Source organism: Amycolatopsis sp. NPDC033938 (assembly GCF_055575975.1).
On sequence record NZ_JBVIRO010000001.1, the window covers coordinates 225990 to 280263 of the forward strand.

At 67.9% G+C, this 54274-nt stretch carries 57 protein-coding genes (2 of these 57 only partly in view); 30 read left to right on the plus strand and 27 right to left on the minus strand.

The genetic code is table 11. The features are described 5' to 3' along the window. On the plus strand, positions 1-150 hold the end of the coding sequence (locus tag ACZ5ZX_RS01170; protein WP_465500078.1) for a GNAT family N-acetyltransferase. The gene continues 378 nt to the left of window position 1, outside the view; the window shows 150 of its 528 coding nt (coding positions 379-528); its start codon lies beyond the left edge, outside the window; it ends in the stop codon at positions 148-150. Here ACZ5ZX_RS01170 and ACZ5ZX_RS01175 read toward each other — a convergent pair. The 4 genes from ACZ5ZX_RS01175 to ACZ5ZX_RS01190 all read right to left on the minus strand — a co-directional run bounded on the left by ACZ5ZX_RS01175 (position 147) and on the right by ACZ5ZX_RS01190 (position 3784). Continuing rightward, positions 147-485 carry an MmcQ/YjbR family DNA-binding protein gene (locus tag ACZ5ZX_RS01175; RefSeq protein ID WP_465500079.1) on the minus strand — a complete coding sequence of 113 codons (339 nt, stop codon included), beginning with the start codon at positions 483-485 and terminating at the stop codon, positions 147-149. The two genes, ACZ5ZX_RS01170 and ACZ5ZX_RS01175, sit on opposite strands and share 4 nt — an antisense overlap. A 218-nt stretch (positions 486-703) precedes the next feature. After that, entirely contained in the window at positions 704-2389 is a 1686-nt protein-coding gene (locus ACZ5ZX_RS01180; protein ID WP_465500080.1) for a bifunctional metallophosphatase/5'-nucleotidase, read from the minus strand. A 106-nt stretch (positions 2390-2495) separates the two neighbouring features. Further along, positions 2496-3281 carry an alpha/beta fold hydrolase gene (locus tag ACZ5ZX_RS01185; RefSeq protein ID WP_465500081.1) on the minus strand — a complete coding sequence of 262 codons (786 nt, stop codon included), beginning with the start codon at positions 3279-3281 and terminating at the stop codon, positions 2496-2498. 14 nt (positions 3282-3295) lie between these two features. After that, positions 3296-3784 carry a GNAT family N-acetyltransferase gene (locus ACZ5ZX_RS01190; RefSeq protein ID WP_465500082.1) on the minus strand — a complete coding sequence of 163 codons (489 nt, stop codon included), beginning with the start codon at positions 3782-3784 and terminating at the stop codon, positions 3296-3298. Between the two features lie 150 nt (positions 3785-3934). Between ACZ5ZX_RS01190 and ACZ5ZX_RS01195 the strand changes: the two genes are divergently transcribed. Next, positions 3935-4582 carry a VanZ family protein gene (locus ACZ5ZX_RS01195; RefSeq protein WP_465500083.1) on the plus strand — a complete coding sequence of 216 codons (648 nt, stop codon included), beginning with the start codon at positions 3935-3937 and terminating at the stop codon, positions 4580-4582. On the opposite strand, the gene ACZ5ZX_RS01200 is transcribed toward ACZ5ZX_RS01195, so the two are convergent. Together ACZ5ZX_RS01200 and ACZ5ZX_RS01205 are read right to left on the minus strand one after the other, a co-directional pair. Beyond that, complete coding sequence (locus ACZ5ZX_RS01200) at positions 4523-4699, minus strand: hypothetical protein (RefSeq protein ID WP_465500084.1); 177 nt, start codon at positions 4697-4699, stop codon at positions 4523-4525. The genes ACZ5ZX_RS01195 and ACZ5ZX_RS01200 overlap by 60 nt on opposite strands. A gap of 97 nt (positions 4700-4796) precedes the next feature. Then, positions 4797-5450 (minus strand): class I SAM-dependent methyltransferase, encoded by a 654-nt coding sequence (locus tag ACZ5ZX_RS01205; protein WP_465500085.1) that lies wholly within the window; start codon positions 5448-5450, stop codon positions 4797-4799. 28 nt (positions 5451-5478) lie between these two features. Between ACZ5ZX_RS01205 and mug the strand changes: the two genes are divergently transcribed. From mug to ACZ5ZX_RS01235, 6 genes are all read left to right on the plus strand, one after another. Next, a complete protein-coding gene (gene mug, locus ACZ5ZX_RS01210) occupies positions 5479-6030 on the plus strand; it encodes a G/U mismatch-specific DNA glycosylase (RefSeq protein ID WP_465500086.1) in 552 nt (183 codons plus the stop codon). A 281-nt stretch (positions 6031-6311) separates the two neighbouring features. Further along, positions 6312-7112 (plus strand): response regulator transcription factor, encoded by an 801-nt coding sequence (locus tag ACZ5ZX_RS01215; protein WP_465500997.1) that lies wholly within the window; start codon positions 6312-6314, stop codon positions 7110-7112. A 138-nt stretch (positions 7113-7250) separates the two neighbouring features. Next, the gene (locus ACZ5ZX_RS01220; RefSeq protein ID WP_465500087.1) at positions 7251-9095 is read left to right on the plus strand and encodes an acyl-CoA dehydrogenase; all 1845 of its coding nucleotides are present in this window, start codon (positions 7251-7253) and stop codon (positions 9093-9095) included. A gap of 123 nt (positions 9096-9218) precedes the next feature. Further along, positions 9219-9494, plus strand: a complete 276-nt coding sequence (locus ACZ5ZX_RS01225) for a GlsB/YeaQ/YmgE family stress response membrane protein (RefSeq protein ID WP_465500088.1) — start codon at positions 9219-9221, stop codon at positions 9492-9494. A gap of 72 nt (positions 9495-9566) precedes the next feature. Further along, positions 9567-9863, plus strand: coding sequence for a GlsB/YeaQ/YmgE family stress response membrane protein (locus tag ACZ5ZX_RS01230; protein WP_181775301.1), 297 nt, complete (start codon positions 9567-9569; stop codon positions 9861-9863). Positions 9864-9900: 37 nt separating this feature from the next. Next, the gene (locus ACZ5ZX_RS01235; protein ID WP_465500089.1) at positions 9901-10617 is read left to right on the plus strand and encodes a leucine-rich repeat domain-containing protein; all 717 of its coding nucleotides are present in this window, start codon (positions 9901-9903) and stop codon (positions 10615-10617) included. Between the two features lie 4 nt (positions 10618-10621). Here ACZ5ZX_RS01235 and ACZ5ZX_RS01240 read toward each other — a convergent pair whose 3' ends face one another. From ACZ5ZX_RS01240 to ACZ5ZX_RS01250, 3 genes are read right to left on the minus strand one after another with little or no spacing between them, the layout of a single operon-like run. Further along, complete coding sequence (locus ACZ5ZX_RS01240; RefSeq protein WP_465500090.1) at positions 10622-12484, minus strand: VanW family protein; 1863 nt, start codon at positions 12482-12484, stop codon at positions 10622-10624. Positions 12485-12512: 28 nt separating this feature from the next. Continuing rightward, entirely contained in the window at positions 12513-12806 is a 294-nt protein-coding gene (locus ACZ5ZX_RS01245; RefSeq protein ID WP_061981779.1) for a GroES family chaperonin, read from the minus strand. A gap of 40 nt (positions 12807-12846) precedes the next feature. Then, a complete protein-coding gene (locus ACZ5ZX_RS01250) occupies positions 12847-14655 on the minus strand; it encodes an NHL domain-containing thioredoxin family protein (protein ID WP_465500998.1) in 1809 nt (602 codons plus the stop codon). A 188-nt stretch (positions 14656-14843) separates the two neighbouring features. Between ACZ5ZX_RS01250 and ACZ5ZX_RS01255 the strand changes: the two genes are divergently transcribed. Beyond that, positions 14844-15413: a hypothetical protein gene (locus ACZ5ZX_RS01255; RefSeq protein WP_465500091.1), complete on the plus strand. Its 570-nt coding sequence runs from the start codon at positions 14844-14846 to the stop codon at positions 15411-15413. 27 nt (positions 15414-15440) lie between these two features. Here ACZ5ZX_RS01255 and ACZ5ZX_RS01260 read toward each other — a convergent pair whose 3' ends face one another. After that, positions 15441-15911: an SRPBCC family protein gene (locus ACZ5ZX_RS01260; RefSeq protein WP_465500092.1), complete on the minus strand. Its 471-nt coding sequence runs from the start codon at positions 15909-15911 to the stop codon at positions 15441-15443. A 35-nt stretch (positions 15912-15946) separates the two neighbouring features. After that, on the minus strand, positions 15947-18292 hold the full coding sequence (locus tag ACZ5ZX_RS01265; protein ID WP_465500093.1) for an oxidoreductase: 2346 nt from the start codon (positions 18290-18292) through the stop codon (positions 15947-15949). A 511-nt stretch (positions 18293-18803) separates the two neighbouring features. Between ACZ5ZX_RS01265 and ACZ5ZX_RS01270 the strand changes: the two genes are divergently transcribed. The 4 genes from ACZ5ZX_RS01270 to ACZ5ZX_RS01285 are packed head-to-tail and all read left to right on the plus strand — an operon-like array spanning position 18804 to position 21870. Continuing rightward, positions 18804-19298, plus strand: coding sequence for a hypothetical protein (locus tag ACZ5ZX_RS01270; RefSeq protein ID WP_465500094.1), 495 nt, complete (start codon positions 18804-18806; stop codon positions 19296-19298). Positions 19299-19313: 15 nt separating this feature from the next. Then, positions 19314-19913: a DUF3558 domain-containing protein gene (locus ACZ5ZX_RS01275; RefSeq protein WP_465500095.1), complete on the plus strand. Its 600-nt coding sequence runs from the start codon at positions 19314-19316 to the stop codon at positions 19911-19913. Continuing rightward, positions 19910-21124, plus strand: a complete 1215-nt coding sequence (locus tag ACZ5ZX_RS01280) for a hypothetical protein (protein WP_465500096.1) — start codon at positions 19910-19912, stop codon at positions 21122-21124. Before ACZ5ZX_RS01275 ends, ACZ5ZX_RS01280 begins: the two co-directional genes overlap by 4 nt. 2 nt (positions 21125-21126) lie before the next feature. Further along, the gene (locus tag ACZ5ZX_RS01285) at positions 21127-21870 is read left to right on the plus strand and encodes an ESX secretion-associated protein EspG (protein WP_465500097.1); all 744 of its coding nucleotides are present in this window, start codon (positions 21127-21129) and stop codon (positions 21868-21870) included. On the opposite strand, the gene ACZ5ZX_RS01290 is transcribed toward ACZ5ZX_RS01285, so the two are convergent. The 3 genes from ACZ5ZX_RS01290 to ACZ5ZX_RS01300 form a co-directional block, all read right to left on the minus strand. Then, on the minus strand, positions 21867-22622 hold the full coding sequence (locus ACZ5ZX_RS01290; protein ID WP_465500098.1) for an amino acid ABC transporter ATP-binding protein: 756 nt from the start codon (positions 22620-22622) through the stop codon (positions 21867-21869). The two genes, ACZ5ZX_RS01285 and ACZ5ZX_RS01290, sit on opposite strands and share 4 nt — an antisense overlap. Continuing rightward, entirely contained in the window at positions 22619-23422 is an 804-nt protein-coding gene (locus tag ACZ5ZX_RS01295; protein WP_465500099.1) for an amino acid ABC transporter permease, read from the minus strand. Before ACZ5ZX_RS01295 ends, ACZ5ZX_RS01290 begins: the two co-directional genes overlap by 4 nt. Before the next feature lie 71 nt (positions 23423-23493). After that, entirely contained in the window at positions 23494-24306 is an 813-nt protein-coding gene (locus ACZ5ZX_RS01300) for a basic amino acid ABC transporter substrate-binding protein (RefSeq protein ID WP_465500100.1), read from the minus strand. Between the two features lie 148 nt (positions 24307-24454). On the opposite strand from ACZ5ZX_RS01300, the gene ACZ5ZX_RS01305 reads away from it, so the two are divergent. Genes ACZ5ZX_RS01305 through ACZ5ZX_RS01315 form a run of 3 tightly spaced genes read left to right on the plus strand, consistent with a single transcriptional unit; the run spans position 24455 to position 27911 of the window. Further along, positions 24455-26116 carry a circularly permuted type 2 ATP-grasp protein gene (locus ACZ5ZX_RS01305; protein ID WP_465500101.1) on the plus strand — a complete coding sequence of 554 codons (1662 nt, stop codon included), beginning with the start codon at positions 24455-24457 and terminating at the stop codon, positions 26114-26116. An 8-nt stretch (positions 26117-26124) separates the two neighbouring features. Continuing rightward, entirely contained in the window at positions 26125-27072 is a 948-nt protein-coding gene (locus ACZ5ZX_RS01310) for an alpha-E domain-containing protein (protein WP_037307323.1), read from the plus strand. Next, positions 27069-27911, plus strand: coding sequence for a transglutaminase family protein (locus tag ACZ5ZX_RS01315; protein WP_465500102.1), 843 nt, complete (start codon positions 27069-27071; stop codon positions 27909-27911). Before ACZ5ZX_RS01310 ends, ACZ5ZX_RS01315 begins: the two co-directional genes overlap by 4 nt. On the opposite strand, the gene ACZ5ZX_RS01320 is transcribed toward ACZ5ZX_RS01315, so the two are convergent. Both ACZ5ZX_RS01320 and ACZ5ZX_RS01325 read right to left on the minus strand, forming a co-directional pair. Beyond that, entirely contained in the window at positions 27908-28912 is a 1005-nt protein-coding gene (locus ACZ5ZX_RS01320; RefSeq protein ID WP_465500103.1) for a FecCD family ABC transporter permease, read from the minus strand. The genes ACZ5ZX_RS01315 and ACZ5ZX_RS01320 overlap by 4 nt on opposite strands. Then, positions 28909-29940: a FecCD family ABC transporter permease gene (locus ACZ5ZX_RS01325; RefSeq protein ID WP_465500104.1), complete on the minus strand. Its 1032-nt coding sequence runs from the start codon at positions 29938-29940 to the stop codon at positions 28909-28911. Before ACZ5ZX_RS01325 ends, ACZ5ZX_RS01320 begins: the two co-directional genes overlap by 4 nt. Positions 29941-30006: 66 nt before the next feature. Between ACZ5ZX_RS01325 and ACZ5ZX_RS01330 the strand changes: the two genes are divergently transcribed. Then, the gene (locus ACZ5ZX_RS01330) at positions 30007-31005 is read left to right on the plus strand and encodes an ABC transporter substrate-binding protein (RefSeq protein WP_465500105.1); all 999 of its coding nucleotides are present in this window, start codon (positions 30007-30009) and stop codon (positions 31003-31005) included. 76 nt (positions 31006-31081) lie between these two features. Here the strand turns inward: ACZ5ZX_RS01330 and ACZ5ZX_RS01335 are convergent, their stop codons facing one another. Together ACZ5ZX_RS01335 and ACZ5ZX_RS01340 are read right to left on the minus strand one after the other, a co-directional pair. Next, positions 31082-31939, minus strand: a complete 858-nt coding sequence (locus ACZ5ZX_RS01335) for an alpha/beta fold hydrolase (protein WP_465500106.1) — start codon at positions 31937-31939, stop codon at positions 31082-31084. Positions 31940-32023: 84 nt separating this feature from the next. Further along, the gene (locus ACZ5ZX_RS01340; protein WP_465500107.1) at positions 32024-33436 is read right to left on the minus strand and encodes a M20/M25/M40 family metallo-hydrolase; all 1413 of its coding nucleotides are present in this window, start codon (positions 33434-33436) and stop codon (positions 32024-32026) included. A 373-nt stretch (positions 33437-33809) separates the two neighbouring features. Here ACZ5ZX_RS01340 and pdhA point away from each other — a divergent pair, with 373 nt between their 5' ends. The 3 genes from pdhA to ACZ5ZX_RS01355 are packed head-to-tail and all read left to right on the plus strand — an operon-like array spanning position 33810 to position 37357. Further along, on the plus strand, positions 33810-35015 hold the full coding sequence (pdhA, locus tag ACZ5ZX_RS01345) for a pyruvate dehydrogenase (acetyl-transferring) E1 component subunit alpha (protein WP_465500108.1): 1206 nt from the start codon (positions 33810-33812) through the stop codon (positions 35013-35015). A 1-nt stretch (position 35016) separates the two neighbouring features. Then, positions 35017-36009: an alpha-ketoacid dehydrogenase subunit beta gene (locus ACZ5ZX_RS01350; RefSeq protein ID WP_465500109.1), complete on the plus strand. Its 993-nt coding sequence runs from the start codon at positions 35017-35019 to the stop codon at positions 36007-36009. Positions 36010-36025: 16 nt separating this feature from the next. Beyond that, positions 36026-37357, plus strand: a complete 1332-nt coding sequence (locus ACZ5ZX_RS01355; RefSeq protein WP_465500110.1) for a dihydrolipoamide acetyltransferase family protein — start codon at positions 36026-36028, stop codon at positions 37355-37357. Positions 37358-37406: 49 nt separating this feature from the next. Here the strand turns inward: ACZ5ZX_RS01355 and ACZ5ZX_RS01360 are convergent, their stop codons facing one another. Further along, positions 37407-38186, minus strand: coding sequence for a polysaccharide deacetylase family protein (locus tag ACZ5ZX_RS01360; protein ID WP_465500111.1), 780 nt, complete (start codon positions 38184-38186; stop codon positions 37407-37409). Between the two features lie 216 nt (positions 38187-38402). On the opposite strand from ACZ5ZX_RS01360, the gene ACZ5ZX_RS01365 reads away from it, so the two are divergent. After that, positions 38403-38972, plus strand: a complete 570-nt coding sequence (locus ACZ5ZX_RS01365) for a TetR/AcrR family transcriptional regulator (RefSeq protein WP_465500999.1) — start codon at positions 38403-38405, stop codon at positions 38970-38972. A gap of 23 nt (positions 38973-38995) precedes the next feature. Further along, the gene (locus tag ACZ5ZX_RS01370) at positions 38996-40945 is read left to right on the plus strand and encodes an ABC transporter ATP-binding protein (RefSeq protein ID WP_465500112.1); all 1950 of its coding nucleotides are present in this window, start codon (positions 38996-38998) and stop codon (positions 40943-40945) included. Here the strand turns inward: ACZ5ZX_RS01370 and ACZ5ZX_RS01375 are convergent. Further along, a complete protein-coding gene (locus tag ACZ5ZX_RS01375) occupies positions 40938-41873 on the minus strand; it encodes a quinone oxidoreductase family protein (RefSeq protein WP_465500113.1) in 936 nt (311 codons plus the stop codon). The two genes, ACZ5ZX_RS01370 and ACZ5ZX_RS01375, sit on opposite strands and share 8 nt — an antisense overlap. Positions 41874-41961: 88 nt before the next feature. Here ACZ5ZX_RS01375 and ACZ5ZX_RS01380 point away from each other — a divergent pair, with 88 nt between their 5' ends. Next, positions 41962-42519 (plus strand): TetR/AcrR family transcriptional regulator, encoded by a 558-nt coding sequence (locus ACZ5ZX_RS01380; RefSeq protein WP_465500114.1) that lies wholly within the window; start codon positions 41962-41964, stop codon positions 42517-42519. On the opposite strand, the gene ACZ5ZX_RS01385 is transcribed toward ACZ5ZX_RS01380, so the two are convergent. Continuing rightward, positions 42516-43808 carry a hypothetical protein gene (locus ACZ5ZX_RS01385; RefSeq protein ID WP_465500115.1) on the minus strand — a complete coding sequence of 431 codons (1293 nt, stop codon included), beginning with the start codon at positions 43806-43808 and terminating at the stop codon, positions 42516-42518. The two genes, ACZ5ZX_RS01380 and ACZ5ZX_RS01385, sit on opposite strands and share 4 nt — an antisense overlap. A gap of 58 nt (positions 43809-43866) precedes the next feature. Between ACZ5ZX_RS01385 and ACZ5ZX_RS01390 the strand changes: the two genes are divergently transcribed. Next, entirely contained in the window at positions 43867-44349 is a 483-nt protein-coding gene (locus ACZ5ZX_RS01390; RefSeq protein WP_465500116.1) for an FxsA family protein, read from the plus strand. A gap of 69 nt (positions 44350-44418) precedes the next feature. On the opposite strand, the gene ACZ5ZX_RS01395 is transcribed toward ACZ5ZX_RS01390, so the two are convergent. Then, positions 44419-45009 (minus strand): SCP2 sterol-binding domain-containing protein, encoded by a 591-nt coding sequence (locus tag ACZ5ZX_RS01395; RefSeq protein ID WP_465501000.1) that lies wholly within the window; start codon positions 45007-45009, stop codon positions 44419-44421. Between the two features lie 85 nt (positions 45010-45094). Continuing rightward, on the minus strand, positions 45095-45730 hold the full coding sequence (locus tag ACZ5ZX_RS01400; protein ID WP_465500117.1) for an SCP2 sterol-binding domain-containing protein: 636 nt from the start codon (positions 45728-45730) through the stop codon (positions 45095-45097). A gap of 127 nt (positions 45731-45857) precedes the next feature. Here ACZ5ZX_RS01400 and ACZ5ZX_RS01405 point away from each other — a divergent pair, with 127 nt between their 5' ends. Then, entirely contained in the window at positions 45858-46523 is a 666-nt protein-coding gene (locus ACZ5ZX_RS01405) for a TetR/AcrR family transcriptional regulator (RefSeq protein WP_465500118.1), read from the plus strand. Here the strand turns inward: ACZ5ZX_RS01405 and ACZ5ZX_RS01410 are convergent. Both ACZ5ZX_RS01410 and ACZ5ZX_RS01415 read right to left on the minus strand, forming a co-directional pair. Continuing rightward, positions 46506-47351, minus strand: coding sequence for a MaoC family dehydratase (locus ACZ5ZX_RS01410; protein ID WP_465500119.1), 846 nt, complete (start codon positions 47349-47351; stop codon positions 46506-46508). The two genes, ACZ5ZX_RS01405 and ACZ5ZX_RS01410, sit on opposite strands and share 18 nt — an antisense overlap. Before the next feature lie 2 nt (positions 47352-47353). After that, positions 47354-48688, minus strand: coding sequence for a 3-oxoacyl-ACP reductase (locus ACZ5ZX_RS01415; RefSeq protein ID WP_465500120.1), 1335 nt, complete (start codon positions 48686-48688; stop codon positions 47354-47356). A gap of 92 nt (positions 48689-48780) precedes the next feature. Between ACZ5ZX_RS01415 and ACZ5ZX_RS01420 the strand changes: the two genes are divergently transcribed. The 4 genes from ACZ5ZX_RS01420 to ACZ5ZX_RS01435 all read left to right on the plus strand — a co-directional run bounded on the left by ACZ5ZX_RS01420 (position 48781) and on the right by ACZ5ZX_RS01435 (position 52389). Continuing rightward, a complete protein-coding gene (locus ACZ5ZX_RS01420; protein WP_465500121.1) occupies positions 48781-50070 on the plus strand; it encodes an acetyl-CoA C-acetyltransferase in 1290 nt (429 codons plus the stop codon). Between the two features lie 69 nt (positions 50071-50139). Continuing rightward, entirely contained in the window at positions 50140-51093 is a 954-nt protein-coding gene (locus tag ACZ5ZX_RS01425; protein WP_465500122.1) for an ATP-binding cassette domain-containing protein, read from the plus strand. Next, positions 51090-51893: an ABC transporter permease gene (locus tag ACZ5ZX_RS01430; RefSeq protein ID WP_037307367.1), complete on the plus strand. Its 804-nt coding sequence runs from the start codon at positions 51090-51092 to the stop codon at positions 51891-51893. The genes ACZ5ZX_RS01425 and ACZ5ZX_RS01430 overlap by 4 nt, the downstream gene beginning before the upstream one ends. A 121-nt stretch (positions 51894-52014) precedes the next feature. Then, positions 52015-52389 carry a YciI family protein gene (locus tag ACZ5ZX_RS01435; protein ID WP_465500123.1) on the plus strand — a complete coding sequence of 125 codons (375 nt, stop codon included), beginning with the start codon at positions 52015-52017 and terminating at the stop codon, positions 52387-52389. 72 nt (positions 52390-52461) lie between these two features. Here the strand turns inward: ACZ5ZX_RS01435 and ACZ5ZX_RS01440 are convergent, their stop codons facing one another. Then, on the minus strand, positions 52462-52968 hold the full coding sequence (locus ACZ5ZX_RS01440; protein WP_465500124.1) for a DoxX family membrane protein: 507 nt from the start codon (positions 52966-52968) through the stop codon (positions 52462-52464). A 131-nt stretch (positions 52969-53099) separates the two neighbouring features. Then, entirely contained in the window at positions 53100-54131 is a 1032-nt protein-coding gene (locus ACZ5ZX_RS01445; RefSeq protein WP_465500125.1) for a glycerophosphodiester phosphodiesterase family protein, read from the minus strand. A gap of 71 nt (positions 54132-54202) precedes the next feature. Here ACZ5ZX_RS01445 and ACZ5ZX_RS01450 point away from each other — a divergent pair, with 71 nt between their 5' ends. Beyond that, a protein-coding gene (locus ACZ5ZX_RS01450) for a MerR family transcriptional regulator (protein ID WP_465500126.1) crosses the window boundary here: on the plus strand, positions 54203-54274 show its beginning. It continues 690 nt past the right edge of the window; 72 of the gene's 762 nt are visible here — the first part of the coding sequence; its start codon is at positions 54203-54205; its stop codon lies beyond the right edge, outside the window.

Sequence of the window (54274 nt, forward strand, 5' to 3'; positions counted from 1 at the left end):
TGGGTCGTCGTCGACAACGCGGCCGCGATCCACGTCTACAAGAAACTCGGGTTCCAGGTGGACGGCAGGCACCGGCAGGCGTTCCGCGGCCCGGACGGCCAGTGGCACGACGAGTACCTGATGAGCCTGCTCGAAGGGGAACTCCGCTAGCCGTCCAGTCCTTTCGTGAGCCTGGCGGGTGCCTTCATCCGCCAGGCCTCCTCGATGAGCTCGCGCAACTGTGCTTTGTCGACCTTCTCCAGGTCGACGAGGATCGCGCCGTAGCCGTCGTAATGCGGGGTGGTGAAGTACGCAGGATCACCGGTGGCCAGCAGGGCCTCCTTCTCCGCGTGCTCGCACAGCAGCATCAGCCCGCCCTCGGCCTCGGTGCGGAGCCGGGCGAAACTCTTGCCCGCGACCTTGAGCGACGGCGTGCGATACGACGTGGACTCCTCGACCTCCGGCAGCCTGCCCGCCAGTGCCACGACTTCTTCCCAGGTCGTCATGGCGGCCATTGTGCCCTGGATCACAAGCGTTGGGCGATAGTCGCGGAATCAGAACATCGTGTTGTCGTTGGCGGACGTCGCGGGCACGTCCCGCACCCCTGCGCCGGCTCGTGGACGAGGCCATGCGCGTGGTGCAGCCCGGCGGGCGAACGCAATGAAAGGTCCTTTCCTTGCGAAATTTGCAAGGAAAGGACCTTTCATGGCACGCGCGGGAGGGGTTACGGAAGGACGGTGATCCGGTCCGCGGCCGGCGGCGCGACGTTCGGGTGCGCCGCGAAGTACGCGATGAGCGCGTCCAGGTCCACTGGACCACCCGAAAGATCGGTCCCCTTGGTGAACTCGGTGAAGCCGTCCCCACCGGCGGCGAGGAAGTTGTTCACCGAGACGCGGTACGACGCCGCCGGGTCGATCGGCGTGCCGTCGAGCGTCAGGTTCGAGACGCGCGAACCGGCGGGCGCCGTCGGCGAGTACGAGTAGTTCAGCGACTTCGAGATCTGCAGGATCCGCACGATCCCGTTCGCCTGCCACTGCTGTTCGAGGACGCTCTTCAGGTTCGCCCCGGTGAGCGTGATCGTCTGCATGATGTTCGCGAACGGCTGCACGGCGAACGCCTCGCCGTAGGTCACCACGCCGTCGCCTTCACCGGCGGGCGAAGACGCGTAGGTGAAGTCCGTGCGGATGCCGCCCGGGTTCGTCATGGCGATCTGCGCGCCGTTCGACCGTGTGGCTTCGAGCTGGGCGTCCGCGATGACGTCGCCGAGCGTGGACTCGCCGGATGCCGCGCCCTTGGCGACCAGGTCTGCGGTGATGGTGCCGACGGCCTTGTTCGCGATCGGCGCGGCCTTGGTCTTTGCCTCGTCGATCAGCTTCTGCACCTCGGCATCCGGCGTGACGTCGCGAGTGACGATCTCGTTGTGCGCCTTGGTCTCGCCGCGCACGACATCACGGGTCCCGCGGTCGATCTTCAGGTCGACGACCGACAGCAGACGACCGAAGGACGCGCCCTGGATCACCGGACGCGGCTTGCCGTCGGGATCGTCGATCGAGCAGTTGTACTGCTGGTGGCTGTGCCCGGTGAAGATCGCGTCCACTTTGGACGTCACCCGCCGCGCGATCTCGGTCGCGGCGCCCGGCTTGACCTTGCATTCGTCCGGACCGGCGGTCTCGGAGTTGTCGCCCTGGTGCAGCAGGACGACCTGCGCCTTGACGCCGAACATGTCGAGCAGTTTCGCGGTGCGGTCGATCGCCTGGACCTCGTCACCGAACTTGAGGCCCTTGATCGCCTCCGGGGTGACGACCTGCGGCAGATCCTTCAGCGTCGCGCCGATGACGCCGATCGGGACACCGCCGGAGAACTCGACGCTGAACGGCAGCAACGCGGGGAGGCCGTTCTCGTAGTACACATTGGACCCGAGGAACGGGAAGTTCGCGCCCTTGAAGGACTTCCGGAACTGGCAGCCATCGGCCGGATGACAACCGCCGTGCTGCATCCGGCGGAGTTCCTTGAGGCCCTCGTCGAATTCGTGGTTGCCCACCACGGAAGCCTCGACGCCGAGCAGGTTCAGCAGTTCGACGGTCGGCTCGTCGTGGAACAGCGCCGAGATCACCGGCGACGCGCCGATGCTGTCACCGGCCGAGAGCACGACGGAGTTGGACACCTCGCCGCGAAGCCGCTTCAGGTGCGTCGCGAGGTAGGCGGCGCCGCCGGCGTTGACCGTCGCGCCGCCGGGCAGCGTGACGCGGCCGCTCGAACCGGACGGCGGTTCGAGGTTGCCGTGCAGATCGTTGAACGTGACGATCCGGACGTCGGTGGTCGCCGACGCGGCGGACGCGGGCGCGGCGACGGCGGCCAGCGCGGTCAGCGCGGCACCGGTGACGACGGCCAGCCGGGTAGAGAGCTTCATTCTTCCTCCGATTCGCGCCCGAACGTCCCCATCGGGCGCACGGCGGAGGAGTCTGCCTGGCGGATTTGACGATCACCAGAGGAAAAAGCAGGACGATAGGCAAACGTCACATGGCGCGTGAACCGTTCAGAAGCACGCGCGTCACCAGCTCCGGCTCGTCACTCATCGGCACGTGCCCGCAGCCGGGAAGGACCAGCAGCTCGGCCTTCGGCGCGATCCGGCGCAGCTCGGCGGCCTTCGGGCGGGCGAGGATGCGGTCGCGCTGCGCCCACGCGATGGTCACCGGGACGTCCTCGACGACGCCCGCGAACCGGAAGCCGCCGCGAGCCTGCTCCAGCGTCGGCCGAAAACCGGGACAGCGGGCGAGCGCGCGCATGTCCTCCATGACGACCTGCGTGGTGAGCCTGCCCGGACGGCCGACGATCATCCCGGTCAGCATCGACCGGCCCGCCGGTGTCGCGGCGAGCCGCCGCGCGGTGCGTTCGGGGATCCGCTCGGCGAGCAGGCGGTGGGTGCGCAGCATGCTCAGCGCGTACCGCTGCTGCCGCGGCGTCCACAGCCCGGCCGGGGACAACGCCGTCACGCTGCGGACGAGACCCGCTTCCCCCAGCGCGAGCGAGAGCAGGCCGCCGAGCGAGTTGCCCGCGACGTGCGGTTTGCCGAGGCCGAGGCGCTCGAAGAACTTCCCGAACATCTCGACCGCGGCTTCGATGCCGTAGCCGCCGGGGTGCGGTGCCGATTCGCCGAAGCCGGGCAGGTCGACGGTGATGACGTCCCGATGCGGAGTGAGCAGCGGGAGCACTGGCGACCAGGCCTGACGCCGGTGGCCGACGCCGTGGATGAGCACCAGCGGTTCACCTTGGCCGTCACGGTCGAAGACGACATTGTCCATCCCGTGAGGTTAAGCTATTTACTGCTACCGCCGGTAACAGGTAAATAAAGACGTTCCCGCCGCCGCGTGACGTCGTTCGGCATCGGCTCCAGATCCCCGGACGCGATGAACCCGAGTTTCAGATACAGCCGCCGCGCCCGGTCGTTGTCCTCCGCGACATGCAGCCACACCTCACGCGCGCCATCGGCCTCGGCGGCCGACCGCACCTCACCCATCAGCCGCGTGCCAAGACCCCGGCCTCGCGCTTCGGGCGCGACCCACATCGAATACAGGATCCAGCTTCCGTCGCGCGCCCTCCCGGCGACCAGGCCGACCGGGCGCCCCTCGTCGAAGGCGGCGAACCAGGCGTCCGCGGCGATCCTCGCCAGCCACTCTTCGTCGGACTGCGCCCGTTCGATCTCGGCGACCGAGCCGTAGTTCTCGGGGGTGTCCAGGAGGGCACGCAGGCGTACCTCACGGAAGACGTCGAGGTCTTCGGCGGTCAGCCGTCGAACGAGCAGCATCCGGGCAGAATCCCACGTCCGCCGTCGTTTCGGGGAGCGAATATCGCCGATCGGCCAAGATCGAGGTCGGCCACTCGGCCGATCCGGTGCCGGTCACCGCGGCCCTTCGACCGAAGTGAGGGACCCCCCGAGATCCATAACGTCGTTGTCATGACGAACGCACAGGTCACCGCCCTGCAGTACGGCTTGATCGGTTTCTCGGCGCTGTGGGCGACGCTGCTGATCCCGCAGCTGATCATCCTGCACGCCAGGCACGGCCAGGTGCGTCTTCGTCCCGTCGTGACCATGGCCGCCGTGCTGCTCTACGCGACCATGACCCTGGCGGTGACCTTCCTGCCGCTGCCCGGCCCCGGCGCCGGACGGCTGAGCCAGACCGTCCAGCTGCACCCGTTCCAATGGGTCGCCGACATCCACACCGAACTGCTCAAGCACGGGCTGCCCGCCGCCGACTGGTTCACCACCCAGACCTTCCAGCAGGCCACCATGAACGTGCTGCTGTTCGTCCCGCTCGGCTTCTTCGCCAGGACGCTCTGGAAGCGCGGCCTCATCGGCACCACGCTGATCGGCTTCACCGCTTCGCTGCTGATCGAGACCACCCAGCTGACCGCGAACTTCGGCACCGCGCCCTACGTCTACCGGATCTTCGACGTCGACGACCTGCTCAACAACACCGGCGGTGCGATGCTCGGCTGGATCGCCGGCGCCCTGCTGCTCAGCCTCATGCGGAAGCCCGTGCCTTCAGCGGTCGAGATGCAGCCGCTGCGCCGCGAGCGGGTCGACCTCGCCCAGGCTCGCTAGTCTCGCCTGCCGCCGCTGGGCCGCGCGCCGCGCGGCCCGCCGGTCTTCCAGCACCACCAGCACGGTGGCCACCACGAAGATCAACGCGACCAGGCCGAGGATGAGCGAGAGCTGCAAAACCCCTCCTCGAAGACAGCCTTGTGTGCGAGATCACAAACAGTACGCAGGTCGTGGTGACTTGGCCACCCCTTGCGACGATCGAGCGTGTCGCGGGTCACGCGGGGAGCGCGGAGAACCATGTCCGGTCAGCGGTACACCAGCGTTCGAATACCAGGCCGGCGGCGCTCAAAGCGGCGTTCAGCGCGGGAAGCGACAGGCGTCGGCAGGTGAACGCCTGGCTCCATCGCCGGTCCCCGGACGAGTACCGGACGACGGCCGAGAGCAGATCGCCGTCGCGGACGATCTCACCGAGACGGAGGCCGACCTCGCCGAGCCGACCGCCCTGACCGTCTTGGACCGTGTCGAACCACTCCGGCGGATGCCATTCCACGAGTACCCGTCCACCAGGCGAAACGTGGGCGCGGGCGGTGGCGAGGAAGGCCGCACGGACGGCGCCGTCGGCGGTGTTGAGCAGGTGACTGCCGAGCAGCACCGCGTCGAAGACCCGGTCGAGCCGCAGGTCCTCGATCCTCGAACGGACCGTTTCGGCGCGCACGTGAGCGAGCATCTCCGGCGAATCGTCCACCGCGACCACCGGATGCCCCAGGTCCAGCAACGCGTGCGTGATCCGCCCGCTGCCGCTGCCCAGCTCCAGGATCGACGCGCCGTCCGGCACCGCACCGTGCACGATCTCGGGCTCGCCTGCGGGCGGCAGCAGCCGGTACACCTCGACCGAACAGCCGTCGGCCGTGAAAGCCCCCTGATCCATACCCGCCAGCGTGCCGGAAACTGGCCGGGTGAGGACACGACCGACCAAGGACCAGCTGGCCGCCGCGTACGGCAAGACCATCGACGACGTCATCGCGCCGGACCTGGACGTGCTGTTCTGCGGGATCAACCCCGGCCTCTACTCGGGTGCGCTCGGCCTGCACTTCGCCAGGCCGGGGAACCGGTTCTGGCCCGCGCTGCACCGTGGCGGCTTCACACCACGGCAGCTCGACCCCAGCGAACAGGAGGAACTGCTCGGTTACGGGCTCGGCATCACCAACGTCGTCGCGCGGACGACGGCGCGGGCCGACGAGCTGTCACCGGACGAATTCCGCGAAGGCGGACGGCTGCTGACGGCGAGGGTCGCCGAATACCGGCCGCGCCGGCTCGCCGTGGTCGGGATCACGGCCTTCCGTACCGCGTTCGGTCTGCCGAAGGCGAAGGTCGGCCCCCAGGAGGCGGAGATCGGTGGAGCGCGGGTCTGGGTACTGCCGAATCCGAGCGGGCTGAACGCGCATTGGACGCCCGCGGCGCTCGGGGAGGAGTTCGGTCGCCTCCGTGCCGAAGTCCACTCTGAGTAGCGGATCCGCCAAGATCTCCCGTGGACGCGCTCATTCGAGCAAGAGATCCACAACCAGGGGATACCCAGAGTTTGCTGCGACGCGTCGATACATCTATGAGGGGGATACCGCGTCACGTCGCCGGACCTACTGACTCGTAATAGTTACGAGGTGTTATTTCCGTCCGGTCCCGCAGGGGGGACCGGTTGACGAGGGTGACCACGCCGGGGGGCCGTGGGCGCCGAATGGACTTCATGTCCTCTCGTCCGGGGATGACGGGCAGGAAAACGGAGGGGTCCGTGATGCGAGGCATCGAGCCGAACCGACCACAGCCCGGGAGGCCTGGCGGACCGCCACCAGGCGGTAGAGGCCTCGGCGTGGCCGCGGTCGATCCGATCCCGATCTTCTGCGAGGGCCTGAGCTCGCTGGTGCACCGCACGCCGGGGCTGCGGTGGCTCGGCCACGCCGGCAGCCACCACGCCGCGCTCCAGCTGTGCGAGCAGCTGAAACCGGACGTCATCGTGCTGGATTCGGCGCTCGACCCGAACTGCCATCTGTCCAGGTTGCTCAGCGGCGGAGACCCGGCGCTGGTCATCATCACCCTGGTCAGGGACACCAACCGCACGCAGCAGTACCTCGCCGCGGCGATCGCGGCCGGGGTGCACGCGATCGTGCCGCGAGCGACCGACGGGCGGCATCTGACCGAGGCGATCCGGCGCGCGCACAGCGACCGCCGCTACATCGACCCGACGCTGGCCGCGCTGACGGCGAGGCCGAAGCGTCAGCCCGTGCTCCCCAAGGACGGCGAGGCCCCCAAACCGGCGACCGCCCGCGGCCTGATGCCGCTCTCCCGCCGCGAGTACCAGGTCCTGCAGCTGGTCGCCGAGGGGCTGGAGAACTCCGGGATCGCGAAGATCCTGTTCCTCTCCGTGGAAACAGTGCGGACGCACGTCAAGAGCATTCTGCGCAAGCTTTCGGCCCGCGACCGGACACACGCGGTCACCATCGCGTTCCGCTCCGGAATCCTGATCGCCACCCCGGACGACGCGCACACCCCGGCCGAGGTGCCGCCCGCCACCACGATCGCGCCGTCACCCCGTTGAGACCCCCTGTATTGCTGATTTACACATCACAACAGTGGCCATTCACTTGCCGGAGTTACCGACAGGTAATATCCTGAAGTTACCGGCGAGTAGGGGACGTGTGCCCGGCCGGGGAGCCGAACACATTGGAGTGACGAAATGGGCCACTACAAGAGCAACGTCCGAGACCTGGAGTTCAACCTCTTCGAGGTACTCGGCGTGCAGGACCGCCTCGGCAAGGGCGTCCTCGCGGAATCCGACGAGGAGACCGCCCGGGGCGTGCTGTCCGAGCTGAACAAGCTCGCTTCCGGTCCCCTCGCCGATTCGTACGCCGACGCGGACCGCAACCCGCCGGTGTACGACCCGAAGACCTTCTCGGTGAAGATCCCCGAGTCGTTCAAGAAGAGCTACAAGGCGCTGATGGACGGCGAATGGTGGCGGCTGGGCCTGCCGAACGAGCTGGGCGGCTTCGGTCTGCCCCCGACCGTGCAGTGGGCCGCCGCCGAGCTGATCCTCGGCGCCAACGCGCCGCTGTTCATGTACATGGCGGGTCCGAGCTTCGCCGGGATCGTCGACAAGAACGGCACCGAAGAGCAGAAGCAGTGGGCGCAGATCATGATCGATCGCGGCTGGGGCGCGACGATGGTGCTCACCGAGCCCGACGCGGGTTCCGACGTCGGCGCCGGCCGCACCAAGGCCGTCAAGCAGGAGGACGGCTCCTGGCACATCGACGGCGTGAAGCGGTTCATCACCTCGGCCGAGAACGACATGGTCGAGAACATCATGCACCTGGTGCTGGCCCGTCCCGAGGGTCCCGGCATCGAGACCCGGCCCGGCACCAAGGGCCTTTCGCTGTTCCTCGTGCCGAAGTTCCACTTCGACGGCAAGACCGGTGAGCTGGGCGAGCGCAACGGCGCCTTCGTCACCAACGTCGAGCACAAGATGGGCATCAAGGCCTCCACCACCTGCGAGCTGACCTTCGGCCAGCACGGCACCCCGGCCAAGGGCTGGCTGCTCGGCGAGGTGCACGACGGCATCGCGCAGATGTTCCAGGTCATCGAGTACGCCCGCATGATGGTCGGCACCAAGGCCATCGCGACGCTGTCGACCGGCTACCTCAACGCGCTTGAGTACGCCAAGGAGCGCGTCCAGGGCGCCGACCTGCCGAACATGCTGAACAAGACCGCGCCGCGCGTCACGATCACCAACCACCCGGACGTCCGCCGCTCGCTGATGCTGCAGAAGGCCTACGCCGAGGGTCTGCGCGCGGTGTACCTCTACACGGCGTCGTTCCAGGACCAGGTGTGGACCGGCGAGGGCGACGAGGCTTCGCAGAAGGTCGCGCACGGCGTCAACGACCTGCTGCTGCCGATCGTCAAGGGTGTCGGCTCCGAGCGCGCGACCGAGCAGCTCGTGCAGTCGCTGCAGACCCTCGGCGGGTCCGGCTTCCTGCAGGACTACCCGATCGAGCAGTACATCCGTGACGCGAAGATCGACTCGCTGTACGAAGGCACCACGGCCATCCAGTCGCTGGACTTCTTCTTCCGCAAGATCGTCCGCGACAAGGGCGCTTCGCTGGCCTACGTCGCCGGTGAGATCACGAAGACGGTCGAGTCGGAGGTCGGCAACGGCCGCCTCAAGAACGAGCGTGGTCTGCTCAAGCAGGCGCTCGAGGACACCCAGGGCATGCTCGGCTCCCTGATCGGCTACCTGACCTCGTCGCAGGAGGACCCGCAGAACATCAACAAGGTCGGCCAGCACACGGTCCGCCTGCTGATGTCGGTCGGCGACCTGCTCATCGGCTGGCAGCTCATCAAGCACGCCGAGGTCGCCATCGCCAAGCTCGACGCGGGCGCGTCGGCGAAGGACACCCCGTTCTACGAGGGCAAGATCGCCGTGGCGTCGTTCTTCGCGAAGAGCGTGCTGCCGGAACTGACCGCGCGCCGCGCGATCGTCGAGGCCGCGGACAACAGCCTCATGGAGATCCCCGAAGCCGCTTTCTAAACGATTTAGTGACGAAAGGCCCTCTCCTCCGCGGAGAGGGCCTTTCTGGTTTCGAGGGGGTTTTCGGCGGGCATCTCCGTGCTGAGTCCGCCTCCCGGCGGAGACCTCGGCAAAGGAGTCTCAATGACAGTCACCGGCATCATCACGGCGATCGTGGTCGGTTTGATCCTCGGGGTGCTCGGCAGGTTCTTCGCCCCCGGCAAGCAGTCCATCCCCATCTGGCTGACGATCATCGTCGGTATCGTCGCCGCCTTCATCGGTACCTGGATCGCCCGCGGTCTCGGCTACGCGGACACCAACGGCTTCGACTGGCTCGAACTCATCACCCAGATCGTGGTCGCGGCCATCGGGGTCACCCTCGCCGCGAATCTCTACGGACGCCGGGGTGTCACCCGGTAAGGGGGCTTGAGGCGCGATGAGCCCGGATCGGTGCCACCGTGGGCTCATCGATCTCCAGCGAAGGAGGAAACCATGTTGGGTGGCCTTTGGGGCATCATCACCACGATCGTGGTCGGTCTGATCCTCGGTGTCATCGGCCGGATGCTGGCGTCCGGCGATCAGAAGATCCCGATGTGGCTGACGATCGTCGTCGGCATCATCGCCGCTTTCATCGGCAACTGGCTGGCCGGGGTGTTCGGGGTCCGTGACACGGCAGGCATCGACTGGATCCGGCACGCCTTCCAGGTCGGCGCCGCCGTCGTCGGCGTCATCGCCGCGGCCGCCATCTACGCGAAGGTCAAGGGCGGCGGGCACCGCGCCGTGACCTGACCAGGGCCCAGCCTGAGCAGCGCTAGGGTCGGCCCCTGTGACCACTCGACTCGAACTCAGTGGCCAGGGGCTGACCTCCCTGCGCGACCTTTCCCTCCCGGCCTCGCTCGAATATCTGGACCTGTACGACAACCAGCTGACCTCTGTCCCCGAGGAGCTGTGGTCGCTTTCCGGGCTGCGGGTGCTGAATCTGGCCACCAACCGGCTGACCGCCATTTCGCCTTCGATCGGCGCCCTGCGGCAGCTGCACACACTGGATCTGGGGCACAACGAGCTTTCGACGGTGCCGGACGAACTCGGCGACCTTTCGGGGCTGACGGAATACCTTTATCTGAGCGACAACCGGCTGACCGAGTTCCCCGCCGCGCTGTGCTCACTCGGGCGGCTGAAATACCTCGGCTGCACGGACAACCGCATCCCCACCTTGCCGGAAGATCTGTCCGGGCTGACGTCATTGCGTGAATTTCGCTTGTACGGCAACGGTTTGACCGAAATTCCGGAATCGATGGGAACGCTTTCCTCGTTACGGGAACTGCATCTGCGGAAGAACCGGCTGACGTCGTTGCCGTCTTCCCTCGGCCAGCTGACCGAGTTGCGTCAACTGGATCTGCGCGAGAACCAACTCACTTCGCTGCCATCCTCGTTGGCTCGGCTGTCCAAATTGGACAAGCTGGATCTTCGGTGGAACAAGGACTTCCGGGAGCCTTCGTGGCTCGCGGACTTCGAAGCCCGCGGTTGCATGGTGCTGCGATAGCCAGTCAGGCGCAGATGACCGTCGGACGCGGCGAGTAGGTCGCGTTGCGGGTCTCGCGGCGGACCTCGGTGCCGGAGACGACGTCGATCAGCACACGGGTGTCGGAAGTGCTGAAGCCCGCGGCACCGGGATCCGGCACACAGCCGGGGCCGGAGCCGACCTGCACCGGCTGCGGGACGTAGGAGTGCCGTTCGCCGCCGGTGCTCTGCACCGAAAACCGTTTGGTGCCCCAGATCCGCACGGTCACCGAACCGTTGGCGGGGATGACCTGGATGGCGATACCGGTCGGGGCGTCGTTGACGATCTGCATTTCGACCGGGGCGCCGTCGTCGCCGATGGCCTTCACGTCACGCGCGACCGGATAGCGGTCGAGGTAATGGTCGTGCTCCAGATGCCCGCCGTCGGCCAGCCCCGCCAGGTACGCGGCGTTGTAGAGCGTCGTCGCGAGCTGCGAGACACCGCCGCCGACCACGACCGGGCCGGTGCCGTCTTCGTTCACCGGCGCGGGGACGTAGCCCGCGTCCGCCGTCCTCGGCCCGGACCGCGCGCCGAGGCTGAACGTCTCGGCCGGCTTCACGATGGCGCCGGAGACACGGGTGGCCAGTGCCTGCACGTTCGTCATCGACGGCCCGCTCAGCCCCGACGTGGTGAACTCGCCGATGACCTCGTTGATGCCGAGGACGTTCGCGGCGTCGGTGCTGACGGCCGGGCTGCTGGCGTCGTAGACCGCCGTCAGCTCCCGCTCTTCACTCTTCGCGAGCACGGAGGTCAGTGCGGCGAACGTGCGATCCCAGTTGACCTTCCGCGCGTCCTTCGACGGCTGGACGGCCGGCCGGTCGCCGACGAAGACGATCTGCGCGTCCGCCCCGTCGGTCTCGGTCGCCTTCAGCTGCGGTTGCGCCGCCGCCCGCAGTTTTCCCTGGTCGATGCGGACTTCGAGAGCGCCGTCGTCGCGCGGGGCGAACTGGAAGGAGGCCGCGATCGTCTCCGGCTTCAGCGTCGCGTCCTTGCCCTCGCCGCGGATCACCACTGGTTTCGCCACGGCGGGGGTGACGATCTTGTCAAGCGCCGCGTGCACCCCTGTCGAGTTCGCCTTCACCGGCGCGACGTTCACCTTCAGCTCGACGCCGGCGTCGCTCAGCCAGCCGTCGGTGACCGCGGTGACCGCCGTCTTGACGTCGGCGAGTGTCTGTCCCGCCCGGGGTTCGACGGCGACCGGGAGGACACCGCCGTCGCTGCCCGCGACGGGCTGGAAAGTGATGTTCCCTTCGACCGGCGGGCGGTTCAGTTTCGCGGCGGCCAGCTCGGAAACGGCCTTCTCCAGCTTCGGCGCGTCGGTCCACGTCACGACGCCGACCTCGCGGCTGCTGAAGAACGACATCAGGCGTGTGTACGGGCTCAACGGCTGATGCCCGGCGCGGCCCAGCGTCTGCGGCCAGTCGAGACCGAGACCGGACGACGTGGGGTACAGCACCGTGCGGACGTCGCCGGCGCGGATCCGCACCGGCTCGATGAGCCTCGGCTCCAGCTCACGGCGAAGCTTCGACTCGGCCTCCTTGTGCGAGAGGCCACCGACGTCGATCCCCGCGACGGTGACACCGCGCGGAACGTCGCCGGCGCTGGAGATCAGGTCCACCGCGTACGCGAGCACGAACAGGCCCATGAGCACCCCGGCGACCATGAAGGCCTTGCCGACGGCCTTCCGGAACTTCGACGCGGGCGTCGGCGGCGGATGCACCACCCTGTCGCCCTCGAAGAGCTCGTCTACCAGGTCCTCGTCATTGTTTTCGACGGCACTGCCCGTCGCCGGGAGGAGTTCGTCGCCGAACAGGTCGGTGCCCGGCTTGTCGTGATCATCGCGTACCAACCCTCACCACTCCTCCCGGCGGCTGGAGTTACAGGTACAGACCCGTCCCGTGTTCGGTCCGCTCGGTCGCCACCGCGTGGATGTCGCGCTCCCGCATCACCAGATGCCCCTCGCCCTGGATCTCGACCTCGTGCTGGTCCTCCGGGTTGAACAGCACCCTGTCGCCGGTCTTGACGTTCCGTACGCTGTTGCCCACGCCCAGTACATCACCCCACGCGAGCCGCCGCGCGACCTGCGCGGTGGCGGGAATGACGATCCCACCGGAACTCCGGCGCTCGCCGTCCTCGGGGGACAGCTTCACGAGCACCCTGTCCTGCAGCATCTGAATCTCGAGTTTCGGCCCATCTGACACGAAGACGACTCTACTTACCCGGATCCCCGGCCATGACCAGGCTCAGCGCGCTTTCTCCACTGTTTTCGAACCGGACGGGCACGCCCCAGTCCTGCCGGGTGATGCGGCATGCGGGATGCTCGCCACCGTCGTCGCAGCTCGCGGCCTGCGCCACGATCTGCAAAACGCCTTCGGTGATCCCTTCGGCGAAGCGGAGCTTGCGGAACAGGTCGGTGCCCACGCCGGCACCGTCGGCCAGCAACTCCGGCGGCGACGCGCTGATCTCCAGTCGCGTCGAGGGTCCGAAGCGGTCGTCGAGCTTCTCCCCGGGCGGCGGGGTGAAGACGACGGAGAACTCCAGCTCACCCGGCGCCAGCACGGTCGGCGGGCGGCGGACCGCGTGCGCGTCCCCGGTGACGGCCTGCTCGCCGAGCGGCACGGGTCCGATCCGGCTCCCCGCCGACTCGACGACCAGCAGTGAGCCGTCGTGCACCAGCAGGCCTTGTGGCTCGGCGAGACCGGTCGCGAGCGTCGTCACCTGGCGGGTGAGCGGGTCGTAGCGGCGGATCGCGCCGTTGTAGGTGTCGGCGATCGCGATGGTGTCGTCGGGCAGCACGGCGAGGCCGAGCGGATGCTGCAGCAGCGCCTTGTCGGCAGGCCCGTCGACGTGGCCGAAGGAGAACAGGTCGACGCCGACCGCGGTGTGCACGGTGAACGTCTCGTCCTCGGGCTGAATCCAGCGCAGCGCCGACGTCTCCGCGTCCGCGAGCCAGAGCTTCTGCCCGTCGGGCGTCAGACCGGACGTCTGCGCGAAGAACGCTTCGTGGACGTCGCCGTCCTTCAGGCCCTCGACGGTCGTACCGGCGAAGCGGCGGATGGTGCCCGAGACCGGCTCGAACACGCTCAGCGTGTGATTGCCCGCCATGGCGACCACGACGCCGCCCGCGGGGCCCCACCAGGCGACGTCCCACGGGCTGGTGAGGTCGATGTCGAGCGCCTTGCCGGTGTCGACGCCGTCGCGCCACTGGCGGCCGGTGCCGGCGACCGTGCTGACCTCGCCGGTGATCAGGTCGATTCCGCGCAGCCGGTGACCGGCCGTGTCGGCGACGACGGCGTGGTAACCCGCGCGCTGCGCGACCTCGTACGGCAGCAGCGTGATCCCGGACGGCTCGGTGAAGCTCGCCAGGTCGAACGGCCCGTCCTGCGCGCCGCGGGCGCCGCTGCCGAAGCGGCGGATGATCGTCTCGCCGTCGGAGGCGAACTCGACGATCGAGTGGTTGCCGGTGTCGGCGACCAGGATCCGGCCCTCGGCGGTGGTGACGGCCTTGCTCGGGAAACGCAGTTCGGTGCGCTGCTCCTCGGCCGGGACGTACGGGTTGCCGCCGCGGCGCAACGTGCCCTTGGCCTCGTGCGTCGCGACGAGGTCGGCGATCACGCGGCGTAGCGCCTCGGCGTGTCCCTCTCCGGCGGCGACGTGCACGACGTAGCCCTCGGGGTCCACGACGACCAGCGTCGGCCAAGCCTTGACCGCGTACTGCGACCAGGTCGTCATCTGCGGATCGTTGAGCACCGGGTGGTGCACCTCGTAGCGCCGCACCGCCGCCTCGATCGCGGCCGCTTCACCCTCGTGCAGGAACTTGGGGGAATGCACGCCGATGGTCACCAGGACGTCGGCGAACTCGGCCTCCAGCGGGCGCAGCTCGTCCAGCACATGCAGGCAGTTGACGCAGCCGCTGGTCCAGAAGTCCAGCAGGACGACGCGGCCGCGCAGCCCGGCGAGCGTGAGCCGCTCGCCGCCGGTGTTGAGCCAGACGTCACCGGCGAGCTCGGGCGCCCGCACGCGGGACTGCGTTCGTGGAGAAGTCACGACAAGAGTGAACTACACCGGCCGTCGCTCTGTTCCAAGGTCCAGGCGTTGAGAGGGCGAGCTCACCCCGAGGGAGGAGGCTCATGTGGGTGATGAGGGCGGTGTGGGAGCGGCGTTAAAAGAGAAGGCGTCTCCGCGTCGCGCGACTTAGGCTCGAACACATGTCCACAGTTGAGCCCGCCTTCACCCTAGAGGAGGCACACGACCTCCAGGCGAGCTTGGCCGAACCCGTGCGCCCCGGGTTGAGCGAGGCCGAGCTCGACGACGTCGAAGCCCGTTTCGGCTTCCGGTTCGCCGCCGACCACCGGACCTTCCTCGCCGCCGGGGTGCCGATCGGCGACCGCTGGCCGGACTGGCGCTGCGGCAACCCCGAACAGCTGCGAAAACGACTGGACTGGCCGGTCGACGGGGTGCTCTACGACATCGAGCACAACGGCTTCTGGCTCCCCGACTGGGGCATGCGGCCGATCGACCTCGCCGACGCGCTGGCGCGGGCCCGCGAACACCTCGCGCGAGTACCGCAACTGGTGCCCGTTTGCGGGCATCGGTATCTGCCAGGGATAGCCGGCAGCTCGGGCTATCCGGTGCTGTCGGTGTATCAGACCGACATCGTCTATTACGGCTACGACCTGCGGGGATACCTGCGGCACGACTTCTGCGACCAGCCGCTGGGCCCGCCACCGCCCGGCGGGCCGCGTCAGGTCGAGTTCTGGTCGCGGTTCGTGGAGTGAGCTCGCCTCCCCACCGCGTTCAGAGGACTAAACGCGGGATTCGGCGGTGGCCTTCAGCCGGGCCAGGGTCGCGGCGATGTTCGCCCGGTTGGCGTCGTCCCGCTTCCACACCCCGGTGAACAGGGACGTCGGGCCCCGGAGCCAGCCGGGGCGCCGGTCCCAGGTGCTCTCGACGGCCACGCAGCCGTCACCCGTGGCCTCGATGTCGTACTGCCAGCGCGCGACGGGAAGTCCGGCGAAAGTGGTCACCTCGAACGCGAAGCGCTTGCCCTCGTCGGCGTCGGTGATCGTCGAAAGGGTGCTCCAACGGCGGATCCCACGACGGTTGCGGCCACGGAACTTCGCGCCGACAGCGACGCCCTCCGTGCCGCCGACCCAGCGGTGTCCCTCGTACTCTTCGGCCATCCCCGCGAGCGCACCCGGGTCGCTGACCAGGGCGTATACCTTCTCGGGCGGAGCGGCGATCGCGATCTTGCCGGTGGCGCTGGGTTCCGTCATCACATACCTCCGTACTGAGGGTATGTGAAATACCCTCAGTTGTCCCGCCGGAGCATGCGACTGATACCGGCGGCGACCGTCGTGGCCAGCACCCAGCCCGACGCGGTGAACCCGGCCGCGACCCAGTTGTCCACGCCGTGCATGTACCAGCGCGACTTGTTCCCGAAGTCGACGATCGGGACCAGGAGATCGACCGTGTACAGCACCGGATTCCACTGCAGCCCGGTGTCGTCCTGGTTGACCAGGCACCGCGGGCCGCTCACGGTGAGCTTGGGATTCGTGACGCAGTCGTCGACCCCGAGCCCGAACCACAGACTGCCGAGCACGAGCAGCGTCAGCAGCCAGCCGAGCGCGCGCACCGGACGGAAGCCGTAACCGACCATCGACCGCTGCAGCCAGCTCCACACATGCACGCCGGGCCCGAAGAACTTGAAGCCCTTCGCGAGCGCCTCGTACCGGAACTGCTGTTTCTTCAGCAGCACCGTGGAGGCGTGCTCTTCGTTACCGGACGCGCGCAGCGTCGCGGCCAGCTGGTCGTAGGGTCCCGGGCGGTAGCCGTCCATCGCCTTGCGCAGCAACACGATCCGATGGTCGATCGCCCTGTCGTCGTCGAGGGCGATGTCCTCCTGCAGCGCGTCGTACCGGAAGTCCTCCAGCTCGATCCCCGCCGCCGACGCCCAGAAGGCCTCGTTGTCACCCAGCGTGCCGCAATGCGCGCGCCGCAACACGATCCGGCCGTCCGGCGGAGTGCCGGGGGTGAGCAGGAACTCGTCGGCCGAAACGTCACTGCCGTCGAGCGCGATCCCGTGCTGCGGCAGGGAACCCAGCCGCGAACCGCGGAAATCGACCCGTCGCGCGACCTGGGCGCCGTCGAGGTTCACCCCGCCCTGCGCGACGAACGGACGCTCCTTGTTCTCCGTGAGGACGAGGTCACGGCCGATCCGCGCGGTGCGGACGTCCAGCGAGTAACTGGTGTTCGTCCGCGCGCCCGGCTCGGTCAGACTGGTACCGAAGAGGTTCACGCTGCCGCCGACCTCGGCACCCTGCAACCGCAGCGTTCCCTGCACGGTCGCGTCGGTCAGCTGGAAGTTCCCCGCGATCTTCGCGCGCCGCGCGGAGAAGACGTCGCGGCGCGGATGCAGGAACAGCGAGTTCCACGCGAGCACGTTGCCGCCGACGGTGATGTCGGCCAGGCGCAACTGTCCCGACGGCACCCGCAGGCTCGTGGCCTCGATGTCGCCGCCGATCGTCGTCCCGTCGAGATGGATCGCCCGGTCGTAGTACGGGATGCTCTGCCCGCGCACGACCTGGACCTCGGCACCGGCCAGCCGCAGCGAACCGCCGATCCGCGCGTTGACCATCCGCAGCGTCCCGGTCGCCTGCAACCCGTCGCTCAGTTCGAGGTTTCCGTTGACCGTCAAGCGATCCGCGACCAACGCCGGCCGAGGGTCGATGTACGGATCGTTCGATTTCCACGCGTCCACGACGATCGGCCCGGACTGGTTCACCGAGAGCCTGGCCTCGCGCATGATGATGTCACTGTTCACCGTGGCGCTCGGCAGGAACATGATCCCGCTGGCGGAGAAGCGTTTCCGCTGCGCGGCGGGACCGTAGTTGTCCACCTCGCACAGCAGGCTGCCACCGATGTGGATACCGTTTCCGTTGAGGGCGAAGCCGTCCCGGTTGTTGAGCGTCGCACCCGAGAAGTTGACGTTACCGCCTGCCCGCATCCCCGGGATGCGGACTTCTCCGTTGGCCACCAACCGATACGCGAGCAACGCGCCGACGATGGTGACCCGGTCGGCCTGGATCGCCTTGCCCCGCGGATGGGAGATCACCGTGCGCGTGAGCACGACCGACCCCTCGATGACCGCGTCCGTGAGGTTGACCGCCGCGTTCGGCATCCCGCGTTCACGATCGTCGCCGCGCTGGACCGTGGTCTCCTCGATCTCGTGCTCGCCGTCGACGTGCACGACACTGCGGATCAGGCGGACGTCGTTGCGGGTGCGGAGGTTCCGCGCCTTGAGCCCGGGCAGCCAGCACTTGCGGAACACGAGCCCCAGCAGATGCGCCTCGCGGACGTCCGGCGGATGCTCGAAGCGGCACCGCTCGAACCGGAACAGATACTTGATGTCCGCCGCACGCAGATCGAGCGTCCCGGTGATGTAGGCGTCCTCGACCTGCACGATCGGCGCGTTGGTCGCCTGACGGCGCCACCGGAGCAGACCGGTCGTGCCCGGCTTCATCAACTCGGACGCCGGGACCTCGTACCGCTTGTCGGGGTTCGGATCGAACGGGTCGAGCGGCGGCAGGGAGGCGTCACCGTTCGGCTCGCCCTCCCCCGGCTCACGCGGCCCGTTGTTGCGCCGAAAACCCGGCATCGTTTCGCTTCCTCCCCCGTCGTTCCCCGGCTACCAGCGAAGCCGATCACGTACCGGATTCGCAAGTGGCCCAGAGCAGTAGACCGGAACCTGCCACCGGATCACGACGGCAGAACGGCCACCGGGCTCCGGATCAGGCCGTTCGGGCCCGCGTCGGTGATCTTGGCTGAATTCGCCGCTGGACGGCTGGGTCGCTGCTACCGTTACTCACCGGAGTCAGAGGTGGACTACGGGTAGGTCGCGCCCTTCGCGGCCGGTAACGATGGCGCGCTGGGAAAGAACTGCGGGTGGATCTTCGAAGACGGCCGCCGCGTCGACCAAGAATCTCAAGAAGTCCTGACCTGGCGAAACCGTCGTTAAGGACAAAATACTTCCACCGTGCCCTCTTTGGATGGTGATCTTCCGCAAAGGGGCTGTTCGGCGGTTTACCTGCTGCTATCGTCACCGCTTGGAGTCAGTGGGGAACTACGGGTAGGTCGCGCCCATCGCGGCCCGTGCGGGGAGGCACGACATGACAGGAGCGGGCGGCGGCCCACAGGGGATCTACAACCAGCTGAACGCCACACCACCGCAGGCGCCACCGCAGGGCTCAGGGCTGATCCCGGGCGCCGCAGCGCCAGCTCCGCCGCCGAATTACGGCGAGCTGGGCAGCGGGCAAGCGAAGGCCGACTTCGCGGCCGCCTCGGCGAACAGCGGCTGGGAGTTCGACCCTGCCGCGATGGACGCCGTGATCAAACAGCTTCAGGACTGCATCGAGCGTGACTTCAGCCGCGCGCGAGCGGAAGCCAACAATCTCACCGGTATCGATGCCATGGGCGCCGAAGTCGCGAGTGACGGCTATGTCGCCAAGGCCAATGAGTCCGGCGCGGCCTACCAGTCGTTTCTCAACGGAGCCGCCGCCTACGCGCAGGCGTATATGCAAACCCTGATAGACATCAGAACGGCCTATCAGAACCAAGACCAGGCCGCACTCGACGCGATCCGCTCCATCGGAAAGGCTCTCTGAATGCGCTCTCGGTCCATGGTCGTCCTTGCCGTCGCCGCTTCCGCCGTGGCCCTGCTCGCCGGATGCGACGGTGAGAACCCCGGCAAGCCCACTGGCCAGCCCACGGCATCGTCCGCGGAGCCCGGTCTTCCCCGGGCAGGCGCTCCCAAGGTAGCGACCCCGTTGAAGACGACGGCTTTGGAAGCGAACGCATGTGACGCGGCCAGCACGTCGGAGATCAACAGTGCGGGTGTGACGCTGAAGACGGCCGAGCCGCAGGAAATCGCGGGCGGCAAGGGATGCCTGTGGATCCTCACGAACACTTCCGGGACAGTGACCGGGAATCTCAACGTCAGCCAGCCGGACGGGCTCAGCCACTTGTACGCGCTCAAGGCGCAGGGCAGTGGCGTCACGACGTTTCAGCCGGTTGCCGACATCGCCGGCTACCCAGCGGTCGTTTACGCCAACGGCGGTGAGGGCCCTGGGGTGTGCAATCTGGCGATCGGTGTTCGCGACGACATGATGTATGTCCTGACCACACAACTTTTCAGCGGCAGCCCCAAATACAACGATGCCTGCGGTCTCCTCACGAAGTTCGGCGAGTTCGCGGTTCAGCATCTGAAGGCGGCGCAATGACTTACAGCGGTTGGGAGATCTTCGAAAAGCTCAACGCCAACCCCAACACGACGAAGCGCCTGGACGCCGCCCAGGTTTCGTCTCACAAACTCCTGGTCATCCACGAAGACATCAGCAAGGCGTTGGAGTCCAGTCAAACGGCGCTGAGCTCCTTCTGGAAGGGCAAGGCCGCCGACAGCGGCACAGCCGGTCTCGCTCCGCTCATCGCGACCTCCAAGATCGCGGGCGAGAACATGGACCGCGCCCGGCAGTCGATGTTCGACCAGAACGCCTCCTTCCATTACACGCGCGGCAACGTCCGTCCGGTCGAGAAGGAGCGCGCCGGGGACAGCGGGCCCGAGGACATCTTGTCCATCGGCGCGAGTGACGACGAGATCGCGGCCGCGAAGTTCGACGCGGACACGAAGCACAACGTCGAAATCTACGAGCCGTACTACCAAAGCACTCAGCCCCGGCAGCTGTCGCTCGCGCCGGTCTACCCGGCCGCGCACGATCCGAACGTCTCCGCCGGTCCGATCACGCCGGATCCCATCGACCCTGGTCAGACCAAGGTCAGCGGGTTCAGCGGCGGGCATTCGGGCGGGGATTCGGGGCGGCATGGTGGTCCCGGTGGGGGATACACCGGCGGGCCGAGTTCGTACAGCGCGCCGCCCGGGGCCGAGGGTTATCAGGCGCCGAGGCCGCCGCAGGTTCCGCAGCCGCCGAGGATGCCGCAGATGCCGCGGCCGCTGCCGTCTCCGCGACCGAACGACGGCACCGACCTCTCGTCCGTGAAACCCGCGCCCGCCATGCGTCCTGGCGATTTCCGGCCGCCCGGCTTCGGGCCCGGCGGTGGAACCGGCAGCGGCCCGAGCGGAGGATTCGGGCCTGGAACGGGTGGGTTCAGTGGCGGATTCGGGCCTGGTGGCGGGTTCGGACCCGGCGGATCGGCCGGTGGGCCGGGATCGATGGGGCCTGGTCGCGCGGTCGGGGCCGGTATGCCCGGCGAAGGCGCGATGCGCGGCCCGGCAGGCACGCCGGCCGGTGGATCCGCGGCGGGCAGGCCCGGTGCGCCGGGCATGGGCGGCGGCGGAATGGGCGCCGGTAAAGGCGGCAAGGGCGGCGAGGACGAGGAGCACCAGCGCAAGATCACGCTGCAGGAAGAGGACGGCGACACCATCTTCGGCGGCTACGACGGTGACAAGCCGGTCCCGCCGGTGATCGGCGCATAGCCGTGCTCCAGAAGCCTGTCGAGCTGACGCTCCAGACCTACGAAACCCTGCTGGACCAACACAATCTCGGCGACATCCATCCGACGCTCGTTCGTGGCGCGCAGTGGTACCTGCCGGAGGAACGCCGTGAGCTCGCCGCCACTGCCCAGTCCGAATTGGACAGACAGGGTCTGCTCCGGCGCGGCCGTGCCGACGACGAGTTCCTCGACACGCTGCGTTTTCTGCAGCGGCCGGCGGTCGAGTACTACTCGTGGGTGAAGTCCGAGGGGCGTGAACGGACGGTTCGCGCCGCCGGCAGCGGCCGGGAAGCGGTCACTGTCGTTTTGGTCGACAAGGTCGTTTATCTGACGCCGACCCGGCCGGACACGCTCGCGCAGGATTTCACCGGGCTGCTCCCGGAGGCACCCGCCGCGCGGACGCCTTCGCTGAACTGCGCGGAAGCCGATCTGCAGGTCCTCATGAAGGGCGAGCTGCTGACCGGCACCGGCCCGAGTATCCGCGACGCCAAGAAGATCCTGCAGTGGATCCGGTCGCCGCACACCTTCTTCGGCAGGCTGTACGTCGCCATCCGTGACGGCGGCGGCAACCGGAAACGCGTGGAGCGGCCACCTGGCTGGATGGACACCGAGCAGGGCCGCGTCGTGTTCGGCCCGGACGCCAAGGGCTGGGTGAGCCTCATGGGCGCCGGGCCGCACGAAGTCGCCGCCAAGGTGATCCAGCTGGAGTCTCAGCTCCGAGGACGTTAGCCCTGGTGGTTCGGGTTCAACACCCGCGAGAGGAACGTCTTCGTGCGTTCCTCCTGCGGGTCGCCGATAACCTGATCCGGCGAGCCCTGTTCGACGACCACGCCGCCGTCCATGAACAGCACGATGTCGGCCACCTCACGCGCGAACTGCATCTCGTGCGTGACGACGAGCATCGTCATGCCCTCCTGCGCCAGCTGCCGCATGACCGCGAGGACGTCGCCGACCAGCTCGGGGTCGAGCGCCGACGTCGGCTCGTCGAACAGCATGACGTCGGGGTTCATCGACAGCGCCCTGGCGATCGCGACGCGCTGCTGCTGTCCACCGGAAAGCTGCGTCGGCAGTGAAGTCTCCTTCTCCGCCAAGCCGACCTTCGCGAGGTTCTCGCGCGCGATGCGCTCCGACTCCTCCTTGCCGCGCTTCAACACCTTGCGCTGCGCGACCGTGAGGTTGTCGAGCACGCTCAGATGCGAGAAGAGGTTGAACGACTGGAAGACCATGCCGATCTTCGTGCGGGCTCCGTCGATGTCGACGTCCGGATCGGTGATCTCGCTGCCGTTGACCACGATCTTGCCCTGCTGCGGTTCCTCGAGGAGGTTCACGCAGCGCAGCAACGTCGACTTGCCGGAACCGGACGGACCGATGATGCAGACGACCTGGCCCCGTTCGACGTGCAGGTCGATGCCCTTGAGCACTTCGAGGTCGCCGAACGCCTTGTGCAGCCCCGAAACCTCGACGATCGTCTGGGTGCTCATACCGTCCCTCCGCCGGGCACTCCGGCCCCGTATTTCTTCTCTAGCCGCTGCTGAAGGATCGACAGCGGGATGGTGATGACCAGGTAGCAGAGACCGGCGACGACGATCGGGGTCAGCCCCTTGGCCTCGAGCAGCGCCTGGCGGCTGAACTGCGCGAGTTCCTGCTGTGCCGGCGTGGTGCCGAGCAGGAACGCCAGCGAAGAGTCCTTCGTCAGCATGATCAGCTCGTTGGCCAGCGGCGGCAGGATGATCCGGAACGCCTGCGGGATCACGACGGTGATCATCGTGCGAGCGGGCGACATGCCGAGCGAACGCGCGGCTTCGACCTGTCCGCGCGGGACCGCCTGGATACCGGCGCGGATGGTCTCCGCCATGTAGGCCGAGGACACGATGCCCAGCGCCAGCATGATCGCGACGTTGCGCGGCAGCTGGGTGCTGAACGCCGTTGGCACGCCGATGCCGACGGCGAGGAAGATCAGCAGCGCGGGCAGGCCGCGGAAGAACTCGATGTACCCGCGCGCGAACCAGCGGTACGGGCCGACCGAGGACAGTCTCATCAGCGCGAGCAGGAGCCCCAGCCCGAGACCGAGCACGAAACCGAGCGCGGTGAAGATGACGGTGTTCTTCAGCGCGACCGTGATCACGTCGGGGAACTGCTTCGCGGCGACGTCGAGGTCGAAGAACGCCTTGCCGATCTTGCTCCAGTCGGCGAGCAGCGCGAGAACGATGACGATCACCAGCAGCAGGACGTATTGCCCGGTTCGGAACGCCGAACGTCGCTGGCGGCGGCTCAAAGCCATTTCTCTCCTCAAACAGGTGGCGACAAACCTGTGGCCGGTGCGCTGGGCACCGGCCACAGGGCGGCTTCAAACTAGTTCGACGCAGCTCCAGGCTGCCAGGTCGGCGCCTTGCCGAACCACTTCTGGTAGATCTGCGCGTACGAGCCGTCCGCCACGGACGCCTTGAGGACCTCGTTGACCTTGCCGAGCAGGGCGGTGTTGCCCTTCTTCACGCCGATTCCGTAGAACTCGTTCGTCTTGAACTCGGTGACGACCGCCGTGTCCGGGTTCGTCTTCACGAAGTCGTAGAGCACGCCGTTGTCGTTGACGCCCGCGTCGATCGTGCCGTTCTTGACGGCCTGCTCCAGCAGCGCGAGGTCGTCGTAGGTGACGATCTCGGCACCGGCGGCCTTTTCCTTGGCGTAGTCGGCACCCGTGGTGGCCGACTGGACACCGATCTTCTTGCCCGCGACGTTGGACAGATCCTTGATCGGCGAACCGGCCTTGACCAGCAGCGCCTGGGTCGCCTCGAAGTACGGGTCGGAGAAGTCGAACTTCTCCTTGCGCTTGTCGGTGATCGTCATTCCGGCGGCCGCGAGATCGCACTGGCCGCTGTTCATCGCTTCGCCGGACTCGATGTTCTCGAAGGCGATGTCGACGATGCTCTGCTCGACACCCAGCTTCTTGCCGACCAGGTCGACCAGGTCGACGTCGAAGCCGACGATCTTGTCGCCCTGCTTGACCTGGAACGGCTGGTAGGGCAAGTGCGTGCAGGTGGTGACCTTGCCGGAAGCGACGAGCTGGACTCCGCCTGCTGCGGTACCGCCTTCCTCACCGCAAGCGGACAGCACTCCCGCGGCTACGGCGAGCGCCGGGATCAGGGCGAGCGCTTTCAATCGGGCCACGTCGTCACTCCTTGTAGTTCCCATGTGTCGAGAGCACGCATATTGCCACTCATCCGGCGGCAAGCACAGCACCGCGACGTTACAGGGCCGTTTCGGCCGTCACTGCCCTTACGTTGGGTATCGCGCCGACATGGCAGGGTGAGCGAGTATGGCGACCATGAACAACAACTCGGCGCCGCGCCTTCCGCCGTCGGGCCGCCGCCCGCGGGCGACGACGTCGGCGCGGCGGGCGGCGAAACCCGGAGCGCAGTTCGACGGCTATCTCTCCCCGTCGCGACCGCACGCGGGCGCGTACGACGAAATGTTCACCACCGACGGCACGGTCCGCCAGCCGTATCGGGCGCTGTACGAGTCGATCTCCGCGCTGACGTCGGCGGATCTGTCGTCCCGCTCGGCGGCGATCGACCGCGCCATGGTGGATCAGGGCATCACGTTCTCGCTGTCCGGTCAGGAACGGCCGTTCCCGCTCGACCTGGTGCCGCGCGTGATCACCGCCGTCGAATGGGGCAAACTCGAACGCGGTGTGGCGCAACGGGTCCGCGCGCTGGAGGCCTTTCTGGCCGACGTGTACGGCGATCGGCAGATCCTGCGTGAAGGTGTTCTCCCGCGACGGCTGATCACCTCGTGCGAGCATTTCCAGCGCGAGGCGTTCGGGATCAATCCGCCCAACGGCGTCCGTATCCACGTGTCCGGTGTGGACCTGGTGCGGGACGAGGAGGGCACGTTCCGGGTGCTGGAGGACAACCTCCGCAACCCGTCCGGTGTGTCCTACGTGATGGAGAACCGCCGCACGATGGCGCGCGTGTTCCCGGACCTGTTCGCCCAGCACCGGGTCCGCCCGGTCGGCGATTACGCCTCCCATCTGCTGCGCGCGCTGCGGGCGGCGGCCGCGGCGAACGTCGCCGATCCGATGGTCGTCGTGCTCACCCCCGGCGTGCACAACTCCGCGTACTTCGAACATTCGCTGCTGGCCAGGCTGATGGGCGTCGAGCTGGTCGAAGGCCGCGACATGTTCTGTCGTGACAACGTCGTCTATCTGCGCACCACCGAGGGTGAACAGCAGGTCGACGTCATCTACCGGCGGATCGACGACGAGTTCCTCGATCCGGTGCACTACCGGCCGGATTCGGTGCTCGGGGTCGCGGGGGTCCTCAACGCGGCCCGCGCGGGAAACGTGGTGATCGCGAACGCGGTCGGCAACGGTGTCGGCGACGACAAGCTCGTCTACACCTATGTACCGGAGATGGTGAAGTACTACCTCAACGAGAAGCCGCTGCTGCCCAATGTGGACACCTTCCGGTGCTGGCTGCCGGACGAATTCGACTACGTCATGCAGCATATGGAGGAGCTGGTCGTCAAACCGGTCGAAGGCTCCGGTGGTTACGGCATCGTCTTCGGACCGGAAGCGACGCCCGCCGAGCTGACCGCGCTGAAGCGGAAGGTCCGCGCGCACAGACGCGGCTGGATCGCCCAGCCCGTCGTCCAGCTGTCCACCGCTCCATCCAAAGTTGACGATCGGCTCGCGCCTCGGCACGTCGATCTCCGGCCGTTCGCGGTCAACGACGGCAAGGAGATCTTCGTGCTGCCGGGCGGGCTGACCCGCGTGGCACTTCCTGAGGGCAGCCTCGTGGTCAACTCGTCACAGGGCGGCGGGTCGAAGGACACCTGGGTGCTGGCGGCGCGGTCTTCCACCGCCGAACGCGAGCTGGAGCGGCCTGCCCTCGGCGAGCTGTCTCAAGTGGACGGTCTGGTCGCCGAGCAGGGTCCCGAGCTGACCACGACCCAGCAACAGCAGCAGCAACAGGCATAGGGGGTACCGTGCTAGCCCGTAACGCGGAATCGCTGTACTGGATCGGCCGGTACGTCGAACGTGCCGACGACACCTCCCGGATCCTCAACGTCTCCGTGCACCAGCTGCTCGAAGACGCGAGCGTCGATCCGGACCACGCGAGCCGTCAGCTGCTCGCCGTCCTCGGCATCTCGCCGGAGGGCATGGACTCGCTCGACGTGTGGAAGCTGACCGAGCTGGTCGCCTACGCCAAGGACAACCCGGCGTCGATCGTCGGGTCGATCAACTCCGCCCGCGAGAACACCCGCGGCGCCCGCGAGGTCGTCTCGACCGAGCTGTGGGAATGCCTGAACGCGACGTGGAACGCGGTGCCGGACAGGCAGCGGTACGCACGCCGCGCCGGCCCGCACGCGTTCCTGTCCTTCGTGGAGGAGCGCGCGGCGATGTTCGCCGGTCTCGCGGATTCGACGATGAGCCGTGACGACGGCTGGCTGTTCATGGTGCTCGGCCGTTCGGTCGAACGCGCGGACATGGTGGTGCGGCTGCTGCTTTCGCGGGTTCAGGACAGCGCGTCGTCGCCGGGCTGGATCACGGTGCTCCGGTCGGCGGGCGCGCAGGACACCTACCTGCGGACCTATCGCGGCGCGCTCGACGCCGCCCGTGTCGTGCAGTTCCTGTTGCGGGACACGCTGTTCCCGCGTTCGGTGTTCCACGCGCTGCGCCAGGCCGAGGAATGCCTGGAGCAACTGGATCCCGGGGTCAACTCGCGCACCAACGAGAAGTCGGAGGCGTTGCGGCAGCTCGGCCGCGCCCGCAGCGAGCTGGAGTTCCTGCGGCCTTCGGATCTGCTGGAGGATCTGCCGAAACGGCTCGGCAGCCTGCAGACGTCGATCAAGGACATCGGCGACGCGGTTTCGGTGCAGTTCTTCCATTCGTCGCCGTGGGTGGCCTGGAGCGGTGCGGAGGTTTCGCTGTGACCTGGCAACTTCGGGTGGCTCACCGGACGGGGTACCGGTACGCGACACCCGCCACGCAGTCGTACAACGAGGCGCGGCTGACCCCGCGGTCCGATCGGCGGCAGGTCACCGTCGTGAACCGGGTCGAGACGACGCCGGCGACCCGCGCCTACCGGTACACGGATTACTGGGGCACCGTCGTCACCTCGTTCGACCTTCACGCGCCGCACACCGAGTTCACCGTGCTCGCGACGTCGGTGGTCGAGACCGCCGACGAAGGCGAGCCGATCCGCTCGGCGTCGTGGAAGGACCTGCGGAGCGACACCGTGGTCGACCACCGCACCGAGTACCTGACGCCGACGCCGTACACGCCACGCGATCCGGAGCTGACGAAGGTCGCGCGCGAACTGCGGAAGGGGCTCGACCCGGCCGAGGCCGTGCTCGCGGTCTGCGAATGGGTCAACCAGCAGCTGAAATATCAGCCGGGAACGACCGGTGTGCACAGCACGGCGACCGACGCCTGGCGTGCGCGCGAAGGGGTTTGCCAGGACTTCGCGCATGTGACACTGGTGATGCTGCGCGCGATCGGCGTCCCGGCGCGGTACGTCTCCGGATACCTGCACACGAAACCGGAGGCGAAGCTCGGCGAGACGGTCGAAGGCGAGAGCCACGCCTGGGTCGACGTCTGGACCGGCGGCTGGTGGGCCTACGACCCGACGAACGCGATCCCGGTCGGGCCGCGGCACGTCTGGGTCGCCTACGGTCGGGATTACGCCGACGTCCCGCCGCTCAAGGGCATCTTCACCGGCGGTGGTCAGTCCACTTTGGACGTCTCGGTGCAGCTGACGCGGCTGACCTAGGCCCGCCGCCGGAGTAACAACCAAAGGAGATAGGCGCCGCCGAGGGCCGCCGCGACGACGCCCGCCGGCAGCAGCGACGACTCCAGCAGGCGCTGGCCGAGGTAGTCCGCCGCGACGACCAGGGTCGCGCCGACGAAGACCGACGCCAGCAGGTTCGGCCCCGGCAGGCGCGTCATCCGGCGCGCCAGCTGCGGTGCGGCGAGTGCGATGAACGGGAGCGGCCCGGTCGCCGCGGTGGCGGCGGCGACCAGCGCGACGGCGACCAGTACCAGGGTCAGCCGCACGCGAGGGACGTCGACGCCGATGCCGGTGGCGGCGTCGTCCCCCATCTCCAGCATGCGCAACGCGCGGCCGTTCACGAACACGACCGGGGCGAACACCGCCACCGCGATCGCCAGTGGCACGAAGTAGTTCCAGTCACGTCCGGCGAGATCACCGACCAGCCAGCCGACCGCCTGCGCGGCGGCTTCGAGGTTCGCCTTCACCAGCAGGTACGAGTTCACGCCGACCAGCACCGCGCTGACCGCGATCCCGAGCAGCACCAGCCGCGAACTCAGCAGACCGTGCGGCGCGCACAGTGCCATGACGACGGCCGCCGTCAGCAGGCCGCCCGCCAGCGCACCGAGCGAGACGACGGCGGGGCCGCCGCCGAAGAACAGCAACGTCACGATGCCGCCGGTCGCCGAACCCGTGGTGAAGCCGATGATGTCCGGGCTGCCCAGCGGATTCCGGGTCACCGTCTGGAAGATCGTCCCCGCCAGCGCCAGCGCGGCGCCGACGAGGATCGCGACCAGCACGCGCGGCAGGCGTCCCATGACGACCAGGTACTGCGCCTTCGTGCCCTGACCGGCCAGGGTCGTGAGCACTTCGCCGGGGCTCATTTCGTAGTCGCCGGTCCCGACCGACAGCACGACCAGAGCCAAGGTCACCAAGGCCAGCGCGGCGACGACGACCATCGATCGACTGTCCAAACCGGACTCACGGCGGACGAGCGAGGTCATCGGCGCACCCCCTTCAGTCGCCGGGCCACGATCACGAACGCGATCCCGCCGACGACGTCGGTCATCACGCCGACCTGGATCTCACCCGGCGAACCGAGCAGCCGGCCGAGGACGTCGCAGCCGAGGAGCAATACCGGCCCGAGCAGTGCCGAAAGCAGCATCACCCAGCGTTCGTCCTGGCCGATCAGCGACCGGACCACGTGCGGGATCATCAGCCCGACGAAGGCGATCGGCCCGCAGGCCGCGGTCGCCGACGCCGAGAGCAGCCCGACGGCGACCATCCCGGCGACCCGGACGAGCGCCGGGTTCGCGCCGAGACCGCGAGCGGTGTCCTCACCCAGCGCCAGCGCGTTCAGCGCGCGGGCCAGCACGACCGCGACGACCACGCCCGCGACGAAGAACGGGAGCAGTACGGAGAGGGTGTCCAGGTTCCGGTTGACCAACGAGCCGACCAGCCAGAACCGCATGGCCTGCAGATTGTGCGTGTTGATCATCTGCAGGCCCTGGTTGATGCCGACGAACACCGCCTGGACCGCGACCCCGGCCAGTACCAGCCGCAGCGGGCTCGTGGCGCCCCGGGTCCCGCCGATCACCGAAACCAGCGCGGTACCCGCCAGCGCTCCGGCGAAAGCGAACCAGACGTACTCGCCGGGCGAAGTCACCGAGAACACCGCCGAGCCGAGCACGATCGCGACGGCGGCGCCGTGGTTGATGCCGAGCAGACCGGGTTCCGCGACCGGGTTGCGGGTGATCGCCTGCATCAGCGAGCCGGCCAGCCCGAGCGCCATCCCGACGAGTACACCCAGCACCGTCCGGGGCAGGCGATCGTCGCGGACGACGACGTCGGTGTAGCGGCCGTCGTAAGCGAAGAGGGCGTGGAGGACTTCGCCGAGGGAAAGGCGATTCGAGCCGAACCCGATCGACAGCAGGATGACCGCGGTGAGGGCGACCAGCGACCCCACGAGGACCAGCGTTCTCACGGAAACGCCGGTCCGGGGTGATCTGACGCGCTCCGTGACCTGGACCATGGCCCTCAGAGTAAGCGAAGGCTAGCCTAACGACGAAACCTGGTTCGACGGCGAAAGAAGATCTCCATGCACCTCTCTCGACGCGGCTTTCTCGCCGGTACCGCGGCGCTCGGCGCGACCGGCCTCCTGACCGCTTGCGGCTACCAGGAGGAGAAACCCGCGTCCGGGGGCGGCACGACGTGGTCCTACACCGACGACCGCGGCCGCAAACTCGAAGGTGAGCGGCCGACCCGGATCGTCGCGCAGGTGACCGCCGCCGCGGCGCTGTGGGATCTGGGCGTGAAGTCGGTCGGGATCTTCGGCCCGTCGAAATTCGCCGACGGCAAGCCGGACCCGCAGGCGGGCGGCGTCGACCTGAACACGGTGACGTCGCTCGGGAACGTCTGGAACGAGTTCAACTTCGACAAGTTCGTCTCGCTGAACCCGCAGCTGCTGGTCAGCGTGATGTACCTCAAGGAACAGATGTGGTACGTCCCGGACACGCAGACGGAGAAGATCGACAAGGCCGCGCCGAGCGTCGGGATCCGGTTGCAGGACATCTCGATGCCCGAGGGGATCGCGAAGTTCATCTCGCTCGCGAAGGCGCTCGGCGCCGACACGGAGACTCCTGCGATCAAGGCCGCGAAGGAAGAGTACGAGAAGGCTGACGCCGCGCTCGCCGAGGCGGCCAAGAAGGCCGCCGGGCTGAAGATCCTGCTGGTGTCCGCGCAGAAGGACGCCGTCTACGTCTCGAACGCGCCGAAGTTCGCGACCTCGAAGCACTACCAGAGCAAGGGGCTGAACTTCGTCACGCCGGAGGCGCCGGACGAGAGCCAGGGCGGGTACTACCAGCAGATCAGCTGGGAGAACATCGGGAAGTACCCCGCCGACGTGATCATGTACGACAACCGCGGCGGTTCGCTTTCGCTCGGCCCGGACGGGCTGGGCGGCGTGCCGACCTGGGATCAGCTGCCCGCGGTGAAGGCCGGGAAGCTGATCCCCTGGAACAACGAGACGCCGTTCTCGTACCAGCGCTTCACGCCGCAACTGACGGAACTGACCGCGGCACTGAACAAGTTCGCGTAGGAGCTGAAGGGCCCTTTCCCCTCATCTCACGCGGTGAAGGGCCCTTTCCTCGCATCGCATGCGGGGAAAGGGCCCTTCAGCCCAGGAACTCCCGTAGCGCGGCGGCGAGGTCGGCCGGGTTGTCCTCCGCCATGTGGTGCCCGGACTCGATGGCGAAGCCGCGCACGTCCTCGGCCCAGTCGCGCCACACCGCGACCGGGTCGCCGTACAGGTCGCCGAGATCGTCGAGGCTGGACCACAGGACCAGCACCGGGCACGCGATCTTGTTCCCGGCCGCCTTGTCTGCGTCGTCGGCCTCGCGGTCGGGGCCGAGACCGGCCCGGTAATCCTCGAGCATGGCGTGGACGGTTTCGGGATCGTGGATCGCACGCTGGTAATCGGCGTGGTTCTCCGCCCCCATCTTCGCCGGATCACCGCGGTACCAGGCGTCCGGATCGGCGTTGATCACGCGTTCGGCGGGTTTCGCGAGCTGGCCGAAGAAGAACCAGTGCCACCAGGCCTGCGCGAACTTCGCGTCCGCGCGGGAAAGATGCTCGCCGATCGGGATGCCGTCGAGGATGGCCAGCTTCGTGACGGCTTCCGGGTGATCGAAGGCCAGCCGGTAGGCGACGGCGCTGCCGCGGTCATGACCGGCGACGGCGAACCGTTCGTGGCCGAGGTGCCGCATGAGCGCGACGATCTGCCGGGCCATGGCGCGTTTCGAGTGCGCGGAGTGGTCTTCGGTGGTCTCGGGTTTCGAGGACTGGCCGTAGCCGGGAAGGTCCGGGCAGACGACGGTGAACGCGTCCGCGAGCCGGGGCGCGACGTCGTACCAGGTGGTGTGGGTGCGGGGATGTCCGTGCAGAAGAACGAGAGGCGGTCCCGAGCCGCCGTGACGGACTCTTAAGGTCGCTTCGCCGACGTCGACGTTCTCAAGCTCGAAACCCTCGAACATGATCCTCCCGTACGCGCAAGGAAAGGTCCTTTCCTGGCAAATTTTGCAAGGAAAGGACCTTTCATTGCAGCGTGAGCGGGAGGATCAGCTCCGCGCGTGCGCGTCCAGGATGTGCGCGACCGCCTCGGTGACCCGCTGCGCGAAGTCGATGTTCAGCCACTCGTCGGGCACGTGGATGTTCGAGTCCGGGCCGCAGGCGCCGGTGACCACGAACTGCGCCTCCGGGTACTTCTCGCCGAGCAGACCCATGAACGGGATCGACCCGCCCATGCCGTAACTCTTGTGCGGCGCGCCGAAGACCTCGCCGCTCACGCGGTGCAGGACGGCGTCGAGCCACGGCGCGGTGTCCGGCGCGTTCCAGCCGTTCTCGGCCTGGAAGTCGCCCAGTTCGACCGAAGCGTCGTAGGGGACGTCGGTGGTGAGCACGCGGCGGACGGCCTCCATCGCGGCCTTCGCGTCGGCGGTCGGGGGAAGCCGGAAGCTCAGCGTGAGCGTGGTGCTGGCGCGCAGCACGTTGCCCGCCTCCGCCGGGAGCGGGAAGCCTTCCGCGCCGATCACCGAAAGCGTCGGCCGCCACGAGTTGTTGAGCAGCAGTTCGAGATCGTCGTCGGAAACCGGACGGCCGACCACGGGGAAGAGCGTCTTCGCCGCCCCGGGCGCGATCTCGACGACGCCGCGAGCCTCCTCGACGCGGTTCTCCGGGATGTCGACGCTCAGTTCGGCGAGCTTGATCTCGCCGGTCTCGGCGTTCTCGATCCGGTCGAGCAGCGCGCGCAGCACGCGGAACGAACTCGCCACGATGCCGCTGGCCATGCCGGAGTGCTGCGCCGATTCGAGCACCTTCACGGTGACGTTGACGTGCAGCATCCCGCGCAGGCTGGTGGTCAGCCACAGGCGCTCGTAGTCCGTGCCGCCCGCGTCGAGGCAGACGACCAGCGAGACCGCGCCGAGCCGCTCCTTCAGGTGCTCGACGTACGCCGGGAGGTCCGGGCTGCCGGACTCCTCACCGGTCTCGAGCAGCACGACCGCGCGGGAGTGCTCGCCACCGGCGGCGCGCACGGCTTCGATCGCCGTGGTCGCCGCGTAGCCGGAGTAGCCGTCGTCGACGGCGCCGCGGCCGTACAGCCGCCCATCGCGGATCACCGGCGTCCACGGGTCGAGGCCCTCGGACCAGCCGCCGACCGGGGGCTGCTTGTCGAGGTGCCCGTACATCAGCACGGTGCCCTTGTCAGCCGCCTCGGACGTCGCCGGGATGTCGACGACCAGTAACGGGCTGCGGCCTTCGAGCTCCACGACCTCGAGCGTCGCGCCGGGGATTTCCCGGGCGGCGATCCAGGACCGGACATGCTCGACGGCGGCGGCCAGATGACCGCTCTTCGCCCACTCGGAGTCGAAGGCCGGCGACAAGGCGGGGATCGCCACCAGGCCGGACAGGCTGGGAAGGACGTCGTGCGCCCAGTTCGAAACCACGGTTTCGCGTACGGATTTCTGCTCCACGTCCGCCATCCTGCCACGGGGACGGGAGGGTGTGATGGGTCACAACGACGGGCACGGATCGTCATCGATCAAGCCGGGCAGGACACCCGTCCGGACGTGTCGCCCGCTGGTCGGCGCGCGGGTGAATCCCCTACTTTCGGCGGCCCCACACTCGGTCTTCCTAGCATTTCCCCTGATCAGACACCCTTTCTCAGCAACAAATCAGCATCCGCCACTGACCAAAACGCCGTCCGGCATGCCAGGATGTGCGCACGAACCGTCAACGCCGATGGTGACCCAGCGCTTCAGATCCGACGCGCTGGTCCCCGCCGGCGCAGTCACTGTGGCCGCCACAAGTGGCCGCCAGAGGCGCCGACACCAAGGAGAACAGCGCATGCCGTCCGAACACTGGACGCACCCGGAGCCTGGAGATGGACCCGCCGCGGTAGCGGCGCAACCTTCCCCCGAACAGGTGATCGCCGGTTTGCGAGCAACGAGCGAAGGTGGCGCTGAGCTGACTCAGCTGCTCACCCCCGAAGGCGAACGGGTCTCCTCGCCGCAATTCGACCGGTACGTCGACGACATCGACGCCGAAGCCCTTCGTGGCCTGTACCGCGACATGGTCTTGGTCCGCCGCGCGGACCGCGAGGCCAACGCGATGCAGCGTCAGGGCCAGCTCGGCATCTGGGTCCCGCTGCTCGGCCAGGAAGCCGCGCAGATCGGCTCCGGCCGCGCGCTGCAGAAGCGGGACATGGCGTTCCCCAGCTATCGCGAACACGGAGTCGCGTACGCCCGCGGCGTCGACCTCAAAGAGGTGCTCGGCATCTTCCGCTGCACCGACCACAGCGGCTGGGACTACCAGGCCCACGGCTTCCACCCGTACACCATCGTGATCGGCAACCAGGTGCTCAACGCCGCCGGTTACGCGATGGGCCAGAAGTTCGAAGGCAAGGTCGGCGACGACGACGGCGAAGCCACCATCTGTTACTTCGGTGACGGCGCGACTTCGCAGGGCGACGTGCACGAAGGCTTCGTGTGGGCCGCCGTCTACGACGCGCCGCTCGTGTTCTTCTGCCAGAACAACCAGTGGGCGATCTCGGAGCCCACCGAACGCCAGTCGCGGCTGCCGCTCTACCAGCGCGCCCGCGGTTACGGCTTCCCCGGCATCCGCGTGGACGGCAACGACGTCCTCGCCTGCCTCGCGGTCTCCCGCTGGGCGCTGGAGGAATGCCGTCACGGCAACGGCCCAGTGCTGATCGAGGCGTTCACCTACCGGATGGACGCGCACACCACCACCGACGACCCCACCCGTTACCGGCTCTCCGACGAGCTGGAGGAGTGGAAGCTGAAGGACCCGATCGAGCGCGTCCGGGCGTATCTCGCCCGTGGCGGCTTCGCCGATCAGGCGTTCTTCGACCAGGTCCAGGCCGATTCGGACGCCTTCGCGGCCGAGCTGCGCGACTACTGCTTCAACATGCCCGAACCACCACCCGAGCGGATCTTCGCCAACGTCTACGCGGAGTCGACGCCGATGCTGGACGCGCAGCGTGAAGAGTTCCTGTCCTATTTGGACGGTTTCGTCGGGGCGGGTGAGCACTGAGATGAGCGACCTCCAGAAACTCACCATCGGCAAGGCGATCAACCTCGGCCTCCGGCGTGCCATGGAAGAGGACCCGAAGGTCCTCATGATGGGTGAGGACGTCGGCAAGCTCGGCGGCGTCTTCCGCATCACCGACGGCCTGCAGAAGGACTTCGGCGAGCAGCGCGTGCTGGACACGCCACTCGCCGAGTCGGGCATTATCGGCACCGCGGTCGGCCTCGCCGTCCGCGGTTTCCGCCCGGTGTGCGAAATCCAGTTCGAGGGCTTCATCTTCCCCGGCTTCGACCAGATCGTGAGCCAGGTGGCGAAGCTGCATTACCGGACACAGGGCAAGGTCAAGATGCCCATCGTGATCCGGGTGCCGTTCGGCGGCGGTATCGGCGCCGTCGAGCACCACTCGGAGTCGCCGGAGTCGCTGTTCTCGCACGTCCCCGGCCTCAAGGTCGTTTCGTGCTCGAACGCCGTCGACGCGTACTGGATGATCCAGCAGGCCATCAAATCCGACGACCCGATCCTGTTCTTCGAGCCGAAGAAGCTGTACCACTCCGGCGCGATGAAGGCCGAGGTCGACACCGAAGGCACGCCGGACCCGTTGTTCAAGTCCCGTGTCGTCCGTGAGGGCACGACGGCCACCGTCGTCGCGTACGGCCCTTCGGTGAAGGTCGCGCTCGACGCGGCGACCGCGGCCGCCGACGAGGGCAAATCCCTCGAGGTCATCGACCTGCGGACGCTGTCACCGCTGGATCTGGACCCGGTGTTCGAGTCGGTGCGCAAGACCGGACGGCTCATCGCGCTGAGCGAGGCACCGTCGGAGACGTCGCTGACCTCGGAGATCGCCGCACGCGTGCAGCAGGAATGCTTCTACTCGCTCGAAGCCCCCGTGCTGCGGGTGACCGGATTCGACACGCCGTACCCGCCTGCCAAGCTCGAGGAGCATTACCTCCCCGACCTGGACCGGGTGCTGCACACCGTCGACCGTTCACTCGCCTGGTAAGGGGGAAGTTCCTGAAATGCCCGAGTACAAACAATTCCCTCTCGCCGACACGGCCGAGGGGCTGACCGAAGCCGACATCATCGCCTGGCAGGTCAAGCCGGGTGACACCGTGACGGTGAACCAGATCGTGGTCGAGGTCGAGACCGCGAAGGCCGCCGTCGAACTGCCCATCCCGTGGGCGGGCGTGGTCACCGAACTGCTCGTCGAACCGGGTCAGACGGTGGAGGTCGGCGCGCCGATCCTCACCATCGACGTCGACCCCGGCGGCAAGGCGGCCCCTGCCGCCGCCCCCGAGAAGCCGGCCGAGGAGCCTGCCGAGGAGGAGATGAAGCCGCTGGTCGGCTACGGCTCCAAGGCGGTCGTCACGCAGCGCCGGGCCCGTAAGGGTGCGGCACCCGCTGCTCCGGCGGCGCCCGCGCCCGCGCCTGCTCCCGTCGCCGCCGCGCCCGCCAAGCCCAAGGGCGGGTACGTGCCACTGGCGAAGCCGCCGGTGCGCAAGCTCGCCAAGGACCTCGGCGTCGACCTGCACGCGCTCACCGGCACCGCCGACGGCGGCGTGATCACCCGCGACGACGTGCAGGCCGCCGCGAACGGTTCCGCTCCGGCCACCCCCGTCCAGTCTGTTGTGGACAGTGGCTACGACCCCGCGACGCGGGAACGCCGGGTGCCGATCAAGGGTGTCCGCAAGGCCACCGCGGCCGCGATGGTGCAGAGCGCCTACACCGCTCCGCATGTCACGGAGTTCCTCACCGTCGACGTCACGCCGATGATGGAATTCCGGGAGAAGCTCAAGAAGTCGCGTGAGTTCGCGGGGGTCAAGGTCACCCCGCTGACGTTCGCGGCGAAGGCCGTCTGCCTGGCGGCCAAGCGCACTCCTGACGTCAACGCGGTGTGGGACGAGGCGGCACAGGAGATCGTCTACAAGGACTACGTGCACCTCGGGATCGCCGCGGCCACCCCGCGCGGACTCGTCGTGCCCAAGGTCCGTGACGCGGACTCGATGTCGCTGAAGGAACTCGCGATCGCGCTCACCGAGCTGACGGACGTCGCCCGCGAGGGCAAGACGACCCCGGCTGCCATGCTCGGCGGGACGATCACCATCACCAACGTCGGCGTCTTCGGCGTCGACACCGGTACGCCGATCATCAACCCCGGCGAGTCCGCGATCCTGTGCCTCGGCGCGATCAAGGACACCCCGTGGGTGGTCGACGGCGAGATCAAGGTGCGCAAGGTGCTCCAGCTTTCGCTGAGCTTCGACCACCGCGTGGTCGACGGGCAGCAGGGCTCGGAGTTCCTGGCCGACGTCGGCGCGCTGCTGGCCGACCCCGCGGTCGCGATCACCTACTGACCGCGCGTGAAGGCCCCCTTCCCTCGGCTGACCCGAGGGAAGGGGGCCTTCACGCGCCGAGGAAGTCGGCCAGCGGTACGGGCGTGAGGCCGTCCTTCTTGGCCTGCTCGAGGAACGCGGTGTAGTCCTGGGTGAACGTCTTGCGGAAGTGCATCAGCACGATGTCCCCTGGACGCAACTTGTCGCCGACCTGGAACTGCACATGTCCGTCGTTGACCGCCGCGGACCACAGCACCGCGACCCGCATCCCGCACGCGGAGGCCGCGCGCAGCGTGTTCGCGTCGTAGTTGCCGAACGGCGGGCGGAACAGCACCGGCCGCATCCCGAACTCGGCCTGGAAGTCGTCCGCGTCGTCGCAGATCTCCTTGCGCTGGAACTCGAACGGCTTGCCCTTGAGGTTCGGATGGTTCACGGTGTGGTCGCCGAGCGTCGCGCCGGCCGCGTCGAGGATGGCCTTGAAATAGGCCTCATGCCCCTTCACGTACTTCTGGTTCAGGAACAGCACCGGATGTGTTCCGGACTCCTTGATGAGCCGCAGCGCTTCGGGATCCTTGACCGCGCCGTCGTCCATCGTGATGAACACGTAGGGCTTGTCGGTGGCGATGCGCCGGACGACCTGGACACCGCCGTCCACCGGCGGCGGCGCCTTCTGCTGGATCGTGCCGAACGGGTAGGGGGCGGTGAACGCCGGACCAGGCGCCGCGCCGGGGGCCGGGTTCGGCTGATCGGGTTCGTCAGGCCGAGCCGCCGGACTCGGTGACGAACACGCCGCCACGGCGAGCACCACCGCCGCCAAACCGGTCGTCACCCGCCAAGGTCGCTTTGTCATGGAACCACCGCGCATTCCGCACCCCCGTTCCTCTCCGTGCTCGTGGATCGAGCAATCGTTTACACGATTGGGTGACGGGGGAGGTGGGGGTTACGTTGCGCGACGGCCTGCCAAATGTGACCCAGTGCACCCGATCAAATCGACTTGACGGAGTGAGCGCTCACTCCGCAGACTGGTCGCATGACTGAAACCACCGCCCGGCGGAGAGCGCCGGGGATGAGCGCCGACGAGAGGCGCCGGATGATCGTCCAGTCCGTGCTGCCGTTGCTGGTGGAACACGGAGCCGGTGTCACCTCCGCCCAGATCGCCCGTGCCGCCGGGATCGGCGAAGGCACGGTCTTCCGCGTGTTCAAAGACAAAGACGAACTCTTCGCCACTTGCTTCGCCGAAGCGCTGAAGCCCGATCAGGTGCTCGACGCGATCGCGGTCATCGACCTCGATCAGCCTCTCGAAGACAGGCTCGTCGAGGCGGCCGACGCACTCAGCGCGCACCTCCAGCGGATGGGTGCGCTGATGGCCGCGATGCACGGTTCCGGCAACCGCCCGGCCCGCCGTGACCCCGTCGGCAAGGACCGGCGGCGGGAATCGATGGGCGTGATGCGGGACGCCATGGCCGAACTGTTCGAACCGGAGCGGAAACGACTTCGGCTGCCGTCGGCGCAGCTGGCGGCGCTGTTCCTGTCGTTGCTGTTCAGCGGCCGGATGCGGTTCGACGAAAACGGCGACGAACCGACCACGATGGAACTCGTCGACGTCTTCCTCAACGGCGCCTTGGGGCCCGCGTGATCGGCCCGCCGGGTGGGGGCGGCATGGAGATATTCCTGGCCCGCGGCGGCAGACGCCGCCGTCCACCGACGACAGTGCCCGACAGCGGGCTGACCGGCCCGGTCGACATCCCGGAGCCCGAGCCCGAAACCGGCCCGAAGGATCTGAAGTCACGACTCGACCGCATGTGGGTCAACGTCGCGGGCACGGTTCGCGGGCTCCCGAAGGTCGCGAAGCTGACCTGGCAGGCGAGCCCGGTCCTGACCATCACGATCACCGTGGTGACCCTGCTGTCCGGTCTCCTTCCGACGGCGACCGCCTACATCGCGAAGCTGCTGATCGATTCGGTGGTCGCGGCGATCCAGGGCCACGGCACCAAGGGCGCGATCGTCGGTGTCGCGCTGTTCCAGTTCGGTGCACTGGTGCTCACCGCGCTCTCGCAGGCGGTGACCACCTATGGCCAGTCCCTGTTGCAGGAACGGATGACGCTGACCATCCGCCACCAGGTGATGAGTCACGCGAGCAGGCTGCACCTGTCGTACTTCGAGGGATCCGCCTCCTACGACATGCTGCGCCAGGCCGCGCAGGAGGCGCCGACCCGGCCGCTGTCGATGATGAACTCGGCGCTGGGACTGGTGCGCACGGCGATCACCTTCAGCAGCATGGTCGCGCTGCTCGTCTCGATCAGCCCGCTGCTGGCGCTGGTCGCACTCGTGGCGCCGATCCCCGCGTTCATCTCACAGTCCAAATACGGTGCCCGCGCGTTCTGGCTGACGCTGCTGATGTCACCGCTGAAACGGCGGATGGACTATCTGTCCTCTTTGGTCACGACGGACACCTACGCCAAGGAAACCAAGCTCTTCGGCCTCGGCCCGTACTTCGTCGACCGGTTCCAGCGGCTCGGCCAGGTGTTCTACGAACGCCAGCGGATACTGACCCGCAAACGCAGCGTCAGTTCGACGTCCTGGGGCCTGCTGAGCACCGCCGCCGGATCCGCGATCGCGCTGTACATCGCGCTGGAGGCCGTCGGCGGCAGGCTCACGCTCGGCGATCTCGCGCTGTACACGGCCGCCGCGGCCTCGGTGCAGACGTCGGTCCAGGGCCTGTTCACCGCGTTTTCCGGCATGTACGAGAACAATCTCTATCTCGACACGCTGTATCGCTTCCTCGGCACGAAACCGGAGATCGTCGCGCCGCCGGAGCCGCGCCCGCTTCCGTCCACTGTGGAGGGACACATCGAGTTCGAGGAAGTGTCCTTCACCTACCCGGGCGCCGCCGAACCGGCACTCGACGGCGTGAGCTTCGAGATCCGGCCGGGTGAAACGGTCGCCGTCGTCGGCCGCAACGGAGCCGGGAAGTCGACGCTGTTCAAACTGCTGTGCCGGCTCTATGACCCGACGGGTGGGCGGATCCTGCTCGACGGCGTCGACATCCGCGAGTACGACCCCGTCGAACTGCGGCGGCGGATCAGCGCGATGTTCCAGGACTACGTGACCTACCAGGGCACCGCGGCCGAGAACATCGGACTGGGCGACCTGACGCATCTCGTCGACCGCGAGCGGATCGAGGAGTCGGCGAAACGGGCCGGTGCCGACGAGCGGATCGAACGGCTGCCCAACGGGTACGACAGCCCGCTCGGCCGCTGGTTCGACCAGGGCGTCAGCCTTTCCGGCGGGGAATGGCAGAAGATCGCGCTGGCCAGGGCGTTCCTGCGGGAGGCGCCGATCCTGATCCTCGACGAACCGACGTCCGCGCTGGACGCCCAAGCCGAGCACGACCTCTTCTCTCGCCTACGGGAGCTTTCGGAGGGACGTACGACGCTGTACATCTCCCACCGGTTCTCCACCGTCCGGCAGGCGGAGCGGATTCTGTTGCTGGAGCACGGAAAGGTCGCCGAGTACGGCACACACGAAGAGCTGATGGCTGCGAAGGCGGGCTACGCCGAACTGTTCACCCTGCAGGCCGCCGCGTATCTCGACGAGGCCGTCAGTTGACGGTCAGCACGACCCGGCCCCGGCCCGCACGGCTTTCGACTCGCTGGTGGGCCGCCGCCGCTTCTTCGAGCGGGTAGACGCGGTCGATCGCCGTGAGCATGCCGTTCGCCACCTGGTCCAGCGCCAGGGGGCGGGCGGCGTTCACGTCGGTGGCGAAACCGGTGCCGCCGAAGCCGACCATCGTGAGCCCGCGTGGCAGGAGATCCATCGCCGTGATCGTCGGCAGCGACCCGCTGAGCAGCCCGTAGACCAGGATCCGGCCCCGGCCGGGCGTCATCTTGGCGAGCAGTCCGGTGGTCTCCGGTCCGCCGATGGAAGCGAAGACGACGTCGATCCCGTCCGGCAGTTTCGAACGCCACTCGGGGTCGTCGTGGTCGAGCACGAGGTCCGGGGCCAGGTGTGCGACCGTGCCGGCCTTCCCGGCACCGGTAGTGACGACCACCCGCACATCGCGGTCGGCGGCGAACCTGGCGAGATAGCCGCCGAGCGCGCCGCCTGCCGCCTCGATCAGGATCGTCTCACCCTCCGCGAGCTTCGCGGTCCGGACGAGCGCGAGCGCGACGGACGCCGGAACGGCCGCCGCGACGGCGTCCACCGCGTCGAGGCCGTCCGGGATCGCGATCGCGTCCTTCTGGGGCACAACGAAGAACTCCGCGTAGGCGCCACCCGTCATCGACATCGCGACGACCCGGCGTCCGACGAGCGCGGCGTCGTCCGCCTCGATCACCACGCCCGCGGCCTCGTGCCCGAAAACCGCCGGAAGTTCACCGGCGGGCAGCGCCCCTGACCGCAACTGGATCTCGTACCAGGGGACCGCGATCGCCTCGGTCCGGATCAAGACCTCACCCGCTTTCCGTTCCGGCACCGGGACGTCCTCGACCCACAGCACTTCCGGACCACCTTGCGCCCGCATCAGCACCGCACGCATCACTTCACCCCATCGTCTAACTGGACCGCCGGTCAAGTTCTCTGCCGGTAATATATGGACCGACGGTCAACTTGTCGAGGGGACACCGATGGCAGCGGAACGCGCGGACGCCGCCCGCAACCGACGGGCGATCCTGCGCGCCACCGAAGAACTCCTGGCCGAGCACGGTCCCGGCCACGTGTCGATGGAACGCGTGGCGGCCGCGGCAGGCGTCGGCAAAGGCACGGTCTTCCACCGGTTCACCAATCGCGCCGGGCTGATGAGCGCGCTGATCGAGGAGCGCATGCGCGCCCACAACGAGGCGTTCACGTCCGGCCCGCCACCGCTCGGCCCCGGGGCTCCGCCGCGTGAACGGCTGACGGCGTTCTTCGACGCCGTCGTCGCGGTGGCGACCCGGAACGTCGCGCTCATGGCGGCGTTCGAAAAGTCCGCGGAACACCGGCACCAGAACGATCTCTACGCCACCTGGCACGCACACGTCAGCGGGCTGATCGCCGACGCGCGGGCGGATCTCGACGCGGAGGTGATCGCGCACATCCTGCTCGGTTCGCTGCGCAGCGAACTGGTCGCGCACCTGCTCGAGAGCGGGGAGTCGGCACGGCTGGCGGACGCGCTGCGATCGATGGTGGACAACCTGCTGGATTAGCTCCGCCGGACGTAGCGCTCCGGCAATTCGGTCGCGACGACCTCGACGTTGTTGAGATGAATGCTCTTCACCGGGCCTTTTCTGTCCTCGTCGACCTCGAAACTCATGTTCTCCATCCGGGATTTGCTGATCAACAGCACGGACACGTCTTCGCCGGGACCGCGAAGCGAGAAGGTGCCGCCGGTCAGCGTCGAATCCGTGATGAAGAAGTCGCGGTGATCCAGCCCGATGATCCCGCTGTAGTCGAATACGCACTCCGAGAAGGTGCAGCCTTCGAACCTGGTCCGGATCGAGTATTCGCCGTGGCCGGTGATCACGAAGGTCGCGTCGCTGAAATCACAATCCCTGAAGGCGAACCGGCCCCACTGACTCCAATCGCTGTCGAAGACCAAACGACCCGAAAACCGCACATCGGAAAAGGTGCTGCCCCGCTCGAACCGAAACTCGCCGTCCCGGAACTCGGCACCGCGGTAGGTGACCGTGGTCGCGTTCTTCGGTCCGATCCGGAAGAGACCCCGTTCGAAGATCGCATCGTCGTACCGCAGCCGCCCGGTGGTGGCCAGGTCCATCACGACCGGCTCGGTGAACGTGGTGCCGGTCAGGTCGAGATCCAGCGCGTTCCCCCGCCAGTTCTCATCGAGCCTGTCCCGCAGCACCCGGAGAACGGACTCCCGCACCTTGCGCTCGGACGCGTCGTCGGAAACCGGCAAGCGGAGGTAACCGCAGAGCACGTCGACGCAGATCTGCCGGTTCGTGACCCAGTCGTCGGCGAGCCCCGCCATCGCGTACAGCCCGGCGAGCCGCACCGCCGCGTTCTCGTGGGCGAGTTGTTCCGCGGCGGTACCGAACCGTTCGTTGAAGCCCTGCGCCCGCTCGCGTTCGTCCTTGGCCTGCGCCAGCAGGTGCTCCGACTCCGAGACCCGCTGCTTGCGCAGGTTCACCGCGAGCAGCACCACACCGCCGAGCCCGGCGACCACCGCGAGCGCGATCTTGAGCAGTTCGAGGACCTCTGTGGTGCCGAAGGACGTCGCCGACGGAAGACTCGGGAAGCCGAGCAGCCACAGCAGCCCTGCACCGGCCGCCCCGGCGACCACCAGCGCGAGCGTCATCCACTGGAGCACCGCCCCGGTGATGGGCTTGTGCCGCCAGGGCTCGATCAGCCGGAGCCCGTCACGGATCCGGCGCCGCCGCAGCCGCCGGATCCGGCCGATGGCCAAGATCACCAGCACCAGGGCGGCCGTCGCGCCACCGAGTACACGAGGGTCGCCGCGACCCAGCCAGGTCCACACGATCGACCACCGTATCGGGGGTTGGGAGCAAAACGGGCAAGCCGTACGTTGTCCAGGTATGGCTGTCGCGTTCCTGCTCTATGTCGTCGCCGAGATCGCCGCCGTCTGGGCGGTGGGCTCGGCCATTGGCGTGCTCGGCACGATCGCGCTGCTCTTCGCCGGCGCGTTCATCGGCTCCTGGCTCGCCCGCCGCGAAGGCGGCCGCGCCTTCCGCGCGTTCGCCGAGTCCGCGCGGCTCGGCCGCCCGGCCGACGCGGAGCGCGAACTCACCGACGGGATGCTGATCGGCCTCGGCGGGCTGCTGATCCTGCTCCCCGGTTTCGTCAGCGACGTCATCGGCCTGCTGTTCATCCTGCCGCCGACGCGGAGTGTCGCGCGCAAGGTCTGGCAGAAGCGGATGCAGCGCCGCGCGATCAAGTTCGCCAACCGGTCACCCGGGCCGGTGATGGTGGTGGACAGCGAGGTCGTCACCGACACCCCGCCCGCCGAGGCCGCCAGGAAGCAGCCGCCGGTGATCGAAGGCCGCATCGTCGAGGGCTGAAGGGCGCCTTCACCGCATCACACGCGACGAAAGCGTCCTTCACCGCGTCGCATGCGGTGAAGGACGCTTTCAGCCCCCGCTCGGCTTCGGTATGTCGAAATACCCGCTGAACCGCACCGCCGGCGCGTATTCGCCCTTGACCTTCACCTTGCCGGTCACGAACATCGCGGCCACGGCCGCGTTACCAGTGGCCATCCGGATGAAATCGTCGACCGACAGCGTGATGGTCGTGTCCGGAGTACGCGCGAGATCGGTGCTGGAAACGCAGACGCCGTCTTCGATGACCGTTTGAAAGCGGTCGAAACCGTCTTCGCCGTCACCGTCGGTAAAACGCCACGCGACGACGAAGTTGACATGTTGCGCGCGTTCCGGTGCGAAATGGTCCGACATTCTGCGGAAAATCTCGTCGAGGAACGCCGAACGCAGTTCCGGATGGTCGGCGATCGCTTTGAGCTGCTCTCGTGACGCCCGCTGCACGACGTCGACGAGCACCTCGGTCTCCAGCGAGCTCAACTCGATGCCCGCACCGGTTTCGCCAAGCATGTGCAGGGTTTCCAGCACCTGCACGAACTGTTCAGGGCTCAATTTCGCGAGTTCGATCTTCTCCGCGAAGGCGTTGACGACGTGCTCGCCCGCGGTACGCGTCTTGTGCAGCCGCAACGGACGAGAAAGGCGCACCTTGTCCCGCCAGCGCCGGTTCGGAGAATTTCGGGGCACGGCCGGAAGTGTAACCGCTTCGCCGGACTCAGGACGGTTTCGGAAGGTCGAAGAAACCGATCAAGCCCGCCGCGAAGGCCAGGTCACCTTTTACTTTGATCTTTCCGGTGACGAATAGCACAGCGGGTGTCGCCTGATGGGTGATGAGCCGGAAGAAATCGACGGGCGCGATCGTGATCGTCACCCTCGGCTTCTCTTTCATCTGCCTGCTGACCGTGCATTCACCGTGCGAGATCACCGTCTCGTAGCGGTCGTACCCGCCGTCGCCGGTGCCGCCCGACAGCCGCCAGTGGACCACCGCGTGCAGTGTCTTCGCGCGATCCTGCCGGATGTGCGCGCCCATGCGGTCGAAGATCTCGCGCAGCACGCGCTCCCGCAGCGGCCGTTCGGCGACGACGCTCTCGAGTTGCGTACGCGAGGCGCGGGCGACGAGGTTCGCGAACCGGACCGGGTCCACCTTGCGGAGATCGAAGGCGGGCGCGGACTGGGCGAGCCGTCCGAGCGCGGTCAGCAGCCGTCGGACGTCGTCCTTGCCGAGGTCCTTCGGGTCGATGGCGCCCGCGACCTCGTTGACGTCGAGCGAGTGCGCCTCGGCCGAATCCGGCTCGATCCGTTCCAGCTCGTCGACCAGCGCGCGGCCGGTCAGCCCCACGATCTCGGTCATCTGCCCTCCAGCTCCGCCTACCCGAGCGTAAGGCTACCCGCCAGTAGGTAGTCGGGCAAGCGTGCCGAAATCACCCGTGCCGGGTGCAGCCCGGTAGCGTCTTACGGGAACCAGAGGGAGGTCCTGAGTGTCCGAGGAAGTACCGCGTCCTGCCGAACGCGCCAAAAGGCTGCCGAGAGCGGTGCGGGAACGCCAGATCCTGGACGCAGCGGTCTCGGTGTTCTCGCGCTACGGCTATCACTCCGCGTCGATGGACGAGATCTCCGAGGTCGCCGGCGTGTCCAAGCCGATGATCTACACCTACCTCGGCTCCAAGGAAGACCTCTTCGGCGCGTGCATCCGCCGTGAAGCCACTCGCCTGCTGGAAGCGGTGCAGGACGGGATCAAACCCGACCTACCGCCGGACATGCAGCTTTGGTACGGGCTTCGCGCGTTCTACCGGTTCGTCGCGGACTACCGCGAGTCCTGGACGGTGCTGCACCGCCAGGCCATGACCGTCGGCGGCGCCTTCGCCGCGGAGATCACCGACATGCGCACCCGCGCGATCGAACTGGTCGCCGCGCTCGTCGTCTCCGCCGGTACCCGCAAGGGCCTCGGCGAACAGGCCGAGTTCTCCGGCGCCGGGCTGTCCGCCGCGCTGGTCGGGGCGGCCGAGTCGCTGGCCGACTGGGCGCTCGACCACCCCGATGTCTCCGACGGCGTCCTCGCCTCGTGGCTGATGAACCTGGTCTGGCTCGGGTTCAACGACCTCGTCGAGGGCGAGATCTGGAAGCCGTCAGAGAGCGACGACTGAACCTTCCAGATGCGGCTTCGGCTTGCGCGCGTTCCAGAGTTCGAAGGCCCAGCCCCCGCCTTCACTCCAGGTCGTGAACGCCGCCTTCGACGGCAACAGCACCGGCTGCTTGAACTTGACGTCGACGGTGAACGCCTCCGGCAGCCTGCCTTCGAAGGCCGCGAGCGCGTGCGCCTTCGTCCACATGCCGTGCGCGATGGCGGCGGGGAAGCCGAACGCCTTCGCGGTGATCGGGTGCAGGTGGATCGGGTTGCGGTCGCCGGAGACCTCGGCGTAGCGACGGCCGATGTCGGCGGGCACGTGCCAGATCGCACTGGGTGAAGGCTGGGAAAGCTGACCGCGCGCCGTCTTCTCCCCGCTGCCGCCACCGCGGCGCAGGTACGTGCTCACGTCCGTCCAAACAGGACTGTCACTGACCAGCAGCTCGCTGATCACGTCGAACTGCTTGCCCTTTTCGTGCGGACGCAGATCCTCGGCGCGCACGCGCAGGGTGAACGACTCGTCGAGCCGCAGCGGCCGGTGCTGGGTGATCCGGTTGGCGACGTGCACCATGCCCAGCAAGGGGAACGGGAAGTCGCGTTCGGTCATCAGCGCCATCTGCAGCGGGAACGCGAGCATATGCGGGTACGTCGCGGGCAGGACGTCGTCCAGCCGGAACCCGCACACCCGGTTGTACGCGGCGAGATGCGCCGGGTCGACGACCACGCCCTCGCGGACGAACTCGGTCCCCGGCAGGGCGTCCCCGCCGCTCTTCCGCAGCGAGCCGAGCAGAGCCTTGGGATACAACGAAGACAGGCTCGGCGTCTCGCGAAGTTCCTTGACCGCCATGATCACGCCCCCAGCAGTGCCTGGCCGCAGACGCGGACCACGTTGCCGTTGACCGCGGCCGAAGCGGGGTTCGCGTACCAGGCGATCGTCTCGGCGACGTCGACCGGCAGCCCGCCCTGGCCGAGGCTGGAGAGCCGTCGCCCGGCCTCGCGGATGAACAGCGGGACCGCCGCGGTCATCTTGGTCTCGATGAAACCGGGCGCGACCGCGTTGATCGTGCCTCCGTACTCGGCGACCTTCGGCGCGCCGTCGTTCACCATGCCGATGACGCCCGCCTTGCTGGTGGCGTAGTTGGTCTGGCCGACGTTGCCCGCGATCCCGGCGATCGACGAGACGCCGATGATCCGGCCGTTCTCGTGCAGCACCTTGCCGGACAGGAGCTTCTCGTTCACCGCGAGCTGCGACACGAGGTTCACCGCGATGACCGAGTCCCAGCCGCCCTCGGTCATGTTGCCCAGCGTCTTGTCCCGCGTGATGCCGGCGTTGTGCACGACGATGTCGACGCCGCCGTGGCGGGTGGTCAGGTACTCGGCGAGTTTGTCCGGCGCGTCGGCGGCGGTGATGTCCAGTTGCAGCGCCGATCCGCCGACCTTGTTGGCCACCTTCGACAGGTCGCCGCCCTGTGCGGGGATGTCGAGTGCGACGACGTGGGCGCCATCGCGGCCCAGTACCTCGGCGATGGCGGCGCCGATGCCGCGGGAGGCGCCGGTCACCAGCGCGACCTTGCCGTCGAGCGGCTTCGACCAGTCGGCCGGGGCGGAGGCCGTCTTGGTCTCCGTGCCGACGCGGATGACCTGGGCGTCGACGAAGGCGGACTTCGCCGACAGCAGGAACCGCAGCGTCGACTCGGTGGCTTCTTCGGCTCCTTCGGCGACGTACACGAGCTGAGCGGTCGCGCCGCGCTTCAGTTCCTTGCCGACGGAGCGCACGAAGCCTTCGAGCGCGCGCTGGGCGATCCGCTCATGTCCCTCGGCCAGCTCGGGCGGAGTCCCGAGGACGACGACGCGGCCGGACGCCCCGACGCTGCGGATCACCGGGTGGAAGAAGGAGTAGACCTCGCGAAGCTGCTTCGGGTCCTTTACGCCTGTCGCGTCGAAGACGAGCGCGGCGTGCTTGTCGGCCGCCGTCGAGACGACCTCGATGCCCGCACGGTGCAGCTGTGCCTCGATCACCTTTTCGAGGCGACCGCCCGGCGCGGCGCCCAGAAGTGCGGGACCCTCGAGAGGGGGCTGACCGGGCTTGTACCGGCGGAGCGTCGCGGGATTCGGCAGGCCGAGCTTCGGCACCACGAACTTCCCCACCGGGGATTTCGTGAACTGCTGGTACCTGTCAGCCATTTCGTGCCTCCCGTGCAGTGAGCATCACGTCGCATTCTAACCTACCCGCGAGTAGGTTACAGTGTGAGAGAGCCTACGGAGGAGTGGAAAAAATGGCCACGAAAAGGACGGCACCCGTGCGCAAGGTCGCGATCATCGGCGGCAACCGGATCCCCTTCGCTCGCTCGAACGGTCCGTACGCGAAAGCTTCGAACCAGGATATGTTCACGGCCGCTCTCGACGGCCTGGTCAGCCGCTTCTCCCTCCAGGACGAGGTGATCGGCGAGGTCGCCGCCGGGGCGGTGCTCAAGCACGCCCGCGACTTCAACCTCGCGCGTGAAAGCGTCCTCGGCAGCAAGCTGAATCCCGCCACTCCCGCCTCCGACGTGCAGATGGCGTGCGGCACCGGTCTGCAGGCGATCATCAACGTCGCCAACAAGATCGCCCTCGGTCAGATCGACTCGGCCATCGCGGGCGGTGTCGACACCACGTCCGACGCCCCGTTGGCGGTCAACGACGACCTGCGTCAGATCCTCGTGCAGCTCAACGCCGCGAAGACGCTCCCCGAACGGCTGAAGCTCGCCGCGAAACTGCGTCCCGGCCACATCGTTCCCGAGATCCCGCGCAACTCCGAGCCGCGTACCGGCCTCTCCATGGGCGAGCACGCCGCGCTGACCGCGAAGGTCTGGGAGATCACCCGCGAGGCGCAGGACGAACTCGCCGCCACCAGCCACCAGCGTCTCGGCGCCGCCTACGACAGCGGCTTCTTCGACGACCTGGTGACGCCGTACCTCAAGCTGGTCCGAGACCAGAACCTGCGGCCGGACTCCAGCGTCGAGAAGCTCGCGAAGCTGAAGCCCGCTTTCGGCGGCCCCGACGGCACGATGACGGCGGGCAACTCGACGCCGCTGTCGGACGGCGCGTCGACCGTCCTGCTCGCGACCGAGCAGTGGGCGAAGGCCAGGAAGCTGCCTGTGCTGGCGTACCTGACGTTCTCGCAGACCGCGGCCGTCGACTACGTCCACGGTGACGAAGGGCTGCTGATGGCGCCCGCGTACGCGGTCCCGCGGATGCTCGAACGCGCCGGAGTCACCTTGCAGGACTTCGACTTCTACGAGATCCACGAGGCCTTCGCCTCGCAGGTGCTCGCCACCCTCAAGGCGTGGGAGGACCCCGCGTTCGCCAAGGAGAAGCTGGGCCTCGACGCGCCGCTCGGTTCCATCGACCGGGCGAAGCTGAACGTCAACGGCTCGTCGCTGGCCGCCGGGCACCCGTTCGCCGCGACCGGCGGCCGTATCGTCGCCACGCTCGCGAAGCTGTTGAACGAGAAGGGGTCCGGCCGCGGACTCATCTCGATCTGCGCGGCGGGCGGACAGGGCGTCACCGCGATCCTCGAAAAGTAGCCGTTCGCCCGCAGCGGATCGGGGAAAAACCCGGGTGCCTTTGTCGGTACCCGGGTCTAGCGTGTGCGCATGTTCGCAGTTCAGGCGAAAGCGCTGGTCAAGACCTACGGGTCCACACGGGCGCTCGACGGGGTCGATCTGTCGATCCCGACGGGCAAGGTGCTGGGCCTGCTGGGGCCGAACGGTGCCGGGAAGACGACGACGGTCCGCATCCTGACCACCCTGCTACGCCCGGATTCGGGCGAAGCGGAGGTGGCCGGGCACGACGTGCTCGCTCAGCCCGACGCCGTCCGGCGATCGATCGGGTTGTCCGGGCAGTACGCCGCCGTGGACGAGAACCTCACCGGGTTCGAGAACCTGTACATGGTCGGCAGGCTGTACGGCAGGAAGAAGGCCGCGGCGAAGTCCAGGGCGCGTGAACTGCTCGCGCGGTTCCGGCTGGAGGACGCGGCCGACAGGCCGGCCAAGACGTACTCCGGCGGGATGCGGCGACGGCTCGACCTCGCGGGGGCGCTGGTCGCCGAGCCGACCGTGGTGATCCTCGACGAACCGACCACCGGGCTCGATCCGCGCGGCCGGATCGACACCTGGGAGGTCATCAAGGAACTGGTCGCCGACGGCACCACGGTCCTGCTGACCACGCAGTACCTGGAGGAGGCCGATCAGCTCGCCGACTCGATCGTGGTGATCGACAAGGGGAAGGTCATCGCGCGCGGCACCGCCGACGAACTCAAGCAGGAGATCGGCGGCGAGCGGCTGGAGCTGGTCGTGGCCGAGACGAGCGATCTCGCCATCACCACCCAGGTGCTCACCGAGGTCGGCTCGGGGACGCCGACGGTCGACGAGCACACCCGCAAGGTCGACGTCCTGGTCGAGGGCGGCCCGAAGGCGCTGATCGAGGCATTGCGGCGGCTGGACGGCCACGGCGTCACCGTTCAGGACGTCGCGCTGCACCGGCCGACGCTGGATGACGTCTTCCTGTCGCTGACCGGGCACGCCACGGACGAGGGGGAGAAAAAGTGAGCGCGGTCGCCAAGGCCTTTTCCGACGGTGGCGTGATCACCTGGCGGAACCTGAAGAACGTCCAGCGCAACCCGGACTGGCTGATGGCGGCGACGCTGCAGCCGATCATGTTCGTGCTGCTGTTCGCCTACGTCTTCGGCGACGCGATCGGCGGGGAAGCGGGCGGGCTCGCCTACCGCGAGTTCCTGATCGCCGGCATCTTCGCGCAGACGGTCGCGTTCAACTCGGCGTTCACCGTGATCGGGTTCGCGAACGACCTGCAGAAGGGCATCATCGACAGGTTCCGTTCGCTGCCGATCTCCCGGCTGGCGGTGATCTTCGGCCGGACGACCTCGGATCTGGTGATCAGCGTGGTGGCGCTGGTCGTCATGTCGCTGTGCGGGCTGCTCGTCGGCTGGCGGATCCGCGGCAGCTTCCTCGACGCCGTGCTCGGGTACCTGGTGATGCTGATGTTCGCCTGGGCGCTGTCCTGGGTCGGCGCGTGGATCGGGCTCGTCGCGCGCAGTGTCGAGGTCGCGCAGAGCGCCGGGCTGATGTGGATGTTCCCGCTGAGCTTCATCTCGACGGCGTTCGTCCCGGCGGACAAACTGCCGGGCGTGCTGAAGGCGATCGCCGACTGGAACCCGTTCACCGCGGTGATCAACTCGGCGCGAGACCTGTTCGGGAACCGCTTCGGCGCGGCACCGACAGGCTGGCCCGCCGAGCACGCTTCGCTGTACGCGATCCTGTGCTGCGTCGCCATCATCGCGATCTTCGCCCCGCTGGCGACGGCCCAGTACAAGAAGGTCGCGAGCCGCTGAGAAAAAGTTTCGGCAGCTGAAGCATTTTTTCTGAACGAAATGTCGAACCGCGGTCGAGCCGCTCGACGCGCTGGTGAAGGCGAGGTAGAAACAGCCCCGCCACAACACTTGAGGAGCAGCGATGCGGTTTCTGATGATGCACCGGCTCGACGAGAGCGCCCCGGAAGCCTGGAACCCGAGCCAGGAGTTCATCGAGAAGATCGGCGCCTTCGTCGGGGATTCCTTCGAGAAGGGCATCTTGATCACGGCGGAGGGCGTGCTTCCGTCGGAGAGGGGTGCGAAGGTCCGCAAGACGCGCGACGGCAAGATCACCGCGACCGACGGTCCGTTCACCGAGGCCAAGGAGGTCATCGGCGGGTTCGCGCTGATCAACGCCAAGGATCTGGCCGAGGCCGTCGCGTTCGCCGAGTCCTACGCCGCGCTGTTCGACCACGAGATCGAGGTCGAGGTGCGGACGGTCGCCGAGGAAGAGGACATCGCCGCCCTCACGGAGTGACGCCCGCGAGTGTTATGAACGGGACTTTCATCGCAAAATTTGAGATGAAAGTCCCGTTCATAACATCGGTTGCTACTTGGTGATGGCCTTCTCGGCCCTCTTCGCCAGCTTCTCGGCGCGCTTCTCCGTCTTCGACGCGGCCCGGCGGGCGCGCCAGCCGAGCGACGGCTTCCCCGCGGTGTCGGCGGCGGCCAGCAGCAGGCCTCCGGCGAGGCCGGCGTTCTTGATGAACTGGATCTGCTGCTGCTGACGCTCAGCGGGTTCCTTGATCTCCCAGAACCGGTGCGCGGCGAGCGTCGTCGGGACGAGGCTGCCGAGCAGGAGCAGCGAGGCCAGCCGCGGCGCCCTGCCGGTGGCGAGCGCGACCCCGGCGCCGACCTTCACCGCCGCGTCGATCCGGACCAGGGTGGCGGGGTCGCGCGGCACCGATTCCGGCACCACGCCTTCCAGCTTGTCGAAGGACTCGGTGAGGAACGGCTCCGCGGCCTTCGCGTGGCCCTGGGTGTCCCTCAGCGCGCCGATCCCGCCGGAGATGAAGATCGCGGCGAGGAGCGGACGTGCGACGCGGCGGAGAATCACGGTCGTAGCCTTTCTTGATCCGGACCCGGGACAGCAAATCTATCCCCAGTCTTCCCGTCCGCCAGGCCGCCGAACCGCCCTAACGGAGTATCCGCGAATATTTCTCTGACACTAGAAAGCCCTAGATTCCGTTAGTGAGCCGGATACGCCTTCGGCAGCTTGAACCCGCGGCCCGCCGCGACCTCCCGCAGCCGGTCCGGGTAGTCGGTGATGATGCCGTCCACGCCGTCGTCGATGAGCTTGTGCATCGTGGTCGGGTCGTCGATCGTCCAGGGCACGACCTTGATCCCCGCCCGGTGCGCCTCCGTGACCAGCGCCTTCGTCGTGAACGGCCGGTAGTCCGGGTCACCGACCTTGCCGCCCTGCGGATTGCCGTGCACCGGCGAGAGCGCGGAGGCGCCGAACGACTTCACCGCCCGGACGGGGCTGCCACCGAAGTCGTCGATGTCGAGGCCGCCAAGCCACGGCGATTTGCCCGGCTGCCCGACCTGGAGGAACTCCGGCTGGGTCAGCGCGACCACCGGGAGCCACGGCGCGACCTCGCGCAGCCGCATCAGCGTTCCCCAGTCGAAGCTCTGGACGGTGACGTTGTGCGCGAACCCCGAGCGCAGGATCTCGCCCACCGCCCGCTGGACGAACTGCTCACGCGGCGCGGTCTCCTGCGGAGCGGCCGCTTCGACCTTCGTCTCGATGTTGAACTTGACGCCCCACGCGTGACGCTCGCGCGCCAGCTGGAACAGCTCGGCGAGGGTCGGCATCTTGGCGCCGGGGGAGAGCGTCTGGCCGGGGTGGGCAGGCTGGCGGATCGACCCGCAGTCCAGCGTGCGGACCTGGGCGAACGTCAGGTCCTTCACGTACTTCCCGACGTAGGGATAAGCCGGGTCGCCCGGTGTCGCCGGGGCGGTGTCGCGGCATTTCAAGGCCGTCGTCTTGCGGTCGTGAGTGATCACCTCGCGACCGTCCTTGGTGATCTGGATGTCGAGTTCGAGGGTGGTCACCCCCAGTGCCATTCCCTTGCCGAACGACGCGAGCGTGCTCTCGACCGTGAGGCCGAGCCCGCCGCGGTGGGCCTGGATGTCGAAGGCGCGGCGGGGGTGCGCGTCGGCGACCCCGGCCGTGGTCAGGGTGAGCGCGGTGGCCATGACCAGCGCAAAGGTCTTCATGGCGGAACCATGACACAGCCGGGTGAACTTCGATTGACTTTGACGCAACGTCAACCTCTACCGTCGTGGACATGCCGAACGAGCAGGAGTGGTCGATCCAGGACATCGCCCGCTCGGCCGGGACCACGAGCCGCACGTTGCGC

Excerpts from the sequence above, each read along its gene's own strand:
- ACZ5ZX_RS01325 (WP_465500104.1), bottom strand. The coding sequence starts at position 29,940 with ATGGTCCAGGTCACGGAGCGCGTCAGATCACCCCGGACCGGCGTTTCC.
- ACZ5ZX_RS01270 (WP_465500094.1), top strand. The coding sequence starts at position 18,804 with ATGACAGGAGCGGGCGGCGGCCCACAGGGGATCTACAACCAGCTGAAC.
- ACZ5ZX_RS01190 (WP_465500082.1), bottom strand. The coding sequence starts at position 3,784 with ATGCTGCTCGTTCGACGGCTGACCGCCGAAGACCTCGACGTCTTCCGT.
- ACZ5ZX_RS01350 (WP_465500109.1), top strand. The coding sequence starts at position 35,017 with ATGAGCGACCTCCAGAAACTCACCATCGGCAAGGCGATCAACCTCGGC.
- ACZ5ZX_RS01180 (WP_465500080.1), bottom strand. The coding sequence starts at position 2,389 with ATGAAGCTCTCTACCCGGCTGGCCGTCGTCACCGGTGCCGCGCTGACC.
- ACZ5ZX_RS01435 (WP_465500123.1), top strand. The coding sequence starts at position 52,015 with ATGCGGTTTCTGATGATGCACCGGCTCGACGAGAGCGCCCCGGAAGCC.
- ACZ5ZX_RS01380 (WP_465500114.1), top strand. The coding sequence starts at position 41,962 with ATGGCAGCGGAACGCGCGGACGCCGCCCGCAACCGACGGGCGATCCTG.
- ACZ5ZX_RS01260 (WP_465500092.1), bottom strand. The coding sequence starts at position 15,911 with ATGACGGAACCCAGCGCCACCGGCAAGATCGCGATCGCCGCTCCGCCC.
- ACZ5ZX_RS01275 (WP_465500095.1), top strand. The coding sequence starts at position 19,314 with ATGGTCGTCCTTGCCGTCGCCGCTTCCGCCGTGGCCCTGCTCGCCGGA.
- ACZ5ZX_RS01185 (WP_465500081.1), bottom strand. The coding sequence starts at position 3,281 with ATGGACAATGTCGTCTTCGACCGTGACGGCCAAGGTGAACCGCTGGTG.
- ACZ5ZX_RS01305 (WP_465500101.1), top strand. The coding sequence starts at position 24,455 with ATGGCGACCATGAACAACAACTCGGCGCCGCGCCTTCCGCCGTCGGGC.
- ACZ5ZX_RS01365 (WP_465500999.1), top strand. The coding sequence starts at position 38,403 with ATGAGCGCCGACGAGAGGCGCCGGATGATCGTCCAGTCCGTGCTGCCG.
- ACZ5ZX_RS01215 (WP_465500997.1), top strand. The coding sequence starts at position 6,312 with ATGCGAGGCATCGAGCCGAACCGACCACAGCCCGGGAGGCCTGGCGGA.
- ACZ5ZX_RS01375 (WP_465500113.1), bottom strand. The coding sequence starts at position 41,873 with ATGCGTGCGGTGCTGATGCGGGCGCAAGGTGGTCCGGAAGTGCTGTGG.
- ACZ5ZX_RS01175 (WP_465500079.1), bottom strand. The coding sequence starts at position 485 with ATGACGACCTGGGAAGAAGTCGTGGCACTGGCGGGCAGGCTGCCGGAG.
- ACZ5ZX_RS01245 (WP_061981779.1), bottom strand. The coding sequence starts at position 12,806 with ATGCTGCAGGACAGGGTGCTCGTGAAGCTGTCCCCCGAGGACGGCGAG.
- ACZ5ZX_RS01415 (WP_465500120.1), bottom strand. The coding sequence starts at position 48,688 with ATGGCTGACAGGTACCAGCAGTTCACGAAATCCCCGGTGGGGAAGTTC.
- ACZ5ZX_RS01360 (WP_465500111.1), bottom strand. The coding sequence starts at position 38,186 with ATGACAAAGCGACCTTGGCGGGTGACGACCGGTTTGGCGGCGGTGGTG.
- ACZ5ZX_RS01400 (WP_465500117.1), bottom strand. The coding sequence starts at position 45,730 with ATGACCGAGATCGTGGGGCTGACCGGCCGCGCGCTGGTCGACGAGCTG.
- ACZ5ZX_RS01330 (WP_465500105.1), top strand. The coding sequence starts at position 30,007 with ATGCACCTCTCTCGACGCGGCTTTCTCGCCGGTACCGCGGCGCTCGGC.
- ACZ5ZX_RS01280 (WP_465500096.1), top strand. The coding sequence starts at position 19,910 with ATGACTTACAGCGGTTGGGAGATCTTCGAAAAGCTCAACGCCAACCCC.
- ACZ5ZX_RS01230 (WP_181775301.1), top strand. The coding sequence starts at position 9,567 with ATGTTGGGTGGCCTTTGGGGCATCATCACCACGATCGTGGTCGGTCTG.
- ACZ5ZX_RS01355 (WP_465500110.1), top strand. The coding sequence starts at position 36,026 with ATGCCCGAGTACAAACAATTCCCTCTCGCCGACACGGCCGAGGGGCTG.
- ACZ5ZX_RS01335 (WP_465500106.1), bottom strand. The coding sequence starts at position 31,939 with ATGTTCGAGGGTTTCGAGCTTGAGAACGTCGACGTCGGCGAAGCGACC.
- ACZ5ZX_RS01225 (WP_465500088.1), top strand. The coding sequence starts at position 9,219 with ATGACAGTCACCGGCATCATCACGGCGATCGTGGTCGGTTTGATCCTC.
- pdhA (WP_465500108.1), top strand. The coding sequence starts at position 33,810 with ATGCCGTCCGAACACTGGACGCACCCGGAGCCTGGAGATGGACCCGCC.
- ACZ5ZX_RS01265 (WP_465500093.1), bottom strand. The coding sequence starts at position 18,292 with ATGCCGGGTTTTCGGCGCAACAACGGGCCGCGTGAGCCGGGGGAGGGC.
- ACZ5ZX_RS01220 (WP_465500087.1), top strand. The coding sequence starts at position 7,251 with ATGGGCCACTACAAGAGCAACGTCCGAGACCTGGAGTTCAACCTCTTC.
- ACZ5ZX_RS01295 (WP_465500099.1), bottom strand. The coding sequence starts at position 23,422 with ATGGCTTTGAGCCGCCGCCAGCGACGTTCGGCGTTCCGAACCGGGCAA.
- ACZ5ZX_RS01255 (WP_465500091.1), top strand. The coding sequence starts at position 14,844 with ATGTCCACAGTTGAGCCCGCCTTCACCCTAGAGGAGGCACACGACCTC.
- ACZ5ZX_RS01390 (WP_465500116.1), top strand. The coding sequence starts at position 43,867 with ATGGCTGTCGCGTTCCTGCTCTATGTCGTCGCCGAGATCGCCGCCGTC.
- ACZ5ZX_RS01370 (WP_465500112.1), top strand. The coding sequence starts at position 38,996 with ATGGAGATATTCCTGGCCCGCGGCGGCAGACGCCGCCGTCCACCGACG.
- ACZ5ZX_RS01425 (WP_465500122.1), top strand. The coding sequence starts at position 50,140 with ATGTTCGCAGTTCAGGCGAAAGCGCTGGTCAAGACCTACGGGTCCACA.
- ACZ5ZX_RS01205 (WP_465500085.1), bottom strand. The coding sequence starts at position 5,450 with ATGGATCAGGGGGCTTTCACGGCCGACGGCTGTTCGGTCGAGGTGTAC.
- ACZ5ZX_RS01195 (WP_465500083.1), top strand. The coding sequence starts at position 3,935 with ATGACGAACGCACAGGTCACCGCCCTGCAGTACGGCTTGATCGGTTTC.
- ACZ5ZX_RS01290 (WP_465500098.1), bottom strand. The coding sequence starts at position 22,622 with ATGAGCACCCAGACGATCGTCGAGGTTTCGGGGCTGCACAAGGCGTTC.
- ACZ5ZX_RS01445 (WP_465500125.1), bottom strand. The coding sequence starts at position 54,131 with ATGAAGACCTTTGCGCTGGTCATGGCCACCGCGCTCACCCTGACCACG.
- ACZ5ZX_RS01420 (WP_465500121.1), top strand. The coding sequence starts at position 48,781 with ATGGCCACGAAAAGGACGGCACCCGTGCGCAAGGTCGCGATCATCGGC.
- ACZ5ZX_RS01410 (WP_465500119.1), bottom strand. The coding sequence starts at position 47,351 with ATGGCGGTCAAGGAACTTCGCGAGACGCCGAGCCTGTCTTCGTTGTAT.
- ACZ5ZX_RS01320 (WP_465500103.1), bottom strand. The coding sequence starts at position 28,912 with ATGACCTCGCTCGTCCGCCGTGAGTCCGGTTTGGACAGTCGATCGATG.